General features: G+C 71.2%; 51 protein-coding genes (1 of these 51 cut by a window edge). 24 read left to right on the top strand and 27 right to left on the bottom strand.

Features of this window, described 5'->3' with window-relative positions; all coding sequences use genetic code 11:
- The first annotated feature begins 137 nt into the window (after positions 1-137).
- A complete protein-coding gene (locus tag BM419_RS05130) occupies positions 138-398 on the top strand; it encodes a hypothetical protein (protein ID WP_056531919.1) in 261 nt (86 codons plus the stop codon).
- A 1-nt stretch (position 399) separates the two neighbouring features.
- On the top strand, positions 400-735 hold the full coding sequence (locus tag BM419_RS05125) for a porin family protein (RefSeq protein ID WP_091925176.1): 336 nt from the start codon (positions 400-402) through the stop codon (positions 733-735).
- Here BM419_RS05125 and BM419_RS05120 read toward each other — a convergent pair.
- From BM419_RS05120 to BM419_RS05110, 3 genes are read right to left on the bottom strand one after another with little or no spacing between them, the layout of a single operon-like run.
- The gene (locus BM419_RS05120) at positions 732-1205 is read right to left on the bottom strand and encodes a hypothetical protein (protein WP_020092929.1); all 474 of its coding nucleotides are present in this window, start codon (positions 1203-1205) and stop codon (positions 732-734) included. The genes BM419_RS05125 and BM419_RS05120 overlap by 4 nt on opposite strands.
- On the bottom strand, positions 1192-1551 hold the full coding sequence (locus tag BM419_RS05115) for a rod-binding protein (RefSeq protein WP_020092928.1): 360 nt from the start codon (positions 1549-1551) through the stop codon (positions 1192-1194). The genes BM419_RS05120 and BM419_RS05115 overlap by 14 nt, the downstream gene beginning before the upstream one ends.
- Positions 1552-1576: 25 nt before the next feature.
- Positions 1577-2713, bottom strand: coding sequence for a flagellar basal body P-ring protein FlgI (locus BM419_RS05110; RefSeq protein ID WP_042672916.1), 1137 nt, complete (start codon positions 2711-2713; stop codon positions 1577-1579).
- Positions 2714-2953: 240 nt separating this feature from the next.
- On the opposite strand from BM419_RS05110, the gene BM419_RS05105 reads away from it, so the two are divergent.
- Positions 2954-3382 (top strand): flagellar assembly protein FliX, encoded by a 429-nt coding sequence (locus tag BM419_RS05105; protein WP_091925173.1) that lies wholly within the window; start codon positions 2954-2956, stop codon positions 3380-3382.
- A gap of 63 nt (positions 3383-3445) precedes the next feature.
- On the opposite strand, the gene BM419_RS05100 is transcribed toward BM419_RS05105, so the two are convergent.
- On the bottom strand, positions 3446-4942 hold the full coding sequence (locus BM419_RS05100; protein ID WP_091925170.1) for a helicase HerA domain-containing protein: 1497 nt from the start codon (positions 4940-4942) through the stop codon (positions 3446-3448).
- A 244-nt stretch (positions 4943-5186) separates the two neighbouring features.
- On the opposite strand from BM419_RS05100, the gene BM419_RS05095 reads away from it, so the two are divergent.
- The 4 genes from BM419_RS05095 (at position 5187) to dksA (ending at position 9547) form a co-directional block, all read left to right on the top strand.
- Positions 5187-6434 carry an Hsp70 family protein gene (locus BM419_RS05095; protein WP_091925168.1) on the top strand — a complete coding sequence of 416 codons (1248 nt, stop codon included), beginning with the start codon at positions 5187-5189 and terminating at the stop codon, positions 6432-6434.
- Between the two features lie 127 nt (positions 6435-6561).
- Positions 6562-7935: an MBOAT family O-acyltransferase gene (locus BM419_RS05090; protein WP_091925165.1), complete on the top strand. Its 1374-nt coding sequence runs from the start codon at positions 6562-6564 to the stop codon at positions 7933-7935.
- A gap of 2 nt (positions 7936-7937) precedes the next feature.
- Complete coding sequence (locus tag BM419_RS05085) at positions 7938-8945, top strand: hypothetical protein (protein ID WP_091925162.1); 1008 nt, start codon at positions 7938-7940, stop codon at positions 8943-8945.
- A 182-nt stretch (positions 8946-9127) separates the two neighbouring features.
- Positions 9128-9547: an RNA polymerase-binding protein DksA gene (dksA, locus tag BM419_RS05080; RefSeq protein ID WP_012322444.1), complete on the top strand. Its 420-nt coding sequence runs from the start codon at positions 9128-9130 to the stop codon at positions 9545-9547.
- Between the two features lie 47 nt (positions 9548-9594).
- Here dksA and BM419_RS05075 read toward each other — a convergent pair whose 3' ends face one another.
- Genes BM419_RS05075 through BM419_RS05065 form a run of 3 tightly spaced genes read right to left on the bottom strand, consistent with a single transcriptional unit; the run spans position 9595 to position 12546 of the window.
- Positions 9595-11319: a pilus assembly protein TadG-related protein gene (locus BM419_RS05075; protein ID WP_091925159.1), complete on the bottom strand. Its 1725-nt coding sequence runs from the start codon at positions 11317-11319 to the stop codon at positions 9595-9597.
- Complete coding sequence (locus tag BM419_RS05070; protein ID WP_091925156.1) at positions 11297-11956, bottom strand: TadE/TadG family type IV pilus assembly protein; 660 nt, start codon at positions 11954-11956, stop codon at positions 11297-11299. Before BM419_RS05070 ends, BM419_RS05075 begins: the two co-directional genes overlap by 23 nt.
- Complete coding sequence (locus BM419_RS05065) at positions 11935-12546, bottom strand: TadE/TadG family type IV pilus assembly protein (RefSeq protein ID WP_244539995.1); 612 nt, start codon at positions 12544-12546, stop codon at positions 11935-11937. The genes BM419_RS05070 and BM419_RS05065 overlap by 22 nt, the downstream gene beginning before the upstream one ends.
- A gap of 237 nt (positions 12547-12783) precedes the next feature.
- Here BM419_RS05065 and BM419_RS05060 point away from each other — a divergent pair, with 237 nt between their 5' ends.
- Both BM419_RS05060 and BM419_RS05055 read left to right on the top strand, forming a co-directional pair.
- The gene (locus BM419_RS05060) at positions 12784-13194 is read left to right on the top strand and encodes a hypothetical protein (RefSeq protein ID WP_091925149.1); all 411 of its coding nucleotides are present in this window, start codon (positions 12784-12786) and stop codon (positions 13192-13194) included.
- Positions 13191-13661 carry a hypothetical protein gene (locus BM419_RS05055; protein WP_091925146.1) on the top strand — a complete coding sequence of 157 codons (471 nt, stop codon included), beginning with the start codon at positions 13191-13193 and terminating at the stop codon, positions 13659-13661. Before BM419_RS05060 ends, BM419_RS05055 begins: the two co-directional genes overlap by 4 nt.
- A 12-nt stretch (positions 13662-13673) precedes the next feature.
- Here the strand turns inward: BM419_RS05055 and BM419_RS05050 are convergent, their stop codons facing one another.
- On the bottom strand, positions 13674-14951 hold the full coding sequence (locus tag BM419_RS05050) for an NAD(P)/FAD-dependent oxidoreductase (RefSeq protein ID WP_091925142.1): 1278 nt from the start codon (positions 14949-14951) through the stop codon (positions 13674-13676).
- Positions 14952-15098: 147 nt separating this feature from the next.
- Between BM419_RS05050 and BM419_RS05045 the strand changes: the two genes are divergently transcribed.
- The gene (locus BM419_RS05045; protein WP_091925139.1) at positions 15099-16439 is read left to right on the top strand and encodes a glutamate--tRNA ligase; all 1341 of its coding nucleotides are present in this window, start codon (positions 15099-15101) and stop codon (positions 16437-16439) included.
- Between the two features lie 4 nt (positions 16440-16443).
- Here BM419_RS05045 and BM419_RS05040 read toward each other — a convergent pair whose 3' ends face one another.
- The 4 genes from BM419_RS05040 to BM419_RS05025 form a co-directional block, all read right to left on the bottom strand.
- Entirely contained in the window at positions 16444-17220 is a 777-nt protein-coding gene (locus tag BM419_RS05040; protein ID WP_091925136.1) for a class I SAM-dependent methyltransferase, read from the bottom strand.
- A 16-nt stretch (positions 17221-17236) separates the two neighbouring features.
- Positions 17237-18445 (bottom strand): MFS transporter, encoded by a 1209-nt coding sequence (locus BM419_RS05035; protein WP_091925134.1) that lies wholly within the window; start codon positions 18443-18445, stop codon positions 17237-17239.
- A 91-nt stretch (positions 18446-18536) separates the two neighbouring features.
- A complete protein-coding gene (locus BM419_RS05030; RefSeq protein WP_091925131.1) occupies positions 18537-20669 on the bottom strand; it encodes an OmpA family protein in 2133 nt (710 codons plus the stop codon).
- Between the two features lie 79 nt (positions 20670-20748).
- On the bottom strand, positions 20749-21840 hold the full coding sequence (locus tag BM419_RS05025; protein ID WP_091925128.1) for a DUF2865 domain-containing protein: 1092 nt from the start codon (positions 21838-21840) through the stop codon (positions 20749-20751).
- 160 nt (positions 21841-22000) lie between these two features.
- On the opposite strand from BM419_RS05025, the gene BM419_RS05020 reads away from it, so the two are divergent.
- Positions 22001-22513: a CreA family protein gene (locus BM419_RS05020; protein ID WP_020092910.1), complete on the top strand. Its 513-nt coding sequence runs from the start codon at positions 22001-22003 to the stop codon at positions 22511-22513.
- A gap of 62 nt (positions 22514-22575) precedes the next feature.
- Here the strand turns inward: BM419_RS05020 and BM419_RS05015 are convergent, their stop codons facing one another.
- Positions 22576-22923, bottom strand: coding sequence for a hypothetical protein (locus BM419_RS05015; protein ID WP_042672904.1), 348 nt, complete (start codon positions 22921-22923; stop codon positions 22576-22578).
- A 310-nt stretch (positions 22924-23233) separates the two neighbouring features.
- Here BM419_RS05015 and cysS point away from each other — a divergent pair, with 310 nt between their 5' ends.
- Positions 23234-24631 (top strand): cysteine--tRNA ligase, encoded by a 1398-nt coding sequence (cysS, locus tag BM419_RS05010; protein ID WP_091682054.1) that lies wholly within the window; start codon positions 23234-23236, stop codon positions 24629-24631.
- Between the two features lie 119 nt (positions 24632-24750).
- A complete protein-coding gene (locus BM419_RS05005; protein ID WP_244540700.1) occupies positions 24751-25542 on the top strand; it encodes a trypsin-like serine protease in 792 nt (263 codons plus the stop codon).
- 82 nt (positions 25543-25624) lie between these two features.
- Here the strand turns inward: BM419_RS05005 and BM419_RS05000 are convergent, their stop codons facing one another.
- Positions 25625-26326 (bottom strand): response regulator transcription factor CtrA, encoded by a 702-nt coding sequence (locus tag BM419_RS05000; protein ID WP_010683835.1) that lies wholly within the window; start codon positions 26324-26326, stop codon positions 25625-25627.
- Between the two features lie 419 nt (positions 26327-26745).
- Between BM419_RS05000 and fliI the strand changes: the two genes are divergently transcribed.
- From fliI to BM419_RS04985, 3 genes are all read left to right on the top strand, one after another.
- The gene (fliI, locus tag BM419_RS04995) at positions 26746-28098 is read left to right on the top strand and encodes a flagellar protein export ATPase FliI (protein WP_020092905.1); all 1353 of its coding nucleotides are present in this window, start codon (positions 26746-26748) and stop codon (positions 28096-28098) included.
- Between the two features lie 149 nt (positions 28099-28247).
- Positions 28248-28655 (top strand): flagellar export protein FliJ, encoded by a 408-nt coding sequence (fliJ, locus tag BM419_RS04990; RefSeq protein WP_012322462.1) that lies wholly within the window; start codon positions 28248-28250, stop codon positions 28653-28655.
- A 143-nt stretch (positions 28656-28798) separates the two neighbouring features.
- A complete protein-coding gene (locus tag BM419_RS04985; RefSeq protein WP_020092903.1) occupies positions 28799-29866 on the top strand; it encodes a lysylphosphatidylglycerol synthase domain-containing protein in 1068 nt (355 codons plus the stop codon).
- 189 nt (positions 29867-30055) lie between these two features.
- Here BM419_RS04985 and flhA read toward each other — a convergent pair whose 3' ends face one another.
- Positions 30056-32203 carry a flagellar biosynthesis protein FlhA gene (gene flhA, locus BM419_RS04980; protein WP_091925126.1) on the bottom strand — a complete coding sequence of 716 codons (2148 nt, stop codon included), beginning with the start codon at positions 32201-32203 and terminating at the stop codon, positions 30056-30058.
- Positions 32204-32440: 237 nt separating this feature from the next.
- Here flhA and BM419_RS04975 point away from each other — a divergent pair, with 237 nt between their 5' ends.
- Positions 32441-33037: a hypothetical protein gene (locus BM419_RS04975; protein WP_020092901.1), complete on the top strand. Its 597-nt coding sequence runs from the start codon at positions 32441-32443 to the stop codon at positions 33035-33037.
- 40 nt (positions 33038-33077) lie between these two features.
- Here BM419_RS04975 and BM419_RS04970 read toward each other — a convergent pair whose 3' ends face one another.
- Both BM419_RS04970 and BM419_RS04965 read right to left on the bottom strand, forming a co-directional pair.
- Positions 33078-34319, bottom strand: a complete 1242-nt coding sequence (locus BM419_RS04970) for a KpsE/RkpR family capsule polysaccharide export protein (protein ID WP_026604889.1) — start codon at positions 34317-34319, stop codon at positions 33078-33080.
- A 140-nt stretch (positions 34320-34459) separates the two neighbouring features.
- A complete protein-coding gene (locus BM419_RS04965) occupies positions 34460-35113 on the bottom strand; it encodes an ABC transporter ATP-binding protein (RefSeq protein WP_012322467.1) in 654 nt (217 codons plus the stop codon).
- A 395-nt stretch (positions 35114-35508) separates the two neighbouring features.
- Here BM419_RS04965 and BM419_RS04960 point away from each other — a divergent pair, with 395 nt between their 5' ends.
- The 3 genes from BM419_RS04960 (at position 35509) to BM419_RS04950 (ending at position 38551) form a co-directional block, all read left to right on the top strand.
- Positions 35509-35982 carry a PAS domain-containing protein gene (locus BM419_RS04960; RefSeq protein ID WP_244540699.1) on the top strand — a complete coding sequence of 158 codons (474 nt, stop codon included), beginning with the start codon at positions 35509-35511 and terminating at the stop codon, positions 35980-35982.
- A gap of 55 nt (positions 35983-36037) precedes the next feature.
- Positions 36038-37288: a formyl-CoA transferase gene (gene frc / locus BM419_RS04955; protein WP_091925123.1), complete on the top strand. Its 1251-nt coding sequence runs from the start codon at positions 36038-36040 to the stop codon at positions 37286-37288.
- Positions 37289-37372: 84 nt separating this feature from the next.
- A complete protein-coding gene (locus BM419_RS04950; RefSeq protein WP_091925118.1) occupies positions 37373-38551 on the top strand; it encodes an HPP family protein in 1179 nt (392 codons plus the stop codon).
- A 3-nt stretch (positions 38552-38554) separates the two neighbouring features.
- On the opposite strand, the gene BM419_RS04945 is transcribed toward BM419_RS04950, so the two are convergent.
- The 7 genes from BM419_RS04945 to BM419_RS04915 all read right to left on the bottom strand — a co-directional run bounded on the left by BM419_RS04945 (position 38555) and on the right by BM419_RS04915 (position 48437).
- Positions 38555-39250, bottom strand: coding sequence for an alpha/beta hydrolase (locus BM419_RS04945; protein WP_091925115.1), 696 nt, complete (start codon positions 39248-39250; stop codon positions 38555-38557).
- A 280-nt stretch (positions 39251-39530) separates the two neighbouring features.
- The gene (gene oxc / locus BM419_RS04940; protein WP_091925112.1) at positions 39531-41276 is read right to left on the bottom strand and encodes an oxalyl-CoA decarboxylase; all 1746 of its coding nucleotides are present in this window, start codon (positions 41274-41276) and stop codon (positions 39531-39533) included.
- A gap of 145 nt (positions 41277-41421) precedes the next feature.
- Positions 41422-42708, bottom strand: a complete 1287-nt coding sequence (oxlT, locus tag BM419_RS04935; RefSeq protein WP_056531965.1) for an oxalate/formate MFS antiporter — start codon at positions 42706-42708, stop codon at positions 41422-41424.
- A gap of 134 nt (positions 42709-42842) precedes the next feature.
- On the bottom strand, positions 42843-44648 hold the full coding sequence (locus BM419_RS04930; RefSeq protein WP_091925109.1) for a DEAD/DEAH box helicase family protein: 1806 nt from the start codon (positions 44646-44648) through the stop codon (positions 42843-42845).
- A 174-nt stretch (positions 44649-44822) separates the two neighbouring features.
- Positions 44823-45911, bottom strand: a complete 1089-nt coding sequence (locus tag BM419_RS04925; RefSeq protein ID WP_091925106.1) for a branched-chain amino acid aminotransferase — start codon at positions 45909-45911, stop codon at positions 44823-44825.
- Positions 45912-46038: 127 nt separating this feature from the next.
- Positions 46039-47799: an ABC transporter ATP-binding protein gene (locus BM419_RS04920; protein ID WP_091925102.1), complete on the bottom strand. Its 1761-nt coding sequence runs from the start codon at positions 47797-47799 to the stop codon at positions 46039-46041.
- A gap of 92 nt (positions 47800-47891) precedes the next feature.
- Complete coding sequence (locus tag BM419_RS04915; RefSeq protein ID WP_042673169.1) at positions 47892-48437, bottom strand: Spy/CpxP family protein refolding chaperone; 546 nt, start codon at positions 48435-48437, stop codon at positions 47892-47894.
- Between the two features lie 155 nt (positions 48438-48592).
- On the opposite strand from BM419_RS04915, the gene BM419_RS04910 reads away from it, so the two are divergent.
- From BM419_RS04910 to BM419_RS04895, 4 genes are all read left to right on the top strand, one after another.
- Complete coding sequence (locus tag BM419_RS04910; RefSeq protein ID WP_091925099.1) at positions 48593-49537, top strand: metal ABC transporter solute-binding protein, Zn/Mn family; 945 nt, start codon at positions 48593-48595, stop codon at positions 49535-49537.
- Positions 49538-49710: 173 nt separating this feature from the next.
- Positions 49711-51459 carry a heparinase II/III family protein gene (locus BM419_RS04905; RefSeq protein WP_091925096.1) on the top strand — a complete coding sequence of 583 codons (1749 nt, stop codon included), beginning with the start codon at positions 49711-49713 and terminating at the stop codon, positions 51457-51459.
- An 84-nt stretch (positions 51460-51543) separates the two neighbouring features.
- Complete coding sequence (purH, locus tag BM419_RS04900) at positions 51544-53142, top strand: bifunctional phosphoribosylaminoimidazolecarboxamide formyltransferase/IMP cyclohydrolase (protein WP_091925093.1); 1599 nt, start codon at positions 51544-51546, stop codon at positions 53140-53142.
- 397 nt (positions 53143-53539) lie between these two features.
- A complete protein-coding gene (locus BM419_RS04895) occupies positions 53540-53779 on the top strand; it encodes a hypothetical protein (protein WP_020092886.1) in 240 nt (79 codons plus the stop codon).
- Between the two features lie 6 nt (positions 53780-53785).
- Here the strand turns inward: BM419_RS04895 and BM419_RS32720 are convergent, their stop codons facing one another.
- From BM419_RS32720 to BM419_RS04885, 3 genes are all read right to left on the bottom strand, one after another.
- Complete coding sequence (locus BM419_RS32720; RefSeq protein ID WP_187299691.1) at positions 53786-53926, bottom strand: hypothetical protein; 141 nt, start codon at positions 53924-53926, stop codon at positions 53786-53788.
- Between the two features lie 453 nt (positions 53927-54379).
- Positions 54380-56014 (bottom strand): MFS transporter, encoded by a 1635-nt coding sequence (locus BM419_RS04890; protein WP_020092885.1) that lies wholly within the window; start codon positions 56012-56014, stop codon positions 54380-54382.
- Between the two features lie 294 nt (positions 56015-56308).
- Positions 56309-56430, bottom strand: the final stretch of a protein-coding gene (locus BM419_RS04885) for a cation acetate symporter (protein ID WP_091925090.1). 1561 nt of this gene lie beyond the right edge of the window; the window shows 122 of its 1683 coding nt (coding positions 1562-1683); its start codon lies off the right edge, out of view — the gene reads right to left on this strand; it ends in the stop codon at positions 56309-56311.

The raw sequence follows: 56430 nt of genomic DNA, 5'->3' as shown, positions 1-56430 counted from the left end.
GAGATCGGTCAACGCGCGCCTGACGCTCGAAAAATCTCGCGACGTGTCGGGTTCACCATAGTCTTGCCGCTTTCCGGGAATGAAGCGCAGCGTGCGGTCGCGCCCACGCGCCGTCATTCGATTGAGGAGAGGTCGGCATGGCGCTGTCCGGACCCATCGAACTCGTCCTCCGCCTGGGAGCCGTCCCGCGTAGCGGCGCGATCGTCCTGGTCGAGCAGGCCGTCGACACCTACCTCGCGGGCTACGCGCATCCCGAAGAGCGCGCCATCGCCCTCGACATCCTGCTGCGGGACCTCGCCCGCCTGCGCATCCACGAGCCCGACCTCGACGGGTTCGTCGGCGAGGTCGAGCACTACATCGACCTGCTCCACCGAGATCTCGCCCGCCAGGCCGCCTGAGATGCGCGGCCGGATCCCGGTCTGCGCTGCCCTCGCGGCGATCGTGGCCGGCGCTGACCCGGCCGAGGCCCTCGACCTGCGGGATCTGCCCGTGATCCCGGGGCCGGTGCCGTGCCCGTCCAAGGGCCAGGGCTTCGTGCGGCTGCCGGGGAGCGGCAGCTGCCTCCGCGTCTCGGGCCGCGTCGTCGCGGGGGCGGATCTGGCCGCGGGGAGCGGCGTCGCGGCAGCGCCGGTTGTCGCCGGCCGCATCGCGGTCGACAACCGCGTCGACACCGATCTCGGCGAGGTGCGGACCTACGTCCGGATCGGCGCCGGCCGCCGTCCGGGCGGGCCCTAGAGGTTGCGCGAGAGGACCAGCGGCCCGCTGCGCACGCCGCGGCCGTACGGGGACGGCGCTGGCGTCTGCCGCCCGTAGCCGGAGGGGAGCTGTGCCCGGCCGATCTCCTCCGCCAGGGTCTTGATCAGCCCTTCCGAGACGGTCTTGGCGCTGGCGAGCACCGTCTGGTTCGCCTCCACGGCCGCGGTGAACCGCCTGTGGGCGGTGCGCAGGGCCTCGACCCCGTCGGGATGGAAGCGCTTCAGTGCGACGGCGTTCGCCTTCGCGACCTCGAGACCCTGCATGTAGGCGGCGGCCAGCGCGGCCTTCGGCTCGGCCGCGGCGACGCCCTCCTGCAGTCGCCCTTCCCGGACGTAGGCCGCCTCTTCGGCGAGCACGGCTTCCAGAGCGGCCATGTTGCCGAGCACGCCCGCCACCAGGGCCTCGGCGGTGATCCGGTCCCCGACGCGCAGCGGTTCAGCCCTTTGCATGGATCGCTCCCTCGCTCGCCGCGCCCTGCATCTTCATGATCTCACGGAAAACCGAATCGGCGATGCCGACTCCGCCGCTCTTCACGATCTGCTTCGCGTATTCCTTGGTCAGCATCGAGCGGTAGACACCGCCGCCGGTCCCGTTCTCGCCGAGCGGCCCGTCGGTGCCCTCCGACTGGGTCAGCCGGTCGAGGCTGTTCTCCAGGAACATCGATTCGAACTCGGTCGCCGTCTTCAAGGCCTTGGCCTTGTTGGCGGTCTTGATGATCCCGTCGACGGCGCTCCCGGCCACCGAGGTTCCGACGCTGGCGGCGGCGCTGGCCGCGAGACTGGCGAGTTGCAGCATGGATCGTCCCTTCGCGTCCGTTCGGTCACATCAGCTCGATATCGGCCTGGAGCGCGCCCGCGGCCTTGATCGCCTGGAGGATCGAGATGAGATCCCGCGGGCCGACGCCCAGGGCGTTGAGACCGTCGACCAGCTCGCGCAGGCTGACACCCTCCTTCACCAGGGCGAGCTTGTTTCCGTCCCCGGTATCGACCTTCACCCCCGTGCGCGGCACCACGACGGTGCGTCCGTCGGAGAACGGCGCCGGCTGGCTGACCTGCGGCTGCTCGGTGATGGTGACGGTGAGGTTGCCCTGGGCGATGGCCACCGTCGACACGCGCACGTCCCGGCCCATGACGATGATGCCGGAGCGCTCGTCGACCACGACCCGGGCGGTCTGGTCGGGCTCCACCTTCAGCTGCTCCACCTCGGTGATGAGGCGGATCATGTTGCCGTTGTAGCGGGACGGGATCTGGATCGTGACGGTGGCCGGGTCGGTGGGCTCGGCGGTGTCGGCGCCCATGAAGTCGTTGATCGCCGCGGCGATCCGCTTCGAGGTGGTGAAATCCGGGTTGCGCAGCGACAGACGCAGCGAGCGGGCGTCGTTCAGCTTGAAGGCGATCTCGCGCTCGATATTGGCGCCGTTGGAAATCCGGCCGTTGGTCGGCACGCCCCGGGTGATCTTCGCGGCATCGCCCTCGGCGGCGAAGCCGGCGATCGCCACCGAGCCCTGCGCCAGGGCGTAGACCTCGCCGTCGGCGCCGAGCAGCGGCGTCACCAGCAGGGTGCCGCCCTGGAGGGACTTGGCGTCGCCCAGCGACGAGACCGTCACGTCGATCCGGGTGCCCTGCGCGGCGAAGGGTGGCAGGCTCGCGGTCACCATCACGGCGGCGAGGTTCTGCGTGCGCATCGTGGCGCCGCGGGTGTTGACGCCGAGGCGCTCCAGCATGGCCTGGAGCGACTGCTTGGTGAACGGGATGTTGTTCAGCGTGTCGCCGGTTCCGTTGAGGCCGACCACGATGCCGTAGCCGACGAGCTGGTTCTGGCGAACGCCCTCGATGGAGGCGAGATCCTTGACGCGCGACAGGGCGAGCGCCGGCACGGACAGCGCGGCGAGAAGCAGGGCGCCCGCGAGGGCGACCGAGAGAGACCGGAGAGGACTGAACGCGTGACGCGGGCGCATGCCGTGTTTCGACCGTGACGGACCTGCCCCCATCTTGCCAGGGTCGTGCCAGCCGCCCGATCTGTGCAAGCCATTGAAGAAAACACATTTTTTCCGGGCCAGGTCTGGCCCCGCGCCTCGCGGTGCCGGCACCGAACCTGCCGACCCGGCAGCTTCTGCCGGCTTGTTTACCCGCGCTTAACCCTGGCGGCCGAATTTCCGGTTCTGCGCGGGGGCGCTTGGAGCAACGCGAACCGGATCATGCGTGTCGAGACTCGCCAGCCGATCCAGAGCGCCGGCGGTGTCGCGTCCGCCCGGAAGCCCGAGGGCGGCGCGGCCTTCAGCCTCGGCGCGGCCCCGTCGTCGACGACGTCTGCCGGCGCGCCGGCCGCCGCCGCGACGCTCGCCGGGCTCGACGCGGTCCTGCTTCTCCAGGCCGAGGCCGACACGCCCCAGGAGCGGCGCCGGCGCTCCGCCCAGCGCGGCCAGGACCTCCTCGACGGCCTCGACCGGCTGAAGGCGGCACTGCTCGGCGGCCGCGTCGCGCCGCAGGATCTGCGCGCCATCGCCGGCCACCTGAACGAGCGTGCTGGCCTCTCGGGGGATCCCCGACTCGACGGCCTGATGGCCGAGATCGAACTGCGCGCCGCGGTGGAACTCGCCAAGCTGGAGATGGCCCGGCGCGTCTGACCGGGCTTCCGCACCTGACCCTGGGCGCATCCCGGTACCGCGCCCGGCGAGCGCCCGATCCCGCTACACCGCCCGCCGCTTCGGACCCGTCGGCAACATCTGCGGCTCGCCCGGTCCGGTCTCGACGCCGAGATCCGGCACCGCGATGATCGGTGCGCCGCGCAGGTCCTTGCGGGTGACGATGGCGCCGCGCTCCTCGAGATAGGCCAGCATCCGCCGCGCCCGGCCGCCCGAGCTGGTGCCGTAGGCCTCGGCCAGCACGGTGTCGGTGGGGCAGGGGGCGCCCTCGATGGCAGCCCGCGCGACCACGAGGAACAGGCCGGCGAGGTCGTCCGGCAGGCCGGCCGCGATCGCCTGGGCCTGCTCCCAGCCGGAATTGTCCGCGACCGCGCCGCCGGCCTCGGCCCGCGCGACCGCGAGGCGCCGCTTGAACTCGGGCAGACCCATCGTGTCGCCGCGCAGGCGCCGGATCCGGCAGCGGACCGTGAAGTCCTGGTAGAGCGTGGCGGGAGTGCAGGCGGCGGCGTCGGCATCCGCCAGCACGGAGGCCAGCACCTCGGCGAGCGCCGCCTCGCGGGCCTCCGGGTCCATGGGTTCCTCCTCCGGCTCCTCCGCCGGAGCCGGCGGACGGTAATTGGCGAGCTGGACGAGCACGTCTGGCGCCGGCGCGGGGCGCGGCTTCGGCCGCGGCGCCAGCGGCGCGACGGTCTCGGCGGGGCTCGCTGTGAGGATCAGCGCGCGGGCATCCTCCAGGGCGTCGGGCAGGGGCACGAGGACCGGCGAGGAACTCCGGCTCACGGTCTGGGTCGGCCCGACCGCGATGGTGAGCGGGCGCCGGGACAGGGCCGGTCCCAGGGCCACGAAATGCCCGCGCGGCAGGTCGCGGAACGTCTCGGCCTGCCGGCGCTCCAGCCCGAGGAGGTCGGCGGCGCGTGCCATGTCGATGTCGAGGAAGGTCCGGCCCATCAGGAAGTTCGAGGCCTCGGCCGCGACGTTCTTGGCGAGCTTGGCGAGGCGCTGCGTGGCGATGATGCCGGCGAGCCCGCGCTTGCGGCCGCGGCACATGAGGTTGGTCATCGCTCCGAGCGACAGGCGCCTGGCCTCGTCCGAGACCTCGCCGGCGGCCGCGGGCGCGAAGAGCTGCGCCTCGTCCACGGCCACCAGCATCGGGTACCAATGGTCGCGGTCGGCGTCGAACAGGCCGCCCAGGAAGGCGGCGGCGGCCCGCATCTGGCCGTCGGCGTCGAGATTCTCCAGCGACAGCACCACCGAGACCCGGTGGGTCCGCACCCGGGCGGCGATCCGCTGCAGGGCGACGTCGTCGCCGTCGGCCTCCACCACGACGTGGCCGTAGCGGTCGGCGAGGCTGGCGAAGTCGCCCTCCGGATCGATGATCGCCTGCTGCACGAGGCCGGCGCTCTGCTCGAGCAGCCGCCGCAGCAGGTGCGATTTGCCGGACCCGGAATTGCCCTGGACCAGGAGCCGCGTGGCGAGCAGTTCGGTGAGGTCGAGGAGCGCGGGGCGCTCGCCGGTCAGGCCGAGATCGATGTCGGAACGCATGGGGCCTCATAGCACGGCCCGGCGGGTCCGGGTGTGCCGCCGCGGCGCTGTCCACGCTTCCCGCGTGTGGGCCGCGTGTGTGCCGCATGCGGGCGTCGGTCCGAGGCGTGGCTCCGCCGCCGGTGCGCGATCGGGCCGTCAACCCCCTTGCGGGAGCCCCGGGCCCCGCTCTTCCGCCCTGGACCCCGACATGGCGGCCCTGTAGGCCCACGGCCCTTCTCTCCAGTCCCGGATCCACAACACGATGGCGGCCTGCGGCCTCGATTTCGGCACGTCGAACACCACGCTCGGGCATATCGGGCCGGACGGCCCGACGCTGCTGCCCCTGGAGGGCACGCACCGGACAATCCCGAGCGCGATCTTCTTCGAGCTCGGACGGGAGCCGATCATCGGCCGGGCCGCCACGGCGGCCTATGTCGAGGGCCGGTCCGGCCGGCTGATGCGGGGGCTGAAATCCGTGCTCGGCACGCCGCTCATGGATGAGGCGACCCCGGTCGGCCGCCAGCGGCTGCGCCTGCGCGACGTCATCGCCCGCTACCTCACCGCCGTGAAGGCGCGGGCGGAGGCCGCCAGCGGCCAGAGCCTCGACACGGTGGTCCACGGCCGCCCGGTCCACTTCGTCGACGGCGACCCGGAGGCGGATCGCCGCGCGGAGGACACGCTGCGCGACATCGCCCGCGACGTCGGCTTCCGAGAGGTCTCGTTCCAGTACGAGCCGATCGCCGCGGCGCTCGACTACGAGCGCCAGGTCCGCGCGGAGGAGATCGCCCTCGTCGCCGACATCGGCGGCGGCACCTCAGACTTCTCCATCGTGCGCCTCGCGCCGGAGCGGCGGGGGCGGCCGGACCGGGCCGGCGACATCCTGGCCAACGACGGGGTGCGGATCGGCGGCACCGATTTCGACCGACAGCTCAGCCTCGGAACGGTGATGCCGCTCCTGGGCCTCGGAAGCCCGATGCGCCGCGGCGACCTCGCGGTGCCGAACGCCTACTACCATGACCTCGCCACGTGGTCGGCGATCAACCGGCTCTACAATCAGAAGACCCTGCGCGAGATCGACGAGGTCATCCGCGACGGCGCCCGGCCCGACCTGCTCGCGCGGCTGCGCGAGGCGGTGGAGGGCGAGCGCGGTCACGCCCTGGCCGGGGCAGTGGAGAGCGCCAAGATCGCGGCGTCCGAAAAGGACGCGACCCTCCTCGACCTCGGCCTCCTGGAGCCCGGGCTCGCGGTCCCGGTGGATCGCGCGACCCTGTCCGCCCAGACGGGGGACCTCGCCCGCGCCGTCGCGGCCCGGATCGCGCGCTGCCTCGCGCAGGCGGAACTGACGGCCGACCGGGTCGACGCCCTGTTCCTCACCGGCGGCTCCACCGGCCTGCCGCACCTGCGCGCCGCGCTGACGGCCGCGCTGCCGGCCGCCCGGGTGGTGGAGGGCGACACGTTCGGCTCGGTGGGGCTGGGCCTGACCATCGAGGCGGCCAGCCGCGGAGCGTGAGGCCGCGCCCGGCCGGGCGCGCAGCCTCTGCGACGATTGACGGGCCGGCCTTGATCCTCGACAAGGCGGTCCCTCCCGCTCGGAGACAACGGCGGCCCATCCGGGCTCCTCCGCGCCGCCTCGCCCGATGCTGTTCAACTCCTTCGTCTTCCTCCTCGCCTTCCTGCCGGCCGCGCTGATCCTACACGGGCTGGTGGCGCGCGCCGCGCCCGCGTGGCGGCTGCCGCTCCTCGTCGCCCTGTCCTTCGTGTTCTATGGCTGGTGGGACGTCCGGTTCGTGCCGCTGCTGGCCGGCTCGATCCTGGCGAACTGGTGCGTGGCGCGCGCCTATCGCCGGTGGCCCGGCCGCTGGCTGATCCCGGCGGCGATCGCCGCCAACCTCGCGCTGCTCGGCGTGTTCAAGTACCTCGACTTCGCGGCCGACCTCGCCAACCTGATCCCCGGCCTGGAGGCGCAGCGGCTCGGCCTCGCCCTGCCGCTCGGCATCTCGTTCTTCACCTTCCACCACATCATGTATCTCGCCGACCTGCGGGCCGGCCGGGCGCCGGGCTTCGGGCTCGTGAAATACGCCCTCTACATCGCGTTCTTCCCGCAGGTTCTCGCCGGCCCGCTCGTGCGCTGGAGCGAGATCATGCACCAGTTCGACGAGGCGCCCTACGCGCGGCCCGACGCCGCCGAGCGCTTCGCCCGCGGGTTGATGCTGCTGACCGTCGGCCTCGCCAAGAAGGTGTTTCTCGGCGATCCGCTCGCGGAATACGTGAACCCGGTGTTCCAGGCCGCCGCTGCCGGCAAGGCCGTCACGGTGGTCGAGGCGTGGCAGGCGACGCTCGGCTTCACCTTCCAGATCTACTTCGACTTCTCCGGCTACACCGACATGGCGCTGGGCATCGCGCTGCTGTTCGGCCTCGTCCTGCCGCAGAACTTCGACGCGCCCTACCGCGCCACGTCGCTTCGCGACTTCTGGCGGCGCTGGCACATGACCCTGTCGCGCTTCCTGCGCGACTACCTCTACATCCCGATGGGCGGGAACCGCCGCGGGCTGCCGCGGCAGGTCGGGGCGCTCGTCGCCACGATGACGCTCGGCGGCCTCTGGCACGGGGCCGGCCTGACCTTCCTCGCCTGGGGGGCGCTGCACGGGATCGGCCTCGGGGCCGGTGTCCTGGCGCGCCGGGCCCGGATCGCGATCCCCGCGCCGCTGGGCTGGGTGCTCACCAGCCTGTTCGTCGTGCTGACCTGGGTTCTGTTCCGCGCGACGAGCTTCGAAGCGGCCCTCGCGATCTTCAAAGGACTCTTCGGGCTCGCGCCGAGGGGCTCCGGCTTCAAGTGGCGCACCATCGCCATCGCCGCCCTGGTCGCGACGGTCGGGCCCACCGCCTGGAACGCGGTGCACCGGCTGCCGCCGCGCCGGCTCCTCGCCTTCGGCTTCGCGCTGCTGTTCGTGCTCGTCCTGCTGAAGATCGGCGACGATGCGAACTACGAGTTCATCTACTTCCAGTTCTGAGGATGGCGCCCGCACCCCCCACGACCGACAGGGACTGGCGCGGCTTCGCCCGCGCCCTGGCCCTGTCGATGGTCGGACTCTTCGCGGGCTACCTCGCCCTCGCGGTGCTGGTCGACCCCTACGATACCGGCCGCTCGACGCTGCTGTCCCGGGGGGCCGTGCGGCCGCAGGGGCCCCGCACGGCCTCGGCCGTCCGCGGCCGCGATCCGGCCTATGCGGGCGTGGTGATCGGCAACTCGCACATCCAACTCATCGAGCCGGCGGCACTGACCCGGCTCACCGGCATCCCGTTCCTCCAGCTCTCGGTGCCGGCCACCGGCCCGTCCGAGCAGTTCGCCTTGCTGGGATGGTACCTGCAGCACCACGCCCGCCCCGCCGCGATCGTGCTCTCGGCCGACGCGTTCTGGTGCGCGGACGACCCGTCCTTCCCGAGCGAGCACGGCTTTCCCTACTGGCTCGTGGGGGACTGGCCCGCCTACCTGCGCGGGCTGATCCGCTTCTCGGCCGCGCAGGAGACGGTCAACCGCATCGGCTGGCTCCTGAACCCGCGCCGCAAGACCGCCGCGGCCGACGGCTGGTGGGATTACGAGCGCAACTACCTGAGCCAGGGCTTCGGCGTCGATCCCGCCAAGAAGGCGGCGCTGGAGAAGCCGGTCGGGCCCGAGCCGGAGCCGCGGCACGGCGGGCCGTTCCCGATCGCGGCGCGCCTGCGCGCCGAACTGACCCGGATCCCGGCGGAGACGCCGGTCGTGGTGGTGTTCCCGCCGGTCTACGCCCGCGGCGAGCCGCCGCCCGGCAGCCCTCGGGCGCGGGCCGAGGCCGCCTGCCGGGCCGAGGTGCGCACGGTGTTGGCGACCCACGCGCTCAGCACGGTGGTCGACTGGCGCGACGGCCGCCCCGCGGCGGCCGATCCCGACCAGTTCTTCGACCAGACCCATTACAGGCTGCCGATCGCTCGGAGCCTGACCACGGAGATCGCAGAAGCGATCGTACGGTTGCGGACCAGATGACAGCGTAAAACATCTGTACCGTGGCCTGTTTGCCGCACGCGGCGATGCAGTGACAGCCATTTACAGCCCCTGCATCCGTGTGCGTTGTGGCGATGAGGCACCTCGACTATACGGCACCTCACGTTATCGCCGCACACCGGCCATCCCCTGGTGGGCGGTTTACCATCCAGCGAGGGTGACGCATGGCGAAGGTGCAGCTGGAGGACGGCTACGTCCCGTCCGACGACGAGCCCTTCATGAACGACCGGCAGCGCGAATATTTTCGGCGCAAGCTGCTGAGCTGGAAGAACGACATCCTGCGCGAGGCGCAGGATACGCTGGTGGCTCTGCAGAGCGAGAACGAGAACCACCCCGACCTCGCCGACCGCGCGTCCTCCGAGACGGACCGGGCGATCGAGCTGCGGGCCCGGGACCGCCAGCGCAAGCTCACCGGCAAGATCGACGCGGCGCTGGCCCGAATCGAGGACGGATCCTACGGGTTCTGCGAGGAGACCGGCGAGCCGATCTCCCTGCGCCGGCTCGACGCGCGCCCGATCGCCACCCTGTCCCTCGAGGCGCAGGAACGGCACGAGCGCCGCGAGCGCGTCTACCGCGACGACTGACTGGGTCCGGGCCGCGCGCCAAATCCCGCGCAGCGCCGGCGCGGCGCCTACTGCGTCAGCCGCAGCGCGCCGATGCTGGCCTGGATCGACTTGAAGGCCTTGATCAGGTCGTCGGACGAGTTGGCGAGGTAGAACTGGTCCGGTGACGAGGCGCAGTTCCGCAGCAGCGTCTGGCCGGCCGAGTCGATCGGATCCGCCGGGACGCTGAAGCCGATCGTGTAGATCGATATATTATTTGTCTTCGCGTTGCTGCACGCGAGGGCTGTCAGTTTGTCGAGCGCATCACGCGCTGTGCGGGTGTTCGAAATATTTTGATTGCTGGGCGGAAGCCGCGAATTCGGGTTCGATCCATCGGCGTTCGTAAAGTAGCCGAAGGGAAAGTACATGGATTTATTGTAGGACGGGTTCGAATTTACGGGCCAGGTATTTTCCCCGTCTGTCATGAGGATCATGATCTTGTTGATCGTGCTGAGGTCGGAATTGGCGCTGTTCGAGGAGTAGCGCGCGCCGTCTGCGAACACGCTGTTCGGGGAAAGCGTGCGCCATCCCCACATGAAACCTTCATGAATATTGGTCGAGCCTGAGGCTACCATCAGGTTGATCAGGTTCTTGAGCGTCGTGGTATCACTGGTCAGTCGCTGAAGCGGCTGGGTCGTGCAGCCGAAATTCGGCCCGTTGGGAATACCCGTGTAGCGGTTTCGCGAGGTGGGCGACGGATCGCGGGGGCTGAGATACTTGCATGCACGCGCCTCGGCCGTCGAGAATGACGTGTCCCGGGTCGGCTTGGGGCAATCGGGGCTGTTTGTATAATCGTCGATATAGCTGTTAAAGCTGATACTCGATGAGTTTTTGGTCGAGTATTCGCTATATTCCGACGAGCCGTCACCCGGCTCGTCGGGGGCGAAGAGCGGGAGATAATAAGAATCCTTGTTGCTCGCGGTCGGTGCGCCGTCTTGAACATTCAGGGGATAGGGCAGTGTTTCGAGGCATCCCGCCCAGGCCCAGCCGGAGTTGGCCGCCTGCAACTTCGAGAAGATGTCGAAGCGATTGGTGATGCCCGTGCCCTGAAGGCCGTTGACGTTGAGCCAGTGATAGCTGGATTGCGCAGCTTGATCGATCCAGGTCGCGTAACGATAGGTGGCTGGATTGACAGCCACAGACGCGGCGAACGGCACGATGGAGATCTTGCTCGCGCTGGAGAAGGCCGGGCTGGTGTAGACGTAGTTGACGAAGTCGGTCGCGGCCGTCTGGACGGCCTGGAGCTTCGACTGTCCCCCGCTCGAGGCGGCCATCGAGCCCGTGTTGTCGAGCACGAGCGCGATCTCGAAAGTCTTCGGCAGCGGCGTGGCGCATTGCGAGACGGCGCCCGGGTTGATGCGCTGGGTGCCGGTCAGCCCGCCGAAGAAGGTCGTCGACTGCTTGTGAGCGGTCAGCGTGATCTTGCGCGGGCTGCTGGTGATGGCCAGCCGGTCGACCACGAGGCTCGCGGCCCCCATGGCACCGGTCATCGTCGTCTGCGCCAGGGCGTTGAGTTCGGTCTCGGACGTCGTCAGCGGCGTCTGGCAGAGCAGCAGCGCCGTGGCGTCGGCCGCGGCCTGGAGCTTCGTCTCCAGCCGCGTGGCGAAGCCGTAATCGATCGCCGCGCCGCCGACCATCACCATCGGCACGCTCAGGAACGCGAACAGCAGGGCGACGTTGCCGCCGCGGTCGCGCAGGACATCGCGGCGCCGCTCGGGGCTGCCGTCAGGACTAGCGGACGATCTTCGTGCCATCGCAGTTCGATTGTTTGTCGTCCGGCAGGACGACTTCCGTGTAGGTGCTGGTGCCGTAGGCCTGGCCGCCGCGGGTCGGCCACGGCGCGCTGCTGGTGAACGTGATCGTGTTGCTCACGCCCTTGGCGAGCTTGACCAGCGCGCTCCCGATCATCGGCGTGTAGCTGATGCTGACCTCAGCCAGCACGTAGCGCATGCCCGGCATCCGGTAGCCGTCCGGCACGGTCAGGCTGGACGCGGGGCCCAGGCTCCGCGCGGTCCCGTTGGTGTTGGCGACGCTGGAGCAGACCACCGGGGGACCGCTCGGGTTCTTCGCGTCGGTGCCCATCGCGCTGACCACGATCTTGACCTTCGACGTGTCGAACGGGCGCATCACCGCCGTGGCGGAGGCGAGGATGTCGTTCATCACGGTGGTGCTGATCGGGTTCTGTGTGTCGCCCTGCGCCGTCAGGTCCGCCACCGTGCGGCCGAGCTGCGTCAGCTTGCGCCACTCGTCGATGGCGTGCGTCACCTCGGTCATGCCCGCCCAGATCGCGAGCAGGATCGGCAGGATGACGGCGAACTCGACGGCCGCGCCGCCGCGCCTGTCGTGCCGGAGCCGCGCCGCCCGCCGGGTCAGGACGGTGAGGACGGGCACGGGCTCGCTCCGACGATCTGGTAGGGCTCGGTGCGGAACACCGCCGTGGAGGTCAGCAGGCTCGATCCCTCCGCGGATCCGCTGGTGAACTGCTTCGTGTTGAGGCCCATCAGGTTGAAGAAGGTCGGGAACGGCACCGCCGCGGTGACGATCACGATCGTCCCGGGCGAAGCGCATTTGTAGTTGGAGCCGAAACCCGTGCTCCACGTGCCCGTGGCGGTGTCGATCGGCTTGTTCGCGGTCGCGCTCGCGAAGCTGCTCGAGGTCGCGACGTCGATCTTGACGTTCTGGCAGTTGAACACAGTGGGCACGGGGCTGACGGGCGATCCGCACATCCGCGCCTTCAGGGTCGCGAGCACGGTCGCCGGATTGGTCTGGCCCGCGGTGTCGAGCTGGAATTGGCCGGTGAAGATCGTCCGGACCGCGTTCTGGAGCGCGCGATCGAAATTCTGCGTCGCCCACATCTGGAACACGATCTGGATGATCGCGCCGCACAGCGCCAGGAAGGGCAGGGCCACCAGGGCGAACTCCACCGCGGCCGCGCCCCCGGTGTCGCGCCCGAGGCGCGCGAGGAGGCAACCTGGCGTCACTCTGACCTGCGTTCCTACAAGTCCTCGGCTGTTCATATGCGAGCAGATCAGTCGGAAGTAGCCATCTCATCCGATGTGACGCCAAGCTTTTGCGAAACTCTTAATCTGATCGACTAGACCAGGGTTATCAAACGGCCGCTACTTTTGGTTGTAATAGCGCCGGCGTGTCGCCGACGCGCTGTTGACGCAACGCCTGCGCGCGCCAGTTCCCCGCGCGCAGGCCTGCCGGAGAACCCCATGAGATCCCCCCTGATCGCGCTCGTGGTCGGCGCGGTGGCGCTCGCGCTCGCCGCCTGCGATGCCCCGAAGCCCGGACCGGCCGGACCTCCAGGGGCGAAGGGTGATCGGGGACCGGCGGGGCCGGCCGGGCCGGCGGGGGTGAACGGCGCCACCGGCGCCCGCGGCCCCGCGGGCGACCCGGGACCGGCCGGACCGGCCGGTCCGCCGGGACCGTCCCTGAACAGCCAGGTGCGCCTCGACGTGGCGTGCCGCCGTGACGAGGAATTGATTGGCGCTTACTGCCGAGGCATGGCGGTTGTGCCGTCGGTGACCGTCACGGACGGCGTGTCCACGGTCGGCTGCCTCGACATGACCGCCAAGGCCGCCAAGGATGCCCAGCCCGTCGCGGTCTGCATGAAGAAGTCATGAGACTCGCCGTCCCCGCTCTCCTGGTCGCGCTGGTGTCCGGCCCGGCCTGCGCACAATCCTTCGTGCCCACGGAACGGGCGGCGATCGACCTCGTGCGCGACCGGCGCACCGCCGGCTTCACCACGGTGGCGCGGACGCTGGCCTATGCCGAGCGCGCGACCGGCGGCGCCTTCCGTCTCGGCGGCTACCGGGTCGATTACCGCCCGGACGTCCCCTTCGCCCGGGTGCGGATCTGCTATCGCCTGGGGATCGACCCGCCGACCTGCGGCCTCGCTTACCGCGTCGCGGTCAATCCCGCCCATGTCGAGCCGGCCGACCGCTACAGCGGCCTGACGCGCGACCTGGAGCACGGCCCGCAGGCCTTCCTCCGGGCACTCGCCCGGGAGGCCGACCTCCAGCGCCAGCCGGACGTCCTGCGGAAGGTCGAGGCCGCGCTCGAGCCCTACAACCCCTACGACTGGCGCTGAGGGAGGCGGCTCTCAGAGCAGCCGCGGCCAGCGCAGGAGCCGCTCCGGCGCGAAGGCCGCGACCGGCACGGCCGGTTCCTGGCCGGTGGCGAGGTCGGCGACGATCTCGCCGGTGATCGGGCCGGTGGACAGGCCGATATGGCCGTGGCCGAAGGCGAAGAGCAGGCCGTCGTGCCGGGGGGCGCGGCCGATCACCGGCATCCCGTCGGGGGTCGACGGCCGGGAGCCGAGCCACGGCGCGTTGTCCAGCGGGCCGCCGAGCCGAAGGGTGGAGGCCGCCTCCCGGGACGCCGCATCGATCTGGGTGTGGTCGGGCGCGGCGGCGCGCGCGTTGAGCTCGACACCGGACAGGACCCGGACCCGGTGCTCGCCCATCGGCGACAGGATCGAGCCCGCGCCCGTGTCGAGGATCGGCCGGGTCAGCGGCGCGCTGTCCGGATGCAGGGCGTAGTGGCGGTGGTAGCCGCGTTCGGCCGCAACGGCGAAACGGTAGCCCAGGGTCCGGGCGATCGCTCCGGACGCGGCGCCGGCCGCGAGGACAACCTGTCGGCCCCGCACCGCGCCGCCGTCGTGATCGACGCGCCAGCCGTCCGCCTGGGGCTCCAGCCGGGCGACGCTGCCCCGCAGGCGGCGGCCGCCGAGACCGGTGAACAGGGCCTCGCACGCCTCGATGAGCCGGCCGGGCTCGCGGACCGACCCCGTCTCGGTGAGCAGCATGGCCCGCGCGTAGGGCCGCACCAGCGCCGGCTCGAGCACGCGCAGCGCCGCGGTGTCGAGGATGTCGAAGGCGACCCCGTGCCCGGCCAGGATCTCGCGCTCGAGGGCGGCGGACGCGAAGGCCGCTTCGGTGCGGTAGGCCTTGATCCAACCCGTCCGCTGCAGCCGGTCGCCGGTCCCGGCCCGGGCCGCCAGCCGCTCGTGGGCCGGATAGGCGGCGCTGGTCAGGGGCAGCAGCGCCTCCGCGGCGCGGCGCCAGCGCGAGGCGCGCGCGGCGGCGAGGAAGTGCGCCGTGTAGGGCACGATCCGCGGGAGATGCCCGTAGTGCAGCCGCAGGCCGCGATCGGCGTTGCGCAGGTAGGCCGGGAGCTTGCCCCACAGGGCCGGGCTCGACATCGGCAGGATCGAGCCGCGGCTGACCACGCCGGCATTGCCGTAGGAGGTCCGGGCCCGCGCCTCGCCGGGATCCAGCAGCACCACGTCGAGCCCGCGGTCCCTCAGCGCGATGGCGCTGGCGAGGCCGACCATCCCGCCGCCGACCACCACGATGTCGGCCGTCTCGTCCGTCGCCATGCCGCTCACATCCTGCACCGCACCACGCGCGCCCTTCTGCCGGGTTTCCCGCGTCCTGGGTAGCGGGCGCCGCGGGGCGGCGCATCCGGCCGGTGTGATCGCGAAGTCCCGCGCACATTCCCGCGCAGATCGGCTAGAGAGCGGGCCATGACTCTCGTCCGCTTCGCACCCTCGCCGACCGGGTATCTCCATATCGGCAACGCCCGGCCGGCCCTGCTCAACGCCCTGTTCGCCCGCCGGACCGGCGGCCGCTTCCTGCTGCGCCTCGACGATACCGACGCGGAGCGCTCCACGGAGGCCTTCGCCAAGGCGATCGGCGAGGATCTCGCGTGGCTCGGCGTCGTGCCCGACCTGTTCGCGCGGCAGAGCGACCGCACGGCGCAGCACGACGCCGCCGCCGACCGCCTGCGCGCAGCGGGAAGGCTCTACCCCTGCTACGAGACGCCGGAGGAGCTGGAGCGCCGCCGCAGGCGGCAGCTCGGCCGCGGCCAGCCGCCGATCTACGACCGGGCGGCGCTGCGGCTGACCGCCGAGGAGCGGGCGGCGCTGGAGGCCGAGGGCCGCCGGCCGCACTGGCGGTTCCTGCTCGAGGCGCGGACCGTCGGCTGGGACGACCTCGTCCGCGGGCCGGCCCATGTCGACTGCGCGTCTCTGTCGGACCCGGTGCTGATCCGCGCCGACGGCAGCTATCTCTACACGCTGCCGTCGGTGGTGGACGACGCCGATCTCGGGATCACCCACGTCATCCGCGGCGAGGACCACGTCACCAACACCGGCGTGCAGGTGCAGATCTTCGAGGCCCTGGGCGCGCCCGTCCCGGTCTTCGGCCACCACAACCTGCTGACGACGGCCGACGGGGAGGGGCTGTCGAAGCGCCTCGGCCACCTGTCGCTGCGCGGCCTGCGCGAGGCCGGCTACGAGCCCGCGGCGGTGCGCTCGCTGGCGGTCCTCACCGGCTCGGCCGAATCGGTGCGGGCCGTGCCCGACCTCGACACCCTCGCGGGCCTCGTCGATCTCGGCGAGATCTCGCGGGCGCCGGCCCGGTTCGACCCGGCGGAGCTCGACGGCCTCAACGCCCGCCTGATCCACGTCATGCCGTACCCGGAGGCGGCCACGCGCCTCGCGGCTCTGGGGATCCCGGAGGATCGGGCCGAGGCCTTCTGGCTCGCGGTGCGGGCCAATCTCGGGCGCGTCGCGGAGGCGGCCGACTGGTGGCGGGTCGTGGCCGGTCCCGTCGAGCCGGTGCTCACCGAGCCCGCCGTGATCGCGGCCGCCCGCGAGACCCTGCCGCCCGAGCCGTTCGGCCCGGAGACCTGGAAGGCGTGGACGACCGAGATCCGGACCCGCATCGGGGCCAAGGGCCGCGGCCTGTTCATGCCGCTCCGGCTCGCGCTGACCGGCCTGGAGCACGGGCCGGACCTCGCCGGCCTGCTGCCGCTGATCGGGCGGGAGCGGGCGGCGCGCCGGCTCTCCGGCGCCGCCGCCTGAGCGATCAGCGGCCGGGCTTCGGGCGCGCCTCGATCAGCGCGGCGTCGAGCAGGAAGCTGCCGTCGGCCTCGATGGCGAAATGCGCCGCGACTTCCGCGGGCGCGGTGACCTGCAGCGCCCGGATCGCCGCGACGTGAGTCTCCGGCGTCCGCATCCGGGCGATCCAGCTCGCGAACTCCATGCGCGGCCGGCTCGGCGTCGCGTCGCCGGGCGCGAATCCGGCCGCCTCCAGCAGGGCCCGCCATTCCGAGACCCGGTAGTCGCGCACGTGCGAGGGGTCGCGCAGCAGCTCCAGCGCCTGCAGGTGCGTGTCCAGCAGCGGATCCTCGGGCGCGACGATGTCGCTGACGATGAGGAACCCGTCCGCCCGCAGCACTCTTCGCGCCTCCGCCAGGGCCGCCGGCACGTCGCGCCAGTGGTGGGCGCTGTAGCGGGTCAGGACGGCGTCAAAGCTCGCGTCGGGGAATGGCAGGGCCTCGGCGCCGCCCTGCCGGGTCTCGATCCGGTCGAGCCCCCGCCGGGCCGCCTCGGCCGCGACCGCCGCCAGCATCTCGGCCGACAGGTCGTAGGCCGTGACGGCGGCGCCAGCGGCGGCCGCCGCGAAGGCGACGTGGCCGCCGCCGCAGCCGAGGTCGAGCACCCGCAGACCCGGTCGCGCGCGGACCCGCTCGCCGATCCGGTCGAGATCGGCGCCGGCGGCGTGCACGGCGCTGGTCACGTAGGCGGAGGCCTGCGCGCCGAACTGGTCGACGACGTGTCGGGCGTGGCTGCGGGCGTTCATCGGCGGATCTCCCGGATCAGGTCGCGAGCGGCTTCAGGCGGGACAGCCGCAGGGCGATCATCAGCGCCAGACCGTACAGCCCGCCCACGAACAGCACCACGCCGTTCCACCCGGAATGGGCGAAGAACCAGCCGCCCGCGGTCCCGAGGACCGACGAGCCCAGATAGTAGAGGCCGAGATAGATCGCCGAGGCCTGGGCCCTGTCGCGCAGCGCCCGCCGCCCGACCCAGCTGCTCGCGACCGCGTGGGCGCCGAAGAAGCCTACCGTCGTCACTACGATGCCGGCCAGGATCAGCAGCAGGCGGTCCGAGAGCGTCATCACGATGCCGGCCAGGCCGACGGCGGTGGCGACCCAGAGGACACGGCGGCGGCCGAAGCGGCTCGCCAGCTCGCCGGTGACAGGGCTGCTGACCATACCGGCGAGGTAGACCGAGAAGATCATCCCGATCACCGCCTGGCTCAGCGCGTAGGGCGGGTCCAGCAGGCGGAAGCCGATGTAATTGTAGATGCAGACGAAGCCGCCCATCAGCAGGAACGCCTCGGCGAAGAGCCAGGGCAGGCCGGCGTCGCGGAAATGGTGGGCGAAGCTGCCCGGGACTTCCGCCCAGGCCAGCCGGCGCGGCACGAAGCGGCGCGAGGGCGGCAGCCAGCGCCAGAACGCCAGCGCGGCGGCGAGCGCGAGGCCGCCGATCACCGCGAGCCCGGCGCGCCAGCTGACGAAGTCCGCCATCACGCCGCTGATCAGGCGGCCCGACATGCCGCCCAGCGCGTTGCCGCCGACGAGCAGGCCCATCGACAGGCCGATGGCCTTGGCGTCCATCTCCTCGGCGAGATAGGCCATGGCGACGGCCGGGAGTCCGCTGGCCGTCAGCCCGGTGAGCGCGCGCAGCGCCAGGAAGCCGTACCAGCCGGGGACCAGGGCGGCCACGACCGTGAGCACCGCCGAGGCGACCAGCGAGGCCAGCATCACCGGCTTGCGCCCCCAGATCTCCGAGAGCGGGCTGACGACGAGCAGCGCCACCGCCAGCAGCCCGCAGGGCAGCGACAGGGCGAGGCTGCTCGCAGCCGGCGAGACGCCGAAATCCTCCGCGTAGATCGGCAGGAGCGGCTGGACCGCGTAGAGCACCGCGAAGGTCGAGAAGCCGGCCGCCGCCAGGGCCAGAGCCGTGCGGCGGAAGACCGGTGTGCCCGACCGGATGAGCCCGTCCTCCGCCTCGCTGTTCATGACCGTCCCGCGCCGCTGTCCTCAACCGGTGGTGAGGCGCTGTGGCCGCACGGTCAACTGCCGCGCAGGACAGGCCCGCGCGGCGGCCGCCCTAGCGCGGCGGCGGAGGCGGCGGAGGCGCTGCCTGGCCCTGCCCCTGACCTTGCCCCTGCTGCAGCAGCGGCGTGATCCGCTGGACGACGACGCGGCGGTTCTCCCGCGACGGGCCCTGCGTGTTCACTTTCAGGTACTGCTCGCCGTACCCTTGGGTGGTCAGGTTTTCCGGCGGCACGCGGAACTGCTCGGTCAGCACGGTCGCCACCGACTGGGCGCGCCGGTCCGACAGCGACAGGTTGTCGAGCGCGGAGCCGACGGCATCGGTGAAGCCCTCGATCAGGAACACCTCCCGCGGGTTGGCCTGGATGGCGCGGTTCATCGCGCCGGCGATCACCGACAGCTTGGCCGCCTGATCGGGCGTGACGGTGAACGAGCCGGTGTCGAAGGTGATCGTGTTGATGTCGACCGAGCGAAGGCGGGCGCGGAGGTCCGGGCTGTAGCGGATCTGGTCCAGCGTGTACCGGCGGTCGACCTGCACCACGGGGGGCGCCGTCAGCGCCTCGTAGACCTCCGCCTCGTCGGCCTGGGCGTAATCCACGATGTAGCGGTCCCGCGGGATGCGGATCTCCGGCGGCGGCAGCACCACCACGTCCTCGTAGATCGGGCGGAGCGGGCCGGCGTAGCTGTTGTCGATCAGGACGAGCTCGCGACCGTCGCGGTAGCGGAGGTAGCGGCGCAGCATCCGACCGTCGTCGTTCGTGACGGTGACGATCTGCTCGCCGCCGGGCCGGTCGACGTAGCTGTAGAAGTCCGCGCCCTGCCGCTCGAACCGGTAACCGCGCGGGTCGAGGGTGCGGAAGCGCTCGTTCTCGTCGTGGCGGATCAGGTAGCCGTCGCGGTCCTGCACGATGATGCGGCCCGGCTCCCGGTAATAGGTCCGGCCATCCTCCCGGAACTCGCGCCGGTCTGTGCGGACCTGATCGAAGTCGCGCACGCCATCGTTCTGGCGGAAACCGCCGGGGACGTAGCCGGGCTGTCCCGGCCGGTTGAAGGCGTTCGGGTCGGCCGGACGGCCCGGGCCGCCCGCGGGCGGCTGTCCCGGCTGTGCCGGCGCCGTCCCGGGCTGCGGGCCGCCGGGCGGCGGGGCCTGTCCGGGGGCGGGAGCCTGGCCCGGCGGCACGAACGGCCGTCCCGGAATCCCGGGGGCCATGTTGGGCGGCACCGGCCGTCCGGGCTCGGCGCCGGGAGCACCGTTGGGCTGGGCCGGCGCCCGTCCCTCGGGCTGGGCTCCCTGCGGCTGGAACGGCCGTCCCGGAACGCCCGGAGCGGCGTTGGGCGCCTGCGGACGGCCGGGCTCGGCGCCGGGACCGCCATTCGGCTGGGCGCGGTTCTCGGGCAGACGGTTGTCGGGCTGCGCGTCTGGGCGCTGGGCCGGTCGACCGGGTGCGCCGGGGGGCGCGTTCGGCGGCTGAGACCGATCGCCGGGTGCACCCGGACCGCCCGGACGCTGACCCGGCGGTCCGCGATCCGGCGCGGACCGGTCGGGGGCCGCGTCACGCTGCGCGGGACGGTTCGGCTGGTCGTCGGGACCGGGGCGATCCCGGTCGGGCGCCTGGCGCTGATGCGGCGGGGCCGGCGGACGCTCCGGCGCCGGCCGCGCCTGGGGCGGCGGAGCCTGATCGCGATCCGGCGCCTGCTGACGCTCGGACCGTCCCGGGCCGGGCCGATCCTGCGGCCCGCGGTCCGGACGGTCCGGCTGCTGATCCCGCCGGTCTTGCTGTCGGTCCTGCTGCCGCTCCGGTTGGCGGTCCTGCCGGTCCGGCGCCGGGGGACGGGCCGCCGGCGGCTCCGGCCGGCGCTCGGGCGCGCGCTCCCGCGGAGGCGGTTCGGCCTGCGGCTGGCGCTGGGCGGGCGGTTCGGGCCGCTCGCGCGGGGGCGGCGGCGCCCGCTCCGGCCGGGGTTCGGGCCGCTCGCGCGCGGCCGGTGGGCCCGGCGGCGGGCCGGGACGCTCCTGCGGCGGCCGCTCGGGGCGCGGGCCGCCGTGCGGGGGCTCGCCGCCGCGGGGGCCGCGCTCCTCCGGTCCGCCCTGCGCCACCTGGATCCGGCCCGGCGCGGCGTCTGCGAGCTGCACGAGCGTCAGGCCCGGCAGCACCGTGCCGGTGAGGAGGATCAGGCGGAGCAGGCGCATCGCGGTCTCGTGTCGGTTCAGGCCGAGCCGAACACCGGACGTCGCGTATGGTTCCGCGCCCGTCGGCGCGAAACCGGTCTCAGGGGGTGAGGCGCTGGGGCACCGCGATGACGTCGGGCGCGATGATGCGCACGGCAACGTGATCTGGCTTGGCCTCCGCGGCCTCCGCGGCCTTCGTGCCGTCGGCCGCGGCAGGCTGGACCTTCGCCGCATCGTCGCGGCCGGGTCCCGCGCCGCCCTTCGTGTCGACGCCCGCGCGGCCGGCGGCGTCGGCGGCGAGCTCCGCCGCGGTCCGGTCGGCCCGGCCGACGAGGGTCAGGCGCACCTTCGGCCGGGACAGGGCCTCGGCCTGCATCGGCGTGACGAAGATGTCGCCCTTGTGCCGGACCAGCATGCTCTCGGCCTTCACCAGAGACTGCGCCCAGGACTTGCCCTCCGGCTTGCAGGAGCAGTTCGGCACGAATTCCTTGCGGAATTTGAAGGCGTTGGCGAGGTTCGTGTAGGCGCGGCTGCCCTTCACCGTGGCGGCGTGCTTCAGGGCGTCGTCGCCGTACGGCATGGAATAGGCCTGCGCCTCGGTCCCCGGGCAGAGCGCCTGACACATCTCGTCGGCGCCGCCGCGGCCCTCTGGCAGGTTCTTCATCGGGAAGTAGCCGCCGTCGCAGGTCCGCACGCAGACCATCTGCGGGCCGCCCCGGCCGTAGGCCTCACCGGAGCCGGCATAGGCCTCGCGCGGCGGGCAGGTGGAGGCGACCAGCCCCTGGAGCTCCCGCTTCCGGGCGCCGCTGTCGTCGATCACGGCGCCGCCGTAGGTGGCCTTGAGCGCGCGGATGCGCTGCTCCACCGCGCCGCACTGGGGCGGCCGGGTGTCGAAGAACAGGAACTTGCCGCCCTCGCAGTTCAGGCCGCGGAAATAGGCTTCGAGCCGACCGATCTCGTCGTTGAGCGCGCGCGTCGTGCTGGCGCCGCTCTGGAGCGAGGCCAGCTCCGCCCGGTAGCGCCGGCACTGCGGCGACGGCAGCTGCGGCGCCGGCCGCGCCTCGGCGGGCGCCGGGGCGGGCGCGGCCTCCTGCGCGCTGGCGGAGATGGCGAGCGGAGAGGACAGTCCGAGGGCTATGGCCGCGCTCAGGATGAGGCGGCCGAGCGTACGGACGATCGGGCGGTGAGGCATAGGCTGCATCGCGTTGATCGGGTGCGCGGCGATCCGGAGTATCCGGAGCCCGCGCGCATCCGCGCTTCGGGACGGAAGCGGGGCCATTCTACGCCCCCTCGCAAGACCGCGACACCCCTCCTACATCCGGCCCGCAAGCGTGAGGGGGAATTGACCGGCGATGTTGTTTCGGAGTCTCACCTATGTTGGGCTTCTCGCACTGGGCCTGGCAGCGGCCGGTCCGGCCGCGGCGCAGGAGCCGGACCGGATTTTCGACAAGTCGACGGTCTGGCGCCCGCTGACGCCCAACGACAAGCTCGTGGTCTACGGCGTCGACGATCCGGCGGTCTCGGGCGTGTCGTGCTGGTACACCCAGCCCGAGAAGGGCGGGATCAAGGGCACACTGGGCCTGGCCGAGGATGTCTCGGACATCTCGCTGGCCTGCCGGCAGACCGGGCCGATCGCCTTCAAGGGCAAGCTCAGCCAGGGCGAGGTGGTGTTCAGCGAGCGCCGGTCGCTGATCTTCAAGTCGATGCAGATCGTCCGCGGCTGCGACGCGAAGCGCAACACGCTGATCTACATGGTCTACTCGGACAAGGTCATTCAGGGCTCGCCGAAGAACTCGACCTCGGCGGTGCCGCTGGCGCCCTGGGGCACCGAACCGGCGCAGAAATGCGCCGACTTCATGAAGTGAGCGGCACCCGGTGACGCGAGCTTTCCGCGCGGCGGCCCGGCGACGGGCCGTCCGCGGTCGGCTCAGTCCTGGCAGGTGATCCGGATCGGGCGCTCGGACGGCGCCGGGACCGGCTGGCTGATCGCGCCGGTATACTCGTCGGCGGCGGCGACGCCGTAGGAGTTCGCCGCGGCGTAGCCCTGGGCCTCGCACCACGCGTTGGCGACCACCTGGCCGCAGGCGCTGCCCGGCGTCGTCAGGCACTCGCCGACGCCGTAGCCGTCGCTCGACGGGATCAGGAAGGTCTTCTCGACACGGGCCGGCGCCTTCGCGGGCGTCTCGCCGTCGGTGCCGGCCAGCGCGGCGTGGGTCAGGCCCGCGCAGGCGAGAACGGTGGCGAGAGCGAGGGAACCAACGGCCGAGCGTCGCATGGATTGTCCTTGGGCACAGGATCTGTGGCGTGAGGATCGTGGCCCGGACGGTCCGACGGCGCGGTTAAGGAAGCCTTACCCGCATGGCGCGCAGGCCATCTCGAATTCCTCACGCTTTTGGGTTAGCCCCATCGCGCGGGCCGCGCCGTCGCCGCGATGCAACAGGGTGCCGTGCCGGGGCTGGCCGATCCGCCACGTTTCGGCCGCTCTTCGCCGCGCGGGGCCCTCAGGTCGTTGAAGACAGGGCCGGATTTCCGGCCACGGCTCCGGGCCGGATGTCATCCCCGGCGCCGGAGAAGGGATGGGTTTCATGGCGCCGATGTTGCGGCTCTACAACACGCTCACCGGCGCCAAGGAGGCGTTCGCGCCGATCGACCCGCAGCATGTCCGCGTCTACGCCTGCGGCCCGACGGTCTACGACGCCGCCCATATCGGCAACGCTCGGCCGATCATCGTCTTCGACCTGCTGTTCCGCCTGCTGCGCCACCTCTACGGGCCGGAGCACGTCACCTACGCGCGCAACGTCACGGACGTGGACGACAAGATCAACGCCCGGGCGGCAGAGCGCGGCATCACCATCCGCGAACTCACCGACGGGACGCTGGCGCAGTTCCACCGCGACGTGCGTGACCTCGGCGTGCTCATGCCGGAAGACGTGAACGTGCCGGGCGCGCGAGCCCGCTTCGTCGAGCCCCGCGCCACCGACCACATCGCCGAGATGGTGACGATGATCGAGGCGCTGGTCCGGGCCGGCCACGCCTATGTGGCGGAGGACCACGTGCTGTTCGACGTCCCCTCGATGCCGGATTACGGCGGCCTGTCGAAGCGGCCCCTCGACGAGATGGAGGCGGGGGCCCGGGTCGAGGTCGCCCCCTACAAGCGCTCGCCCCTCGACTTCGTCCTGTGGAAGCCGGCGAAGCCCGGCGAGCCGTCCTGGCCGTCGCCGGCCGGCATCGCCGCCGCCGGCCGCCCGGGCTGGCACATCGAATGCTCGGCCATGTCGGCCAAGCATCTCGGCCGGACCTTCGACATCCACGCGGGCGGCATCGACCTGATCTTCCCGCACCACGAGAACGAGGTGGCGCAGTCCCGCTGCTGCTTCGGCACGCCGGTGATGGCCAACGTCTGGCTGCACAACGGCTTCCTCCAGGTGGAGGGGGAGAAGATGTCGAAGTCGCTCGGCAACTTCATCACCATCCGCGACGTGCTGAAGGACTGGCCGGGCGAGGTCGTGCGCCTCACCATGCTCAAGACCCAGTACCGGCAGCCGATCGACTGGACCCTGCGCGGCCTCGAGGAATCGGCCCGCGTGCTCGACCGCTGGTACAACGCCGCCGGGGACGCGCCCGCCGCGCCCGACATCCCCGCCGGGGTCGTCGAGGCGCTCTGCGACGACCTCAACACGCCGGCCGCGATCAACGAGCTGCACCGGCTCGGGAGCGGTGCGGAGGCGCAGCCCGGGGCGCTCCGCGCCGGCGCGAACCTGCTGGGCTTCCTCGCGCGCACCCGCAGCGACCGCGAGCAGGATCAGGTCGCGGCGTCCGGGGTCGACGTCGCGGCGGTCGAGGCGCTGATCGCCGAGCGCCGGGCGGCGCGGGCCGCCAAGGACTGGCCCGCCTCGGACCGGGCGCGCGACGCCCTCGCGGCGATGGGCGTCGCCGTGAAGGACAACAAGGACGGCACCACGACTTGGACGGTGGCGCGCTGATCGCCGAGCCGGCCGCCGATGACACGGACGTGACGGCGGCCGCGTCCTCGCGCCGGCTTGCGCGGCGCCGCGCGTGCGGCATCTGTGGTCCGGGGGCTCGCGGCGGAGATGAGCAGCACGTGATCAGCTTCGGGACCAGCTTCGGGACGACCTTCCGGACCATCGGGGCGCGACGCGGCGCCGCCGCGACGGCGCTCACCCTCGGTCTGGGCCTGTCGGGCCCGGCCGCCGCGATCGACGGCGGCTCGGCCGCTGGCCGGGATGCCCTGGCGCAGGCCACCGTGGCGATCGGCACGATCACCCAGCCCGAGGAGGCGCTGAAGCTGACCCGCTGCACCGGCGTGCTCATCGCGCCGGATCTCGTGCTCACCGCGGCCCATTGCGTGAACGGCGATCCGCTCGGCGCGCTGGTCGTGTTCTTCCGGGGCAGCGAGCCGGCGCGGCCGGTCTACGGGGCGCGTGTCGCCGCCCGCTACAGTCCCGATCCGGGGGAGATGCTGCCGAACGAGGCGTCGGGCGTCAGCCTCTCCGACCTCTCCCTCGACCTCGCGGTCCTGCGCCTGACCGAGCCGGTGCGCGACCGGCGGCCGGTGCCGCTGGCGGCGGATCCCGGCCGGGTCCCCAAGAGCCTGCGCATCGCCGGCGCCGGCCTCTCCGGTCGGACCGTCGGGCGCCTGCGCACCGCCACGCTGACGCCGGTGGCGGCGAGCAGCACCGGGCTGACCATCGCGCGGGCCAACGGTGCCCGGGTCTGCTTCGGCGATTCCGGCGGCCCGGTCGTCGCGCAGGATCGCCGCGGCACCTACATCTGGGGCGTGGCCAGCGCGGTGATCAGCCGGGCCGCGCCCTGCGGCGGCTACGTGGTGATCGCGCCCGCCGCGCAGGTCTTCTCGGCCACCGGGACGCGGTGAGGGCTGCGGATATCGCCGGAACGCGAAAACCCCGCGCGGCCGGACCGCGCGGGGTTTTTCAGGAGACGGTGCGACCGGCGGATCAGACCGCCATGCGCTCCTCGCCGTCCATCGGCTCGCGCAGCACGTAGCCGCGGCCCCAGACGGTCTCGATGTAGTTCTTGCCCTGGCTGGCGTTGGCGAGCTTCTTGCGCAGCTTGCAGATGAAGACGTCGATGATCTTCAGCTCCGGCTCGTCCATGCCGCCGTAGAGATGGTTCAGGAACATCTCCTTGGTGAGCGTCGTGCCCTTCCGGAGCGAGAGGAGTTCCAGCATCTGGTACTCCTTGCCGGTGAGGTGCACCCGGGCGCCGCCGACCTCGACGGTCTTCTGATCGAGGTTCACGATCAGGTCGCCGGTGGTGATGACCGACTGGGCGTGGCCCTTCGAGCGGCGCACGATGGCGTGGATGCGCGCCACCAGCTCGTCCTTGTGGAACGGCTTGGTGAGGTAGTCGTCGGCGCCGAAGCCGAGGCCCTTCACCTTGTCCTCGATGCCGGCCATGCCGGAGAGGATCAGGATCGGGGTCTTCACCTTCGCCACCCGCAGCGAGCGGAGCACCTCGTAGCCCGACATGTCGGGCAGGTTCAGATCGAGGAGGATGATGTCGTAATCGTACAGCTTACCGAGATCGACACCCTCTTCCCCGAGGTCGGTGGTGTAGGTGTTGAAGTTCTCGGACTTGAGCATCAGCTCGATGCTCTGCGCGGTCGCGCTGTCGTCCTCGATCAAAAGTACCCGCATCGTCGGTCCCCAGCCCCGCCGGCCGCATCAGCGCGCAGACACGTCCCAGCCTTCGCCCGCCACCGGCCTGTGGACGGGCGCTCCGTCGCTCTTGACGTGGAACGCTATGGATTAATCGTTAACAAAACCTGATTCCTGCCCGCAAGCGTCTCGTTCGAAGTTCCGCGAGCTTGACAGGAGAAACACCGTTCCTCCGGCCTCGCCCTCGGCCCCGATTCCGATCCGCCCCCGTCCAGGCCGCTCGCCCCCTTCGGCGTAAGTACTTCCTGCGCAACGGTTCGATCCCCGGTGTTGTCCGTCGGACACACCGGTACGACTTCGTCGGGCGCGATTGTGGTCGCGACCCGGATCGAGCCGCTACGAGCCCGTGACCCGCAGTGTTAAGGAGGCCGGTAAACGAAGCGTTGAGAGCCAGGCCGATGACACAGGATCCGGCAAGATCCGTTGCTTCGCTCGCGTCGGCGCAGGCCGCCCTCGAGCGGATCGAGGTGCTGGAGACGTTCGGGCGGGTCGTGGCGATCCGCGGCCTGCTGGTGGAGGTCGCCGGACCTGTGGCCGCGATGCGACTCGGTGGCCGGGTCGACGTCGAGGGTGCTAACGGCCACGGGCTGGTGCCCTGCGAGGTCATCGGGTTCCAGGGCGATCGGGCGCTCGCGATGCCGTTCGGCTCGCTCGAGGGGGTGCGGCGCGGATGCCCCGCCTATGTCCGCGACGAATCGGCCGGCGCGATCCGGCCCTCCGGCGCTTGGCTCGGCCGGGTGATCGACGCCCTCGGGCGGCCGGTCGACGGGCTGGGCCCCCTTGTGCAGGGGCCAGACGTCTACCCCCTGCGCGCGGACCCGCCCCCCGCCCATGCCCGCACACGCGTCGGCGGACCGCTCGATCTGGGCGTCCGGTGCATCAACACCTTCCTGACCATGTGCGCGGGCCAGCGGATGGGCATCTTCGCCGGGTCCGGCGTCGGCAAGTCCGTGTTGCTGTCGATGCTGGCCCGCTACACGGCCGCCGATGTGGCGGTGATCGGCCTCGTGGGCGAGCGCGGCCGCGAGGTGCAGGAATTCCTCCAAGACGATCTGGGCGCCGCGGGGCTCGCGCGCTCGGTGGTCGTGGTGGCGACCTCCGACGAGCCGGCCCTGATGCGCCGGAACGCGGCCTACGTGACCCTGTCGGTCGCCGAGCACTTCCGCGATCAGGGCGCCAAGGTCCTGTGCATGATCGACTCGATCACGCGCTTCGCCATGGCCCAGCGCGATATCGGCCTCGCCGCCGGCGAGCCGCCCACCGCCAAGGGCTACACGCCGACCGTCTTCTCGGAGCTGCCGCGCCTGCTCGAGCGCGCCGGTCCCGGGGTGGGGCAGGGCACGATCTCGGCCCTGTTCACCGTCCTGGTCGAGGGCGACGACCACAACGAGCCCGTGGCCGACGCGGTGCGGGGCATCCTCGACGGTCACATCGTCATGGAGCGCGCCATCGCGGAGCGCGGGCGCTACCCGGCGATCAACGTTCTGCGCTCGGTCTCGCGCACCATGCCGCGCTCCTGCGACCCGGCCTACCTCCCGGTCGTACGGCGGGCGCGGCGGCTGCTGTCGACCTACGCCGACATGGAGGAGCTGATCCGGCTCGGCGCCTACCGGGCGGGCTCCTCCCAGGAGGTCGACGAGGCGGTCGCGCTCATGCCCGATCTTGAGGCTTTTCTGGGGCAGGGTAAGGAAGAAGCAACGTCCATCGGCGATGGTTACGCACGGCTCACCGAGATCGTCGGCAGGGCCTAGGCACCATGGGCCGGGGCGTTAACGCTTCGGCGCGATCATGGTGCACGTGGGGGATCCGGGCGGGTCTGCCGTGGGCAGGCTCGCACACAGGCTCGGTCCGGGCACGATCCCGGGTGCGGCCTCAAGCGTTGCGTGGAGTGAGCGTCCTGATGAAATCGCGTGACACGCTGATCCGCCTGCGCCGCTTCCAGGTCGACGAGAAGCGCCGGCGCGTGACCCAGATCGAGATGATGATGGCCGACTTCCAGCGCATGGCGGTGGAGCTCGATCGCGAGGTCGCCGTCGAGGAGGCCCGGGCCGGAATCACGGACGTCGGTCACTTCGCCTACCCGACCTACGCCCGGGCCGCGGCGACGCGCCGGGACAACATGATCCAGTCCGCCCAGGCGCTCGAGGGTCAGCTCGCCGAGGCGAAGGCCGAGCTGGGCGAGGCGTTCGAGGAGCTCAAGAAGGTCGAGATCCTGAACGACCGCGAGCGGACCGCCGAGCGCGCTGCCGAATCGGCCCGCGATCAGGCCGCCATGGACGGGATCGGCCTCAACCGCGCCCGGGGCTGACGCGGCCCGTCGGACCGCTCGGCCGGCTTCCGCGGCACGAAACCGTCACGATCACCTGACAAGGGGGATCGCGGCGGCGCCATGCCGCTTGCAGCGCGTCGCGTGCCGGCGCATCAGGGGCTCTCCCCAGGGCGTCGGTGTTCATGAAGAAGATCAGCGAGTTCATCTGGCCCTTGATCGGCCTCGCGGCCGTCGTGATATCGGGCTACTTCCTCTACCAAGAATTGAAGACGACCTCGCTCGCGGCGATCTGGGCCGCGATCCTCGCGATCCCGCCCCACCGGATCCTGCTGGCGGCCCTGTCGACCCTGGTCGCCTACGCGGCGCTCGCCTGGTACGACCGGATCGCCCTGCTGCATCTGGGCGTGCGCCACATCTCGTGGCTCTTCGTCTCGCTCTGCTCGTTCACGACCTACGCGCTCTCGCACAATATCGGCGCCTCGGTCTTCTCGGGCGCCCTAGTCCGCTACCGGGCCTACACGGCCAAGGGCCTGACGGCGGCGCAGGTCGCCGTGTTGGTGGCGCTCTGCTCGTTCACGTTCTTCCTCGGGACCGTCCTCCTCGGCGGCTTCACGCTGGTGGTCGATCCGAACCTGCTGACGCGCCTCGAGGGCAAGCTCCCGGGCTTCCTCACCGATTCCAAGACCGCGCTGATCGTCGGCATCGGCATGCTGGGCTTCGTCGGCCTGTACGTGATCGGCTCGATCCTGCACCTGCGGCCGCTGCACATCCGGTCGTTCAAGCTCGAATATCCCCGGCCCGGCATCATGGGGCGCCAGCTGCTCGCGGCGCCGCTGGAGCTCCTGGGCGCGGCGGGCATCATCTACTTCGCCCTGCCGGAGGCGATGAACCCGGGCTTCATCCCGGTCCTGGCGATCTTCCTGGCCTCCTTCTCGGTGGCGCTGGCCTCGCACGCGCCGGGCGGCCTCGGCGTGTTCGAGATCGTGTTCATCACCGCGATGCACATCACCGATGAGGCTCAGAAGGACGCGATCATCGCGGCGGTGATCATCTTCCGGATCTTCTACTTCTGGCTCCCGGCCCTGGTCTCGGTGATCGTGGTGATCGCCTTCGAGCGCTCGCGGCTGGCCGCGGCGATCGGCTCGGCCGCGCACGGGCCCAAGGCGGCCGCCGTGCCGGAACCGCCCGTCGTCGTTCCCGGTCTCGACGCGCACGAGTTGGAGCGGGAGCTCAAGCAGAAAGCGATCTGAGGGGCTAACCGCCGTCTCGACGCGGGGGTGACGCCGCCGCCTCGGCCCCCGCGCGCCACACCGCGAAACCCGGGATCGGCGCGCGCCGCGCGCTTCGTCTGCGCGCGGCGCGCGCCGATCCCGTGATTGCTCCCTCGGCCCGTGCGCCGGCACGAGTCTGCCCACGCCGGTGTCGCGGCCCCTGGGTCCTCAGATCGAGTTCACCGTCCGCAGCCGCGCCCGCGGGTGGATCTCCGCCTGGCTCATCACCGGCGTCTCGCGGCGGAAGCGCTCGATGATCGAGCGCACGAAGGGCCGCGTCTGGGCGGAGGTGACGAGCACCGGCATCTCGCCCTGGCGCGCCGCCGTCTCGAAGCGGTCGCGCACGGTGTTGACGAACTCGCTGAGCTTCGAGGGCTGCATCGCGAGGTAGCGCTCCTCGCGCTCGCCGACGATCGACTCCATGAACGCCTGCTCCCAGGCCGGCGACAGGGTGATGATCGGCAGCATGCCGTTCGGGTCTTGGTACTGTGCGCAGATCTGCCGGCCGAGGCGCGCCCGGACGTGCTCGACCACGTCGCGGGGGTTCTTCACCGCGCCCGCCACCTCGGCGATCGCCTCCACGATCGCCCCGAGATCGCGGATCGAGACCCGCTCGGCGAGCATGAACTGCAGCACGCGCTGGATGCCGGTGGTGGAGATCTGCGCCGGCACGATCTCCTTGAGCAGCTCGGCGTGCTCCTTGGGCAGCTCGCGCAGCAGCTTCGAGACCTCGACGTGGTTGAGGAGCTCGGAGACGTGGGCCTTGATGATCTCGGTCAGGTGCGTCGACACGACGGTGGCGGCATCGACCACCGTGTAGCCCTTGAGCTGCGCTTGGTCGCGCAGGGCCGCGTCGATCCAGGTTGCCGGCAGGCCGAAGGTCGGCTCCAGCATGTGCTGTCCGGGCAGCTGGACCTGACCGCCCATCGGATCCATCGCCATGAACTGGCCCGGGAAGATCCGGCCGGTGCCCGCCTCAATCTCCTTGACCCGCACCACGTAGGCGTTGGCGTCGAGCTGGACGTTGTCGAGGATGCGCACCGACGGCATCACGAAGCCGAGTTCCGCGGCGAGCTGGCGGCGCAGGGCCTTGATCTGGTCGGTGAGCCGGTCCTGGCCCTCGCCGTTGACCAGGGCGAGGAGCGCGTAGCCCATCTCGAGCTTGAGGTCGTCGAGCTTCAGCAGGTCGGTGACCGTCTCCTCCTTGGCGGCGCTCGCCGCGGCGACCGCGGCCGCATCCATCGGGGCGCCCAGGGCGTCGAGCGGCGGCGCGAGCTTGGCGGTCTTGTTGATGCGCCACGCCGCGTAGCCGGCCCCGCCGCCCAGCAGGACGAAGGGCAGCATCGGCATGCCGGGCAGGAGGGCGATCAGCAGCATCACCGCGGCCGACATGCCCAGCGCCTTGGGATAGTGCGCGAGCTGCTTGCCGAGCGCCTTGTCGGCGGCGCCGCGCACGCCGGCCTTCGAGACCAGCAGGCCCGCCGCCGTCGACACGATCAGCGCCGGGACCTGGCTCGCGAGGCCGTCGCCGATGGTCAGCAGGGTGTAGCTCTTGGCGGCCTCGCCGAAGCTCAGGCCCTGCTGCGCCACCCCGATGATGATGCCGCCGACCACGTTGATGAAGGTGATCAGCAGGGCCGCCACCGCGTCGCCGCGCACGAACTTCGAGGCACCGTCCATGGCGCCGAAGAAGGAGGATTCTTCCTCGAGCGCCGCGCGCCGCGCCTTCGCGGTCTTCTCGTCGATCAGGCCGGCCGACAGGTCGGCGTCGATGGCCATCTGCTTGCCGGGCATCGCGTCGAGGGTGAAGCGGGCCGCGACCTCGGCGATGCGGCCCGAGCCCTTCGTGATCACCACGAAGTTCACGATGATCAGGATCGCGAACACGATGATCCCGATGACGAAGTTGCCGCCCATCACGAAGTGGCCGAAGGCCTCGATGACGTGCCCGGCCGCCGCCGTGCCCTCGTGCCCGTGCCCGAGGATCAGGCGCGTCGAGGCGAGGTTGAGGGCGAGCCGCAACATCGTGGCGATGAGCAGCAGCGTCGGGAAGACGGTGAATTCCAGCGGGTTGTCGATCGACAGGCCGGTCATCATGATCAGGACCGACAGGATGATCGACACTGCCAGCAGCAGGTCGAGCAGGATCGCCGGCAACGGGAAGATGAGGACCGCCAGGATCCCCAGCACGCCGGTCGCGAACAGCAGGTCCGACCGCTTCGACAGCGCCTGGAGATCGCCGCGCGTCGGCAGCGCGAGCTGGCCGAGGACGGCCGCCGCTCCTGTCTGTGCCGGCGCGCTCGCCGTCTCTGCCATCGCTGCCATCCGCTGCCGTTCGCCCGGGACAGGCCCGGGACGTACCCGGCAAGATCTGCCGAGCGGATGGTTAGCGCGGCGTTAAGATGGGGCCGGCGCTCGCGGGAACCCGGGCCGCCGCGATCGCTTGATCGGTCGGCGAGAGCGTCGATCCGGCATCCGACCGCGCCCGCGTCCGGGCCGCCCGCGCCGCCGCCACGTCTCCGGGCCCGGGCCCGGACATACCGGGAGAGCTCGATGGCCCTGCGCGCCCTGACCGCCCTGTTCGACGATTACGACGCCGCCGCGGGGGCGGTGGACCGGCTGGAGGCCGCCGGCATCCCCCACGCGGACATCAGCATCATCGCGAATCGCAACGAGCCCGCGGTTCCGCCGCGGGCGCCCGGGACCGCCGTTCCCCGACCGGTGGACGCGGCGGATTCCGCCGGCACCGGAGCCACGGTCGGCACGGTCCTGGGCGGCGGCGCCGGCCTGCTCGCTGGGCTGGGCCTCCTGGCGATCCCGGGGCTCGGGCCGGTGGCGGCGGCGGGCTGGCTCGTCGCCACCGTGACGGGCGCCGGCGTGGGCGCCGCGGCCGGCGGCCTGATCGGCGGTCTGACCGCGGCGGGCCTCAGCGCCGACGAGGCCGAGACCTACGCCGAGGGCGTGCGTCGCGGCGGTACCCTGGTGACGGTGCGCGCCGACGAGTCCCGGGCCGAGCGCGTCCTGTCCATTCTCGACCAGGCGGGGTCGATCGATCTCGACCAGCGCGCCGAGGGCTGGCGCGCCCAGGGCTGGACAGGCGGCACCATCGGCCCGGCGGCGGATGACCGGGGCACCGGGGCCGGCCGCTGAAGATATCGGACCGTCCCGGGCGAACCCGGCGGGACGCGCGTCAGGTCATCATCTTCCGGGCGAACATCGCGGCGCCGAACAGGACGCCGGCGCCCGCGGTGATCAACGCGATCATCAGGAGCCGCCGCGGTTCGGTGGAGGATTCGGCCTTCACCGGCTCGACGATCGGGCTGAAGAACTCGATCTGCCGGGCCGCGATGATGCGCGCGCGCTCGTGGGCGGTCAGCACCTGCTGATAGTACTTCTCGGCGTTCTTGCGGTCGTTCTCCAGGACCTCGAACTTGGTCAACGCGTCGGAGAGCAGGCGCTTCTGCTCCGGATCCTGGCTGGCGGATTGCCGCTCGATCCGGGCGATGTTGTCGTCGAGGTCCTTCATCTGCTGCTTGATGTCGATGATCCGGCGCGCGTCGGGACCGAGGTCCCGCTGCCCGATCGCGAGCTGGAGCGCGAGGTTGATCCGCGAGGCCCGCATCTCGGCGATCATCTTGACGTTGATGTCGTTCGTCTTCTGCGCGTCGAGCACGCCCTCGCGGTTGCGCAGGTCGCGCGTCGCGAGGCGGATCTTGGTCATGCGCTCCTCGGCGAGCCGCAGCTCCCGCGTGCTCTCGGCGACGGCATCCTCGCGCGACTTGACGCTGAGGTCGTTCACCTTGCGCTCGGCCTCCTTCATGATGGCCTTGGCGATGGCGAGGGATTCCTGGGGATCGAAGGCCTCGACCTCCACCGACAAGATGCCGGATCCGGCCTCGACCTCGACGCCGACGCGCCGCTTCCAGTAGCGGACGAACTTCTCGATCGGCTTCTCCGGATCGAACCGCGAGAAATAGTCGATGGACTCGCTGCTGAACCACTGGCGCAGCGGAAGCTGCGCCTCGAGGAGCTCCAGCATCGGACGGCTGAGGATGAACTCGCGCGTGATCAGCGTGTCCTGCGCCACCATCTGGTTCGCCATGCCGGAATTCGTCCCGCCGGTCTCCGAGGACGTCTTCTCGGCGGAGCCGATGGCCGGCCGGATCGCGAATCGCGCCTCGCTGACGTAGCGGTCCGAGGCGATCAGGCCGTAATAGGCCGCCCCGGCGAGCGTCGGCAGCAGGAAGCAGACGACGAACAGGATCGGGATCCAGGGATCGTTCTTGGCGTCGGCCTGAAAGGACCGGATGCCCTTCTTGCGGTCGGCGAAGCGCGACATGCGCGCGATCTGCCGCAGCGACTCGCTCACCGCCTGCTGGCGGTCCGCGGGCGTGACCGGCTGCCCCTCGGCCTTCCGGATCTCCATGTTCATGGTCTGATTCCCGGCCTCCCCGGCCTCGAAGGTCGACCCGTTACCGGGATCCCGCGCGCGCCGCACCCGGCGCCGCGACCGTCTCTCGCACGGCGAGGCGGCAAAAGCATGTCGTCGCGGTCCGGCCGCCGCCGGCCCGGTCAGGCGTTGAGGCGCCGGTACACCTCGATGGCGTCGTTCACGTCCTCGTAGATGATCGCGCGACCGTTCAGCAGGACCAACCCCTGCGTGCACCACTGCCGGATGGTCTCCATGGAGTGCGAGACCATGATGATGTCGGCGTTCTTCCGGCGCTGCGAGAAGACCTCGTCGCAGCGCTTCGAGAACCGCGCGTCGCCGACCGAGGTGATCTCGTCGATCAGGTAGCAGTCGAACGGGATCGCCATGCTCATGCCGAAGGCGAGCCGCGCGCCCATGCCCGACGAGTACGTGTAGATCGGCACGTCGAGGTAGCTTCCGAGTTCCGAGAAGTCCTCGACGAAATCGAGCACCTTGCGTGGGTCCTCGCCGTAGATGCGCGCCACGAAGGTGACGTTGTCGCGCCCGGTCATCTTGGGATGGAAGCCGCCGGCGAAGCCGAGGGGCCACGAGACCCTGAGGCCGCGGTGGATCCGGCCGCGCGTCGCGTCCTCGGTGCCGGCGATCAGCCGCATCGTGGTGGATTTTCCGGCGCCGTTGATGCCGAGGATGCCGTAGGACACGCCCGGCTTCAGGGTGAACGACACCTGTTCCAGGATGGTCCGCCGGTGGCCTTCCGTCCGGTAGACCTTGCTGACTTTCTCGAAACGGATCACCGAAATGGTCTCCCGGGCGGTGTGCCGAACCGCCGGTCCGAGCTGCCTGACGGGCGGAGTCCTGCTCGCCGAAAGCGGCAAATCTGAGAAGGACATGAGCGCCTTGCCGCGTCGCGCGGCGGCGGTCGAACGGCGCGCGTCGGCAGACGGCTTCGCCCGGAAAGCTCCACCGGTCGCTTGAAGAAAAGTGCCACCTGTCACCCCGTCGGTTGACGCCATTCTCCATTTGGCATACCAAATACCAACCGAAGAGGGCGGGTGACAGCCCTTCAAGGATGCGGGACCGGAATTTTACCGCCGTTTCCGCGCGTGACGTTCAGGAAGGGCCGCCCCATGACAAGGCGCCGGACTGCCGCGATCCACCTCTCATCCGCGCCGCCGACCGGGTGGCGCCCATGACGGCGACCGGGCCGACCCTGGCCGCGCCCGGTTCCCTCGAAATCCACGGTCTGGCCGAGGCGATCGGCGACGCGGTGGTGGTGTCCGATCCGGACGGCGCCATCACGGTCTGGAACCCGGCCGCGGAGCGCATCTTCGGCTTCACCGCCGCCGAGGCTCTGGGCCAGACCCTCGATCTGATCACACCCGAGCGGCACCGACGCCGCCACTGGGACGGCTACGCCAAGACCATGCGCACCGGCGTCACCCGCTACGGGGCAGAGACCCTGAGGGTGCCGGCGCTCCACAAGGACGGCCGCCAGCTCTCCATCGCCTTCACGGTGGGGATGGTGCGGGACACCTCCGACCGGGTGACCGGGATCGTCGCCGTGATCCGCGACGAGACCGAGCGCTGGGCCGAGGAGAAGCGCCTGCGCCAGCGCGTCGCCGAACTCGAAGCTTCCTCGGATCCGGCCCGTCGGGCGCCTTGAGCCCGCCGGACGATCCGAAGGACCCGATCACCGAACCGCACAGGGAGAACGCCCAATGAGCAAGCCGCTGGAAGGCATCAAGATCATCGACTTCACCCACGTCCAGGCCGGCCCGGCCTGCACGCAGCTCCTCGCCTGGTTCGGCGCCGACGTGATCAAGGTCGAGCGCCCCGGCGCCGGCGACGTGACCCGCACGCAGCTGCGCCACGTCGAGGACGCGGACGCGCTCTACTTCACGATGCTGAACTCCAACAAGCGCTCGCTCACCCTCGACACCAAGACCCACGCCGGCAAGGAAGTCCTCGAGAAGCTCATCCAGGACTCCGACGTCATGGTCGAGAACTTCGGCCCCGGCGCCCTCGACCGGATGGGCTTCTCCTGGGCCCGCATCCAGGAGCTGAACCCGGGCATGATCCTCGCCTCGGTGAAGGGCTTCTCGGACGGCCACCACTACGAGGACCTGAAGGTCTACGAGAACGTCGCCCAGTGCGCGGGCGGTGCCGCCTCGACCACGGGTTTTTGGGACGGGCCGCCCACCGTCAGCGCCGCCGCGCTCGGTGACTCCAACACCGGCATGCACCTCGCCATCGGCATCCTCACGGCGCTCCACCAGAAGAACAAGACCGGCAAGGGCCAGAAGGTCGCCGTGTCGATGCAGGACTCGGTGATCAACCTCTGCCGCGTGAAGCTGCGCGACCAGCAGCGCCTCGACGCGCTCGGCTACCTCGAGGAGTACCCGCAGTACCCCCACGGCGAGTTCTCCGACGTGGTGCCGCGCGGCGGCAACGCGGGCGGCGGCGGCCAGCCGGGCTGGGTGCTGAAGTGCAAGGGCTGGGAGACCGACCCGAACGCCTACATCTACTTCACGATCCAGGGCCACGCCTGGGCGCCGATCTGCAAGGCGCTCGGCAAGGAGGAGTGGATCACCGACCCGGGCTACAACACGCCGCGGGCCCGCCAGGACAAGATCTTCGACATCTTCAAGACGATCGAGGAGTGGCTCGCCGACAAGACCAAGTTCGAGGCGGTCGACATCCTGCGCACCTACGACATCCCCTGCGCGCCGGTGCTGTCGATGAAGGAGATCGCCGAGGACAAGTCCCTGCGGGAGAGCGGCACCGTCGTCGAGGTGGCGCACCCGAAGCTCGGCAAGTACCTGACCGTCGGAAGCCCGATCAAGTTCTCCGACATGCAGGTCGAGGTGAAGGCGTCGCCGCTGCTCGGCGAGCACACCGATGAGGTGCTCGCAGACCTGGGTTACACCCAGGAGCAGATCCGGGCGATGCACGAGGCCCGCGCGGTCTGATAAGGACCGCCCGACCTCAGCGACCCTGAGACAGGACGGCGCTCCCCGGGGCGCCGTCCTTTTCACGTGCGAGCCCCGGATCCGATGCGCGCATTCCTCAGCCGTTTCCTGCCGGAGCTGACCCCGGTCAGCAAGCGCGAGCGCCTGCGCTCGGCGGCCGGTGCCCTCGTGGGCATCTTGGCGACCGGCTTCGTCTGCCGGGTCTCCGTCCCGGCCGAGGCCCTGCCGGTGCTGATCGCCCCGATGGGCGCCTCGGCGGTGCTGCTCTTCGCGGTGCCGGCGAGCCCTCTGGCGCAGCCCTGGTCGATCCTCGGCGGCAACATCGTGGCGGCGCTCGTCGGTGTCACGGCGGCGGCCTGGATCGGCGACCCGTTCGTGGCGGCGTCCTGCGCCATCGGGGTCGCGATCGCGCTGATGATGGCCCTGCGCTGCCTGCACCCGCCGAGCGGGGCCGTGGCGCTGACGGCGGTGCTCGGCGGCCCGGCGATCCGGGAGCTGGGCTACGGCTTCGTGCTGTGGCCGGTGGCGGTCAACTCGCTGCTGCTGCTGACCACCGCCCTGCTGTTCAACAACCTCACCGGGCGCGCCTACCCGCACCTGCGCCCGGCCGGGCCCCGGACGGCGGATCCGCCCTCGGACGCCCGGGTCGGCTTCCGGGCCTCGGACCTCGACGCCGCGCTGGAGGATTTCGACCAGCTCCTGGACGTCGATCGGGGCGACCTGGAGCAGATCCTGCGGCGCGTGCAGATGCGGGTCTACGGCCGCCGCTCGGGCCCGATCACCTGCGCGGCGATCATGTCGCGCGACGTGATCGCGGTGGCGCCGGACGCGCCGCTCTCCGAGGCCATGCGGCTGCTGCGCCGTCACCGCATCAAGGCGCTTCCGGTCACCGACGAGGGCGCGCGCGTCCTCGGCATCGTCACGCAGACCGACCTGCTCGACAAGGCCGCCTGGGACCGGAGCGGGCCGCGCCTCGGTCTCGGCCGCCGCCTGCGCCTCACCGCCGAGCGCGGCCGCGCGCCCCACGGCTGCGCGGCCGACATCATGAGCGCGGTCGAGCCGGTCGGTCCCGACACGCCCGTGGCCGCCCTCGTGCCGCGGATGTCGGAGGCGGGGCTTCACCACCTGCCGGTGGTCGACGACGACGGCCGCTTGGTCGGAATCGTCTCGCAGACCGACCTGATCCCGGCGCTCCTGTCCGAGGCCGACGCGCCCGAGGCGCCGATCCGCGCCCGCGCGCCGGCCCGGGCCGCGCTGGCCTGACCCTCAGCGCCCGGCGGCCGGATCCGCCAGGAAGAACCTGACCGCCTGCGCCACCACGGCCGGCTGGTGGGCGTGCGGTCCGTCATATTCGACGTAGGTCACGGGATAGCCGGCCTCGCGCAGGGCCGGCACGTGGACCCGGGCGCTCCGGTCGATCGGGATCTGCTCGTCCTGGGTCCCGTGCGACAGGAAGATGCGCGGCGCGCCGACCTGCAGGTGCACCGACAGGAACCCCGCCGACGAGACGATCAGGTGGCTCGCCACGTCGCCGTTCGCGAGCCCCGACGAGAGCGTGTAGCTGCCGCCGTCGGAATGGCCGGCGAAGCAGAGCCGCTGCGGATCGAGCAGGAACCGGTCGGCGACGTGACCCAGCGCCGCCGCGACGCGCTCCCGGTCGGGCCCGTGGCCGGCGATGACGATATCCCAGGTCGGGAACAGGGATTGCGGCACGAGGAGCAGGAAGCGCTCGGTCCGGGCGTGCGCCTCCAGCATCGGCAGGATGCGCTCGGCGCTGCCGCCGCCGCCGTGGAACAGCACCACGAGCGGGCAGGGCCGGCGCGGATCGAGGCCCTCGGGGATCACCAGCACCGCGTCGCGCTCGGCGAAGAGGCCGAGGTCGTGCCGGCCCGGGGGGAGGGGCTCCTCGGTCGGGAGCCGGTGGCGGAAGTGCAGGCGGCCGGCGAGGTCGGGGTCGATCATGGATGCACCGTCACCGAACGGATGACGGATCCGGCGCCGTCACTGCGGGCGCGGCGAAGCCATCCCCGCGCTCCGCGCGGAACTGGACCGCGCCGCCCCGGGCCGCTTCGCTTCGCTCGCGATGACGGTGCGAAGAAGGTCTCCCGGAGGCCGGGAGCTTCAGCGGAACACCGTCCCGCGCGGATCCGCGACGCCGTTCTCGTCAAGGCAAAGAGCCGGGCTCGACACGCGAGCCCGGCTTCGATGGTGTGGGATCAGAGATCTCGCGAGGGTCTCGCCCTCACTTCTTCTTCTTGATCCCGCTCTGCGGGTTGAGGCTGCCGATGTTGCCGCTCTCGCTGCCGGCCGCCGGGTCGATGACGGCGTTGACGAGGGCCGGGCGGCCCGAGTTCATCGCCTCGTTGACCGCGCGGGTCAGCTCGTCCGGCGTGGTGACGTGGTAGCCGACGCCGCCGAAGGCCTCCATCATCTTGTCGTAGCGGGAATCCGGCACGAACACCGTGGTGGCCGGGTCGCGGCCGGTCGGATCGGTGTCGGTGCCGCGGTAGATGCCGTTGTTGTTGAACACCACGATGCAGACCGGCAGGCCGTACCGGCAGATCGTCTCGACCTCCATGCCGGAGAAGCCGAAGGCGCTGTCGCCCTCGACGCAGAGGACCGGCTTGCCGGTCTCGACGGCGGCCGCGACGGCGAAGCCCATGCCGATGCCCATGATGCCCCAGGTGCCGACGTCCAGGCGCTTGCGCGGCTGGTACATGTCGATGATGCCGCGGGCGAGGTCGAGGGTGTTGGCGCCCTCGTTGACGAGGATCGCGTCCGGCCGCTCCTTGACGATGGTGCGCAGCGCACCGAGCGCGGCGTGGAAGTTCATGGGCGAGGCGTTGCTCATGAGCTTCGGCGCCATCTTGGCGACGTTCGCCTCGCGCTTGGTCTTGAGCGTCTCGATCCAGTCGGACGGGGGCTGCTGCCAGCCCTGGCCCATGCCGTCGAGCAGCGCCTGCACGCAGGAGGCGATGTCGCCGACGACGGGCGCCACGATCTCGACGTTCGAGTCCATCTCGCGGGGCTCGATGTCGATCTGGATGAACTTGGTCGAGCCCGGCTCGCCCCAGCTCTTGCCCTTGCCGTGCGACAGCAGCCAGTTCAGCCGGGCGCCGACCAGCAGCACCACGTCCGAGTCCTTCAGCGCCGTCGAGCGCGCCGCGCCGGCCGAGAGCGGGTGGGTGTCGGGCAGGAGGCCCTTGGCCATGCTCATCGGCACGTAAGGGATGCCGCTGGTCTCCACGAGGGCGCGGATGGCGTCATCGGCCTGGGCGTAGGCGGCGCCCTTGCCGAGCACGATCAGCGGCCGCTTGGCGGATTTCAGGACCTCGAGCGCCCGGGCGATCGCCTCGGGGGCGGGGTGCTGAGCGGGCGCCGGGTCGATCACCTTGACCAGCGACTTCTGGCCGGCCTCGGCGTCCATCACCTGGGAGAACAGCTTGGCGGGCAGGTCGAGGTAGACGCCGCCCGGCCGGCCCGAGCAGGCCGCGCGGATGGCGCGGGCGACGCCGATGCCGATATCGGCGGCGTGCAGCACGCGGAAGGCCGCCTTGCACAGGGGCTTGGCGATGGCGAGCTGGTCCATCTCCTCGTAGTCGCCCTGCTGCAGGTCGACGATCTCGCGCTCGGAGGAACCCGAGATCAGGATCATCGGGAAGCAGTTGGTGGTGGCGTTGGCGAGGGCGGTCAGGCCGTTGAGGAAGCCCGGCGCCGAGACGGTGAGGCAGATGCCCGGCTTCTGGGTGAGGAAGCCCGCGATCGCCGCGGCGTTGCCGGCGTGCTGCTCGTGGCGGAACGAGATGACCCGCATCCCTTCGGCCTGAGCCATGCGCCCGAGATCGGTGATCGGGATGCCCGGGACACCGTAGATGGTGTCGATGCCGTTCAGCTTGAGCGCGTCGATGACGAGGTGGAAGCCGTCGGTCAGATCGGGCTCGGCCTCGACCTCGGGGGCGGTGTGGACGATCTTGGCGACTGCGGTCATCACGGTTTCTCCCGGAAGATCGGTTTGTACGGGCGGCGCTCGGCGCCGGCTGGCTGGAGGATCCCCCGCACTCCCGAGGAGGGGGAGGGTGGGAGATCCGCGAAGGTCGGGCGTCGCTTGCGCGACGTCGTGGGGCGGGGGCCTATCAGGCCGCCCGGATCGGCTGCGCGCTGAGCGCCGCGGGCTGGTCCTCCGAGGCGAGGTAGCGGGCCCGCATCGGGCGCAGGACGAACATCGCCAGCGCCGCCGCCGTCACGTTGAGGACGATGATCAGCGTGAACACCGCCGACCAGCCGTAGGCCGCCGACAGGATGCTGGCGAAGGGGACGAGGAAGGCCGCGGTGCCCTTGGCAGTGTAGAGCAGGCCGGCGTTGCTGGCGGCGTACTTGGAGCCGAACGTGTCGCCGCAGGTCGCCGGGAACAGCGAGTAGATCTCGCCGAAGACCCCGAAATACACCGCGGTGGCCAGGACGAAGACCATCGGGACGTGACCGTAGGTCAGCAGCACGATCACCGCCAGCGCCGCCGTCGAGAAGGCGATGAACATCGTATTCTCGCGGCCGATGTTGTCGGAGACGTAGCCGAAGAACGGCCGGCCGAACCCGTCGAAGACCCGGTCGAGCGAGATCGCCAGCGTCAGCGCCGCCATCTGCAGGCCGAACAGGCTCACCGGCACGCCGGCCACCTGGAAGTCGTGGGCGATCGGGGCGATCTGCGCCGCCGCCATCAGGCCGCCGGAAGCGACCATCACGAACATCACGTACATCACCCAGAAGACCGGGGTGCGCACCGCCTCGCGGGGGCTGCGGTCGACCTTGGTCTGCGGCAGGCGGGTCTTCTTGCGCTGGACTGGCGTGTTGGTCGACGGCTTGCGCAGCAGGAAGGCGAGGGCCAGCACCACGGCGCCCTGGCCGATGCCGAAGTACAGGAACGCGTCCTGGTAGCCGCTCGACGCGATCATGCGGGCGATCGGCACCACCGTGATGGCGGCACCCGCGCCGAAGCCGGCCGCGGTGGCGCCGGCGGCGAGGCCGCGGCGATCCGGGAACCACTTGAGCGCGTTGCCCACGCAGGTGCCGTAGACCGAGCCCGCACCGATGCCGGCGACGACGGCGCCGAGATAGAGCATCGCCAGGCTGTCGGCGTAGGCGTTGATGGTCCAGGCGAGGGCGATCATCACGCCGCCGAAGGCGACGACGATCTTCGGACCGTAGCGGTCGACGAACCACGCCTCGACCGGCACCAGCCAGGTCTCCGTGGCGACGAACAGCGTGAACGCGAGCTGGATCGCCGCGCGGCCCCAATGGTAGCGCTGGTCGATCGGGTCCACGAACAGGGTCCAACCGTATTGAAGGTTGGCGATCATGGCCATGCAGATCACGCCGAAGGCGAGCTGCCACCATTTCGCCGAAGGCGAATCCTGGCGTTCCATCCCTGAGCCTCTCTCTTGGGCGGCGCGGCCTTGCTCTGGCGGCGTCTCTCGTGCCCCGACGATCATGCACATCCGTTCTAGGTATGCAATATACCAGGGTGAGACGGACCGGGTGAAGTGTCAGGACGGCGATATTATTCCGTTTGCCCGGCCGGAGGAATCGGTCCCCAGGCACCGAGCGTCGGTGCCTCCGCGGGGCTCAGAATCTCGTCGAGGGCGGGGATCGAGGCCGGGTCGGCCGGGAAGCCGATGAGGGCGCAGGCGGCCTCCCAATCGGGCCCCGACTTCACCGCCGCCAGGGTTCCCGGATCCAGCGCCGTGATCCGACCGCGGTCGAGACGCATGAAGGCCCGGCCGGTCTCGGCCTGAACGAAGCGGACGACCGCCATCCGGCGCAGGCATTCGCGCAGGAAGCTGGTGTTGGCGGAGGCCGAGAGGTCGGCGCCGTCGAACACCGCGTCGGGCCCGGGGGCGAAGATGTCGACCTTGCGGAAGCGGTCGATGTCGATCAGCCCCTTCACGTCGAGGATGTTGAGAGTTCCGTCCGCCCAGAACGCGATGGTGCGCGGGCGCTCGCCCAGCGGCACGCTGTTATCGAGGAACTCGCAGACCACCTGCTTGTCCCGGGCGAGCGCCCAGTTGAAGAACAGGCGCGGCATGCCGGTATAGGCCTCGACGTTGTGGGCCAGCAGGTCCTCGACGGCCTTGTAGCGGCCGAACAGCTCGCCGCGCTTCCAGGCGCGCTCCACGGTGTCGGCCGGAGGCGTGACCATGAACTGCATGTAGACGCGGTCGCCGAACCGGGTGAGCAACTGGCCGCCGCCGTCCGAGCCCGCGTCGGCCTGGAAGCTGTCGAACCGGAACCGGTCGATCAGCAGGTTCGAGATCCGCCGCTCCGCCGCCTTGCGGGTGACGTAGCGGTCGAGCTTCATGTCGATGATCTCGACCTCGTAGCCGGTCAGCGTCCCGGCGTACCGCGAAGCTTCGCCCAGGCTGTCGTAGTCGAGGAGGTACTTGCGCCAGACGTCGGGGGTGATCACCGCGAAGTCCGACCACGCCATGCCCAGCCGCCTGGCGAGGCCGAGCTGGTAGGGGCGGATCGTGCTCTTTCCGGACGCCGAGGCGCCCTTCACGTTCATCACCACCGGATGATCCTGCGGCGCCAGCCGCCGGTAGCGCTGCGCCTCGACGACGGCGTCGATCCAGGGCTCGATCTGCTCGCCGACGCGCCGGCTGCCGTAGCCGTTCGAGACCAGCGTCCCCGCGATGGTCCGCAGCAGCGCGGCGTCGCGGATGACCGCATTCTGCCGCGCGATGAGGCCCGACACCACGGCGCGCAGGGCCTCGCAGGCGGCCGTCTCCAGGGCGTCGCCGGCTTCGGCGGCGCGTCGCTGCCAGCTCTCGAGATGGCGCAGGGCCCGGGTCGCGAGATCCTCGCGCGGCGCCTGGACCGTCGGCGGGCGGCGCCCGAGCAGGCGGTCGAGCCAGCGCGGCTCTGGCGGCGGGGGTGGAGGTCTCTCCTCCAGGATGGCGGCGATCTCGCGGGCGAGCACCGCGTCGGCCTCGGCGCGGATCCGGTCGAGGGCGGACTCGACCTCGGCGAGGCGGGGCTCGATGCCCTCGCGCAGGATGGTCGCGACGATGGCGCGGAAGTTCACGCCGAGATCGGCGTAGACTTCGCCCACCGGCACGGAGAGATCCGACATCACCCGGATCAGGACCTCGTGGACGACGAGGCGCCCGGCCCGGAACCGGGTGAGCTGGCGGGCGGGCAGCCCGCAGAGATCGCTCAGGTCCAGGGCGTCGCGGAGCGGCGTCTCGACGTGCTCCGGCCGGTAGACGGTCACGAGGGGCAGGAAGGCGGACGGCAGATCGGACCGGACGCCCGGGTTCCAGGGGCCGATGGGCGGCTCGGGAGAGTGGACCGACGCGTCCGTCACGCGCGCGGCAGCCGTATCCGTCACCGCGCGCCCCGCTGAAGACCGCCCGAAACGTCCGCAACGCCCGCCGCGACCTCGGGACGAGGGCGAGGACCGGGCAGACGCCTGCCCGGTCCTCGCGGCGAACCCGGCAGTCCCGACCCCGACCACACGGCCGCGGGCGGACGCCGGCTCTCAGAAGATCTTCTGGAACCAGCCGTGGGCGTCATTGGAATTGCCCCGCTGGATGTCCACCAGCAGGCTCCGCAGCCGCTGGGCCACGGGGCCGGCCTTGCCGTTCCCGATGGTGAAGCTCTCCTCCCGGCCCTTCACGGTGCCGATCGGCGTGATCACCGCGGCGGTACCGCAGGCGAAGGCCTCGGTCAGGCGGCCCTCCCGCACGTCGGCGCGCCACGCGTCGATCGTGTAGGGCTCCTCCTTCACGGTCAGGCCCGCCTCCCGCGCCAGCGTGATCACCGAGTCGCGGGTGATGCCGGGCAGGATGCTGTCCGAGAGCGGCGGCGTCACCAGCGTGCCGTCCTCGAAGACGAAGAACACGTTCATGCCGCCGAGCTCCTCGACGTAGCGGCGCTCGGCCGCGTCGAGGAACACCACCTGCTCGCAGCCCTGGGACGCCGCCTCCGACTGCGCCGCGAGGCTCGCCGCGTAGTTGCCGCCGCACTTGGCCGCGCCCGTGCCGCCCGGGGCCGCGCGGGTGAAGTGCTCCGAGATCCACACCGTCACGGTGCCGGTCGGATCCTTGAAGTAGGAGCCGACGGCCGAGGCGATCGTCACGAACAGGTATTCCGAGGCCGGCTTGACCCCGAGGAAGGCCTCGCTGGCGATCATGAACGGGCGCAGGTAGAGGCTGCCGTCCGGCGTGTCGGGGATCCAGGCGCGGTCGATCTCGACGAGCCTGCGCATCGCCTCGACGAAGGCGTCCTCCGGGAAGGGCGCCATCGCCATCCGCTCGGCGGAGCGGCGGAAGCGCAGGGCGTTGGCCTCCGGCCGGAACAGGGCGGCGCCGCCGTCCGCGGTGCGGTAGGCCTTCAGGCCCTCGAAGATCTCCTGCGCGTAGTGCAGCACCGCGGCCGCAGGATCGAGGGGGATGGCCTCGCGCGCCTGGATCCGCGCGTCGTGCCAGCCGCGGCCGGCGGTGTAGCGCGCCACCACCATGTGGTCTGTGAACACCTTGCCGAAGCCAGGATTCGCCATCAGCGCGGCCCGCTCCTCGGCGGTCCGCGGGGCCGGATGACTTTGGATCTCGAACGTCAGGTCGCTCACGGTGTGGTCCTCATCGACTGAGGCCCTTATGGCGCGCTCCGGCGCGCGAATCTACGGAGCCGGCGCATGACGGCGTCGCCGCATATGCGAGTCACTCGGCGAGTCACTCGGCGAGTCACTCGGCGCGTCACTCGGCGGTCGCGGGCTCCGACAGCTGCAGACGGTGCAGGCGCGCGTAGGCGCCGCCGGCGGCGAGCAGGTCGTCGTGGCGCCCGGTCTCGATCACCCGGCCCGCCTCCATCACGGCGATCTGATCGGCGTCGCGCACGGTCGAGAGCCGGTGGGCGATCACCAGGGTGGTGCGGCCGCGCATCAGCCGGGTCAGCGCCTCCTGGACGAGCCGCTCCGATTCGGAATCGAGGGCCGAGGTCGCCTCGTCGAGAAGCAGGATCGGCGCGTCCTTGAGGAAGGCGCGGGCCAGCGCCACCCGCTGCCGCTCGCCGCCCGAGAGCCGGCCGCCGCCCGGGCCAACCCGGAATCCGTAGCCTTCCGGGAGGGCCGAGACGAAGGTGTGGGCCGCGGCGGCCTCGGCCGCCGCCTCGATCTCCGCGGGCGTCGCCCCGGGCCGGCCGAAGCCGATATTGGCGGCGATCGTGTCGTCGAACAGCACGACCTCCTGCGAGACGACCGCCACCGCGGCGCGCAGGGAGGCCAGCGTCACCCCCCGGACGTCCTGGCCGTCGATGGTCACGGCGCCGCCGGTGACGTCGTAGAGGCGCGGAACGAGGTTGAGCAGCGAGGACTTGCCCGAGCCCGAGCGCCCGACGAGCGCCGTCACCGATCCGGCCGGGACCGCGAGGTCGATGCCCTCCAGCGCCGGCGCGTCCGGCCGGTAGCGGAACCGGACGTCGGCGAAGCGGATCGCGCCGCCGGTCACCGCCAGCGGCCGGGCCTCCGGCGCCTCGCGGATCGTGGCACTCTCGTCCATGACGTCGAAGTAGCGCCGCAGCGCGGCGGCGGCCTCCTGCAGGATGGCGTTGAGGTTGCCCAGCGCCCGGGCCGGCTGGGCGGCGAGGAGCAAGGCCGCCACGTAGCCGGTGAAGTCGCCGACCGTCTTCTCGCCGGCCAGGACCCGCTGGCCGACCAGCACCAGGACGCCCGCCACCGCGATGCCGCCGCCGATCTCCAGCAGCGGGTCGAGGCGGCCGCGGGCATTGGCGGCCTTCATCTTGAGGCGCCGCACCTCGTCGAGGGCCTCCGCGGCGCGGCCCTTGAGGTATGTCTCCATCGCGTAGGCCTTGGCGACCCGGGCCCCCTGCAGGCTCTCGGAGATCAGGCTGGCGGTGGCGCCCATCTGCTCCTGGGTCGAGGTCGAGACCCGCCGGAGCTTCCGGCCGATCCGCCCGATCGGTCCCGCCACGAACGGGACCGTGACGCCGGCCACGAGGGTCAGCACCGGATCCATCCAGATCAGCGCCGCCACGAGCCCGATCAGCATCGCGATGTCGCGGAGCAGGACCGTCGAGATGCGGGTCAGCGCCTCCTTGATGAAGGCGAAGTCGGTGGTGAAGCGCTGGGTGAGCGCCGCCGGGCTCTCGCGGTTGAGCTGGGCGAGGTCCGAATCGATGAGATGCCCGTAGAGCGCCGCCTGCATGTCGGCCTCGACCCGGGTCACCACCCGGTTGGTCAGCACCGTCTGGCCGTAGAGGGCGAAGCCGCGCGTGGCCGTGACGACGATCACCACCAGCGGTCCGTACGCGATGGCGGCAGCGTCCTTGCGGTCGAAGGCGTCGAAGGCGGCCTTGATCAGCGCCGGGTAGAGCCCGGTCGAGCCGCCGACCAGGGCGATCAGCACCAGCACCACCGCCAGGGTGGCCCGGTGCGGGTACAGCCACGTGCGCCAGAGCCGGGCGAGGAGGGGAGCCGTGTCGCCGGGAAGGCGCGCCATGAGACCTACCGGGTCGGATCAGTGCCGCCCCGGGGCAGGATGCGCGGCGGCTGCGGTTTGCCGCCGCCGCCGCCGCGGATCAAGGCTTTTGCTCAGCGGCCGTCGCCGCGCGGCCCGTGATCGTCGCCGCGATCGTCACCGCGGTCCCGGTGCCAGCCGCCCCGCATGCCGTGACCGCCCATCGGGCCCATCGGTCGGGCGAGGATCATGGCGCGCCGCTTCTGGTCCTGGTCGAGGCTGGCGTAGAGCGGCTGGGACGCGTCGGCGAGCTTGCGCAGGGCGTCGCCCCGCGCGCTCGCCGCGTCCGCCATCGCCCGCAGCGCCGCCGGGGCGTCGTCGCTGAATTTCGGCCGGTCGCGCATCGCCTCGCGGCGCTGCTGGCGCAGCTTGGCCATGTCGCGGATCGCCGTCTCCACCGGCGGCCACAGCTTCTCCTGGTCGGCGTTGAGCTTCAGACCGGCATGCAGGGCGGCGATGCGGGCATCCGTGAAGGCCGCGCGGTCCTCGGGGGTCAGCGCGCTCCAGCGGCCGTGCCCGCGGAAGCCCTCAGGTCCGTGATCGCGCGCGACCGCCGCGCCGGCGAGCCCGAGGCCGAGCGCCCCGGTCACCAGGATGGCCGCCGTCAAAGGTCGGGTCATGGAAATCTCCGTCTCACGCTCGGGACGTCGCCGCGGCCCGCGGCGGCGCCCGACGCCGCGCATAGGGCACCCGCCGTGTATCCCGCTTGTGTATGTAACAATGTTACATTAGTGGCAGGCGCGACGGGGTTGCGGCAGGTGGAGCGGTGCGGCGCGTGGCGAGAACATTCCGGATCGCGGCGCTCGCGATCCTGTCCCTGTGGTTGGGATCGGCGGGGCCGGCCTCGGCCGCACCGCAGGACCGGCCGGTGCGGGCGGTGGCGACCTTCTCGATCCTGGGCGACCTCGTCCGGCAGGTCGGCGGATCGCACGTGACGGTGGCGACGCTGGTCGGTCCGGACTCCGACGCGCACGGCCTGAGCCCGTCCCCGGCCGACCCGCGCAAGCTCGCCGAAGCCGACATCGTGTTCGTCAACGGCCTCGGGCTGGAGGGCTGGTTCGACCGGCTGATCCGGGCCTCCGGCACGCGCGCCCCCGTGGTGGTGGCCTCCGCGGGCGTGAAGCCGATCCCCGCGCAGGACGAGCACGCCCACGAGGACGGCGATCACGGACACGGACACGGCGACCACGCTGTCGACCCGCATGCCTGGCAGGACGTCGCCAACGTGCGGACCTACGTGGCGAACATCCGGGACGGCCTCGCCAAGGTCGATCCGGCCCATGCCGACGCCTACCGGGCGGCGGCGGCCGCCTACCTCGCCGAGCTCGACGCGCTGGAGCGGGACGTCCGGGCGGCGATCGCCCGCATCCCCCCGGAGCGGCGGCGGATCATCACGACCCACGACGCCTTCGGCTACTTCGCGGCGGCCTACGGCCTGCGCTTCATCGCGCCGCAGGGCGTGTCGACGGACAGCGAGGCGAGCCCGCGGGACGTGGCCGCGATCATCCGCCAGATCCGGAAGGAGCGCGTGCCGGCGGTGTTCCTCGAGAACATCAGCGACCCGCGCCAGATGCAGCAGATCGCCCGCGAGAGCGGCGCCCGCGTCGGCGGCAAGGTCTATTCCGACGCGCTCTCGGCGCCGGACGGCCCAGCCGCGACGTATCTCGACCTGATGCGGTCGAACCTGAAGGCGTTCGACGCCGCGCTGATGCCGGGCTAGCCCGCCGGGAGGGCGCGCCGCCGCGATCCTTCGCCTTCACGGCGTCGGACATGACATAGCGTAAACCGCCGGTTAAGAGGCCCCCACTAGCCTTACGAAACGGGTGCCAGCCGATCCTCGTGCGCGAGGGCTCAAGGCCTTGGGGCCTTCAGAACGCGTAGCTCGGAGATCGCGTGGCTTGGGGGCCTGACCGCTGGCGCTTCTATCGGCTCGTCGCGCGCGAGACCGCGCGCGCGGTCCGCGCCGCCGGCGCCAGCGTCACAGCCCCGCCCGACATCCTCGCCCGGATGCGGGTCGCCGGCCTGGTGATCGCGCCGCAGGACCTGCGCACCTCCGACGCGACCTTCGCGGACGACATCTATGCCGGGTTGTTCGTCTTCGCCGGCCGATCGCTCGCGGCGAGCGGCGGCTCGCCCTTCGACTACGCGGCACCGTCGCCGGAATGGGCCGACGAGCTCTACGGCTTCGGCTGGCTGCGCCACCTGCGCGCCGCCGACACCGCGCTGGCCCGCGCCAATGCCCGCGCCTTCGTGGCCGATTTCATCGCCGGCCGCGGCGACGCGGCGCTCGCCCGCCAGACGCCGGTGGCGGCGCGCCGGCTGATCTCGTTCCTGTGCCAGTCGCCCCTCGTTCTGGAGGGTGCCGACCACGGCTTCTACCAGAACTTCCTCAAGGCGATCGGCCGCAACGCCCAGCAGCTCGAGCGCGACCTCCGGCGCGGTGTGCCGCCGCAATGGCGCCTGAACGCCGCGGTGGCGCTCTGCTACGCCGGCCTGTGCTGCGACGGCATCCAGCCGATCCTGCGCCGGGCGACCCGCATCCTGACGCGGGAGCTCGACCGGCAGATCCTGACCGACGGCGGCCACCGCTCCCGCGACCCGCGCTACGCCATGGAGCTGCTCCTCGACCTCCTGCCGCTGCGGCAGAGCTACCTGAGCCGCAGCGTCGAGCCGCCGCTGGCGCTCCTGCGCGCGGTCGACCGGATGCTGCCGCTGCTGCGACTGCTCCGCCACCCGGACGCCTCGCTGAGCCACTTCAACGGCATGGGCGCCACGGACGCGGACCATCTCGCGACCCTGCTGGTCTATGACGGCGCGCTCGCCCGCCCGCTGATGCACGCGCCGAACTCGGGCTACGAGCGCCTGGAGGGCGGCCGGGTGGTGATCGTCGCCGATGTCGGTGCCAGCCCGCCGCTGCCCTACGCGGTGAATGCCGGTGCGGGCTGCCTCGCCTTCGAGATGTCGAGCGGGCCGCAGCGCATCGTGGTCAATTGCGGCCTGCCGGCCAGCGGCGCGGATCTGCGCCTCCTCGCCCGCTCGACGCCGGCCCATTCGACGGCCTCGGTGGCCCACGCCTCATCCTGCCGGTTCCTCACCCGCACCGGGTGGTGGGGCGAGCGGCTGCTGGCGGACTGGCTGATCGGCCGGCGCGGGCCCGTGGTCCTGAGCGGTCCGTCGGCGGTGGCGGCCGAGCGGGCCGAGGAGGCCGACAGCGTCGTCCTCGCGGCCCGGCACAACGGCTACGCCCCCGAATTCGGCATCGTGCACGAGCGTCGCTGGCAGCTCTTCCACGCGACGGCGCGCCTGGAGGGCCGCGACGCCTTCCTGCGCCAGGGCAAGGGGCTCAGCCGCGGGCGGCGGCTGCGCCCGCAGGACGTGGCGATCCGTTTCCACCTGCATCCCGGCATCGCGGTGCGCAGCGTCCCGGAGGGGCTGGAACTCGCCTCGGCGCTCGGGGAGGTCTGGGTATTCAGCGCCGAGAACGCCGAGATCGCCATCGAGGAGAGCGTCTACTTCTCGGGCCTGACCGGACCGCGCCGGACCGACCAGATCGTCCTCCACCTGCGGGTATCCGACGATGTGGAAGTCCGGTGGAGCTTCGAGCGTCGGGCCTCCGCGCCCCTGCGCGGCGTGGCGCCCTGACGGGTCTCCGGACAGGGCCGGCTGGCCGGGCTCACCGTTTCCATGCTACCGCGCCGGAAAATCTCGAACTTTCGGCACGAAGCTATGGCGCACGATCAGGTGCGGGTCTCCCGCGCGCTCCTCTCGGTCTCGGACAAGACCGGCCTCGTCGACTTCGCCCGGGCGCTCCACGCCCGCGGCATCGCGCTGGTCTCGACCGGGGGCACCCACCGGACCCTGCAGGAGGCCGGCCTGCCGGTCACCGAGGTCGCCGACCTGACGGGGTTCCCGGAGATGATGGACGGCCGGGTCAAGACGCTGCACCCGGCGGTCCACGGCGGGCTGCTCGCCATCCGCGACAACCCGGAGCACCAGGCCGCGCTCGCCGCCCACGGCATCGGCGCCATCGATCTCCTCGTGGTCAACCTCTACCCGTTCGAGGCGACCATCGCGGCCGACCGGTCCGACGCCGACTGCATCGAGAACATCGATATCGGCGGCCCGGCCATGATCCGCGCGGCGGCCAAGAACCACGCGGACGTCGCCGTCGTCACCGACGTGTCGGACTATGCCGGCGTCCTCGCCGCCCTCGAGGCGCAGGACGGCGCACTCGGGGCGGATCTGCGCCGGAGCCTGGCGCAGAAGGCCTTCGCCCGCACCGCGTCCTACGATGCCGCCATCGCCAACTGGATGGCGGGCCGCTTCGGCGCCGAGGCGCCGGCCCGCTTCCGGGCCTTCGGCGGTTCCCTGGGCCAAGAACTGCGCTACGGCGAGAACCCCCACCAGTCGGCCGCCTTCTACCGCGCCCCCGGTAAGGTCCGGGCCGGCGTGGCCACCGCCCGCCAGCTCCAGGGCAAGGAGCTGTCCTACAACAACTTCAACGACACGGACGCCGCCTACGAGTGCGTGGCCGAGTTCGACCCGGCCCGGACCGCCGCCGTGGCCATCATCAAGCACGCCAACCCCTGCGGCGTCGCCGAGGGTGCGAGCCTGCTCGAGGCCTACGAGCGGGCCCTGAGCTGCGACCCGACCTCCGCGTTCGGCGGCATCGTCGCCCTGAACCGGACCCTCGACGCCGAGGCGGCCCGCCGGATCGTCGAGATCTTCACGGAGGTGATCATCGCCCCCGACGCCACGCCCGAGGCGGCGGCCATCGTGGCCGGCAAGAAGAACCTGCGCCTGCTGCTGGCCGGCGGCGTGCCCGACCCGCGGGCCGGCGGGGAGACCGTGCGGACCCTCGCGGGCGGGCTGCTGGTCCAGAGCCGGGACGCGGCGGTCGTCGACGACATGCCGCTCACGGTCGTGACCAAGCGCGCGCCGAGCGAGGCCGAGCTGGCCGATCTCCGGTTCGCCTACCGGGTGGCCAAGCACGTGAAGTCGAACGCCATCGTGTACGCGAAGGCCGGCGCCACGGTCGGCATCGGCGCGGGCCAGATGTCCCGGGTCGATTCCTCGCGCATCGCCGCCTGGAAGGCCGCCGAGGGGGCGAAGCGTCTCGGGCTGGCCGAGAGCCTCGCTGTCGGCTCGGTGGTGGCGTCGGACGCGTTCTTCCCGTTCGCGGACGGCCTCATGGCGGCCGCCGAGGCGGGCGCCACCGCGGTGATCCAGCCCGGCGGCTCGATGCGCGACGCGGACGTGGTCGCGGCGGCCGACGAGGCCGGTCTCGCCATGGTCCTGACGGGGCACCGCCACTTCCGGCACTGAGCCGGCGGGCCGTCTCCCGCCCTCCGGGACGGCGCGCCACCTCGGGGGCGGCCGCACCGGTCCGGACGCCCCGGAACACCCGCGGTCGCGCCGCCGCGCCGCGTTAACGATACGCCGCGATCGGATCGGCCGGGTCGATTGTTTGCCGAGCGGGCGCTTCCGCCCAGCATTGCCGTGAACAGACGCGTTGCCCGACCAAGCTCAGCAATGAATGGTCGGCGTTCGGGAAAACTATCTTTGGTGCAACATTACGGGTGTAATATTCCAAACTTGTCGAATAGGCGCGGTGTCTGCGCCGCGGGTTGAAATTTTCTCGGCCGCACGCCATCATCGCGGGGAAATGCGCCGGAAGCTCGCGTGGAGAACTTCCTGGAACAGCTCCGGGTCGAGTGACGAGATGGTGGTCGCAGCGCTGTTGTTTCTCGTGGGATGGCTTCTCGGCCGATCCTACTCGGTGATCATCCTCGCCCTGACCTCGTCGGTGATCCTGTTCACCGCCACGACGATCTTCGTGTCGGTCTACGGGATCGACCTGCTGCGCGTCCTGATCGTGTTGGGATATCTCACCGCGCATCAGGCGGGGTATCTCCTCGGCGCCTATCTCACCGGGTACCCCGAGAGCGATCGGGGGCGGTGAGGCGCATCACCACCACCAGACCAGCCGTCCGGCGTACCCGTTGATCAGGATCCAGAGCCCAGCGGCGACGAGGGACCAGGTAATCACAAGGAGAAGCGGTGGCTTCGTGCCGGGCTGACTGCGCAGAAGTGTCAGGACGGTGTTCACGTTCGATATCCCAGGGGCCCGGTGCGGAGGGAAAGCCGATACGGGCTCGTACCGCATCGGGTTCCACCGGGCCGATTGTCGGCAGGTTAAATCTTGTCCAGGCTCGGATGACGGGCGCGCCCTCGATGAGCTCAGGGTCGCCGGTCAAATTACTTGCAGTTGCAATAAGTCGCCTCTCGCAACATCAAAAGTTTGAACCAGGACAATCGACGCTCCGGATCCGGTCGGTGGAGGCCTGTTTCCGCCGGGCCTCGATACTTGACACATCCGTATAGGATCAGACGAAACGCAATCCGTGAGGAACCGCACGGGTCGCTATTTCGCCGCCGCGTTGCAGGCTCGACACAAGGGGGACGGCCGCGTCGTGCCGTACGAACGAGAACGCCCAGGCAGCGTGAGCTGCCTGGGCGTCTGTGACACGCGCCGGACCTCGGTCCGGCCGGCCCGCGCCGATCAGGTGTCGGCGAAGATGTCGCGATCCTTGGTCTCCGGCACGAAGAACACGCCGATGATCACTGTCGCGACCGCGATGACGATCGGGTACCAGAGGCCGAAATAGATGTCGCCGGTCTGGGCCACCATGGCGAAGGCGGTCGCCGGTAGGAGGCCGCCGAACCAGCCGTTGCCGATATGGTAGGGCAGCGACATCGAGGTGTAGCGGATCCGGGTCGGGAACAGCTCCACCAGCATGGCGGCGATCGGGCCGTAGACCATCGTGACGAAGAGCACGAGGATGAACAGCAGGCCGATCACCTGCGCGACCTGCGGCCGGAAGATGTCGAACGGGTTCGACATCTTGACGATCTCGGGGTCGCCGGCCTTCGGGTAGCCCGCGGCCTGCAGCGCGGCGGTCGTGGCCTTGTTGGCCTCGACGTTGCCGCCCTGCGGGTACGGGATCTCGGTGTCGTTGACCCGGATCGTGGTGGGCTGGCCGGCCGCGCCGGGGGCGGTCGAGTAGCGGACCGACGACTTCGACAGGAAGTCGCGGGCGAGGTCGCAGGGCTGGGTGAACACCCGGGTCCCGACCGGGTTGAACAGGGTTCCGCAGGCGGCCGGATCGGCCGTCACCGTCACCTTCACGTTCTCGATCGCCGCCTCGAGCTTCGGGTTGGCCGTCGAGGTGATCCCCTTGAAGATCGGGAAGAACGTCGCCGCCGCGATCGCGCAGCCCGCCAGGATGATGACCTTGCGGCCGATCTTGTCGGACAGCCAGCCGAAGACCACGAAGAAGCCGGTGCCGAAGAGCAGCGACCACGCGATCAGCAGGTTGGCCGTGTAGCCGTCGACCTTCAGGATCGATTGCAGGAAGAACAGCGCGTAGAACTGGCCCGTGTACCAGACCACGCCCTGGCCGGCGACGAGCCCGAACAGGGCGATGATCGCGAACTTCGCGTTCCGCCACTGGCCGAACGCCTCGGTGAGCGGCGCCTTGGAGGTCTTGCCCTCCTCCTTCATCTTCTGGAAGGCCGGCGATTCGGAGAGCTGGAGGCGGATCCAGACCGAGATGCCGAGCAGCAGCACCGAGACCAGGAACGGGATGCGCCAGCCCCACTCGGCGAAGGCGGCCTCGCCGGTGATGGTCCGGGTCGCCAGGATCACCATCAGCGACAGGAACAGGCCCAGGGTCGCGGTCGTCTGGATCCAGCTCGTGTAGAAGCCGCGCCGGCCATTGGGGGCGTGCTCGGCCACGTAGGTCGCCGCGCCGCCGTACTCGCCGCCGAGCGCGAGGCCCTGGGCGAGGCGCAGGACGATCAGGATGATCGGGGCCGCGATGCCGATGGTCGCCGCGTTGGGCAGGATGCCGACGATGAAGGTCGACAGACCCATGATCAGGATCGTGACGAGGAAGGTGTACTTGCGGCCGACGAGGTCGCCGACGCGGCCGAACACGAGGGCACCGAACGGGCGGACGATGAAGCCGGCCGCGAAGGCCAGCAGGGCGAAGATGTCGCGCGTGGCCGGCGGGTAAGCCGAGAAGAATTGCGCGCCGATGATCGCCGCCAGCGAGCCGTAGAGATAGAAATCGTACCACTCGAACACGGTGCCGAGCGAGGACGCGAAGATCACCCGCTTCTCGGCCGACGTCATCGGCCTCGCGGCGTCCCCTGTCCGCGCACTCGCGGTTGCCACAGCCATGAAACAGGTCCTCCCAGACGCATTTGGGCGGCCCGCGACACGGATCGCCCGCTCACCGGCCCGATTCCCGGACGGTTCTGCGCACGGCGCAGATCACCTATGCGTTATCGCACCGATCAGGGCGGTCAACCGGTAAAGCGATTGTGAAGACCTTCATCAACATGGGCGCGTACGCAGTTGTCACCGGAACGACGAAGGGCGCGGCTCGCGCCGCGCCCTCCGCCCGTTCGACGCTTCGGAAGGCCGTCAGTGCGCGTGCGCGCCGGCCGCCCCGATGCCGGTCTCGGAGCGCACGTACTGCGCCTCGAAGGCGGCCCGCTCGCGCTGGGCCCGGCGGGACTTGTCCACGAGAGACACGATCCAGATCG

It is taken from the genome of Methylobacterium sp. yr668 (assembly GCF_900116245.1).
Classification (GTDB): domain Bacteria; phylum Pseudomonadota; class Alphaproteobacteria; order Rhizobiales; family Beijerinckiaceae; genus Methylobacterium.
Note: the sequence above shows the minus strand (reverse complement) of the source record. Positions and strands in the feature narration are given on the sequence as shown.

Coding starts and splice junctions, on each gene's coding strand:
- BM419_RS05060 (WP_091925149.1), top strand. CDS start 12,784: ATGAGATCCCCCCTGATCGCGCTCGTGGTCGGCGCGGTGGCGCTCGCG.
- BM419_RS04895 (WP_020092886.1), top strand. CDS start 53,540: ATGGTGGTCGCAGCGCTGTTGTTTCTCGTGGGATGGCTTCTCGGCCGA.
- BM419_RS05100 (WP_091925170.1), bottom strand. CDS start 4,942: ATGCGTTCCGACATCGATCTCGGCCTGACCGGCGAGCGCCCCGCGCTC.
- dksA (WP_012322444.1), top strand. CDS start 9,128: ATGGCGAAGGTGCAGCTGGAGGACGGCTACGTCCCGTCCGACGACGAG.
- BM419_RS04950 (WP_091925118.1), top strand. CDS start 37,373: ATGCGCGCATTCCTCAGCCGTTTCCTGCCGGAGCTGACCCCGGTCAGC.
- fliI (WP_020092905.1), top strand. CDS start 26,746: ATGACACAGGATCCGGCAAGATCCGTTGCTTCGCTCGCGTCGGCGCAG.
- BM419_RS05095 (WP_091925168.1), top strand. CDS start 5,187: ATGGCGGCCTGCGGCCTCGATTTCGGCACGTCGAACACCACGCTCGGG.
- BM419_RS05030 (WP_091925131.1), bottom strand. CDS start 20,669: ATGCGCCTGCTCCGCCTGATCCTCCTCACCGGCACGGTGCTGCCGGGC.
- BM419_RS05110 (WP_042672916.1), bottom strand. CDS start 2,713: ATGCGCCCGCGTCACGCGTTCAGTCCTCTCCGGTCTCTCTCGGTCGCC.
- BM419_RS05055 (WP_091925146.1), top strand. CDS start 13,191: ATGAGACTCGCCGTCCCCGCTCTCCTGGTCGCGCTGGTGTCCGGCCCG.
- BM419_RS05125 (WP_091925176.1), top strand. CDS start 400: ATGCGCGGCCGGATCCCGGTCTGCGCTGCCCTCGCGGCGATCGTGGCC.
- BM419_RS05015 (WP_042672904.1), bottom strand. CDS start 22,923: ATGCGACGCTCGGCCGTTGGTTCCCTCGCTCTCGCCACCGTTCTCGCC.
- BM419_RS05035 (WP_091925134.1), bottom strand. CDS start 18,445: ATGAACAGCGAGGCGGAGGACGGGCTCATCCGGTCGGGCACACCGGTC.
- BM419_RS05045 (WP_091925139.1), top strand. CDS start 15,099: ATGACTCTCGTCCGCTTCGCACCCTCGCCGACCGGGTATCTCCATATC.
- BM419_RS05105 (WP_091925173.1), top strand. CDS start 2,954: ATGCGTGTCGAGACTCGCCAGCCGATCCAGAGCGCCGGCGGTGTCGCG.
- BM419_RS05115 (WP_020092928.1), bottom strand. CDS start 1,551: ATGCTGCAACTCGCCAGTCTCGCGGCCAGCGCCGCCGCCAGCGTCGGA.
- BM419_RS04970 (WP_026604889.1), bottom strand. CDS start 34,319: ATGAACATGGAGATCCGGAAGGCCGAGGGGCAGCCGGTCACGCCCGCG.
- oxc (WP_091925112.1), bottom strand. CDS start 41,276: ATGACCGCAGTCGCCAAGATCGTCCACACCGCCCCCGAGGTCGAGGCC.
- BM419_RS04985 (WP_020092903.1), top strand. CDS start 28,799: ATGAAGAAGATCAGCGAGTTCATCTGGCCCTTGATCGGCCTCGCGGCC.
- BM419_RS04890 (WP_020092885.1), bottom strand. CDS start 56,014: ATGACGTCGGCCGAGAAGCGGGTGATCTTCGCGTCCTCGCTCGGCACC.
- BM419_RS05020 (WP_020092910.1), top strand. CDS start 22,001: ATGTTGTTTCGGAGTCTCACCTATGTTGGGCTTCTCGCACTGGGCCTG.
- BM419_RS05090 (WP_091925165.1), top strand. CDS start 6,562: ATGCTGTTCAACTCCTTCGTCTTCCTCCTCGCCTTCCTGCCGGCCGCG.
- BM419_RS05040 (WP_091925136.1), bottom strand. CDS start 17,220: ATGAACGCCCGCAGCCACGCCCGACACGTCGTCGACCAGTTCGGCGCG.
- BM419_RS04915 (WP_042673169.1), bottom strand. CDS start 48,437: ATGACCCGACCTTTGACGGCGGCCATCCTGGTGACCGGGGCGCTCGGC.
- flhA (WP_091925126.1), bottom strand. CDS start 32,203: ATGGCAGAGACGGCGAGCGCGCCGGCACAGACAGGAGCGGCGGCCGTC.
- BM419_RS05130 (WP_056531919.1), top strand. CDS start 138: ATGGCGCTGTCCGGACCCATCGAACTCGTCCTCCGCCTGGGAGCCGTC.
- BM419_RS04945 (WP_091925115.1), bottom strand. CDS start 39,250: ATGATCGACCCCGACCTCGCCGGCCGCCTGCACTTCCGCCACCGGCTC.
- cysS (WP_091682054.1), top strand. CDS start 23,234: ATGGCGCCGATGTTGCGGCTCTACAACACGCTCACCGGCGCCAAGGAG.
- oxlT (WP_056531965.1), bottom strand. CDS start 42,708: ATGGAACGCCAGGATTCGCCTTCGGCGAAATGGTGGCAGCTCGCCTTC.
- BM419_RS05075 (WP_091925159.1), bottom strand. CDS start 11,319: ATGGCACGAAGATCGTCCGCTAGTCCTGACGGCAGCCCCGAGCGGCGC.
- frc (WP_091925123.1), top strand. CDS start 36,038: ATGAGCAAGCCGCTGGAAGGCATCAAGATCATCGACTTCACCCACGTC.
- BM419_RS05085 (WP_091925162.1), top strand. CDS start 7,938: ATGGCGCCCGCACCCCCCACGACCGACAGGGACTGGCGCGGCTTCGCC.
- BM419_RS05000 (WP_010683835.1), bottom strand. CDS start 26,326: ATGCGGGTACTTTTGATCGAGGACGACAGCGCGACCGCGCAGAGCATC.
- purH (WP_091925093.1), top strand. CDS start 51,544: ATGGCGCACGATCAGGTGCGGGTCTCCCGCGCGCTCCTCTCGGTCTCG.
- BM419_RS05025 (WP_091925128.1), bottom strand. CDS start 21,840: ATGCCTCACCGCCCGATCGTCCGTACGCTCGGCCGCCTCATCCTGAGC.
- BM419_RS04920 (WP_091925102.1), bottom strand. CDS start 47,799: ATGGCGCGCCTTCCCGGCGACACGGCTCCCCTCCTCGCCCGGCTCTGG.
- BM419_RS05120 (WP_020092929.1), bottom strand. CDS start 1,205: ATGCAAAGGGCTGAACCGCTGCGCGTCGGGGACCGGATCACCGCCGAG.
- fliJ (WP_012322462.1), top strand. CDS start 28,248: ATGAAATCGCGTGACACGCTGATCCGCCTGCGCCGCTTCCAGGTCGAC.
- BM419_RS04960 (WP_244540699.1), top strand. CDS start 35,509: ATGACGGCGACCGGGCCGACCCTGGCCGCGCCCGGTTCCCTCGAAATC.
- BM419_RS04975 (WP_020092901.1), top strand. CDS start 32,441: ATGGCCCTGCGCGCCCTGACCGCCCTGTTCGACGATTACGACGCCGCC.
- BM419_RS05050 (WP_091925142.1), bottom strand. CDS start 14,951: ATGGCGACGGACGAGACGGCCGACATCGTGGTGGTCGGCGGCGGGATG.